The organism is Aeribacillus sp. FSL K6-1121, from assembly GCF_038003725.1.
Taxonomy (GTDB): Bacteria; Bacillota; Bacilli; order Bacillales; family Aeribacillaceae; genus Aeribacillus; species Aeribacillus composti.
In genome coordinates this window covers 1,843,968-1,901,638 of record NZ_JBBOPS010000001.1, presented here as the reverse complement: position 1 = coordinate 1,901,638, position 57,671 = coordinate 1,843,968, and the positions used below count along the sequence as shown (strand labels likewise).

Annotated in this window: 51 protein-coding genes and 2 pseudogenes (1 of these 53 only partly in view); 39 read left to right on the top strand and 14 right to left on the bottom strand. The window is 40.0% G+C overall.

What is annotated here, in order from left to right:
• The first annotated feature begins 18 nt into the window (after nucleotides 1-18).
• The gene (locus tag NSQ61_RS09265; RefSeq protein WP_186439253.1) at nucleotides 19-195 is read left to right on the top strand and encodes a hypothetical protein; all 177 of its coding nucleotides are present in this window, start codon (nucleotides 19-21) and stop codon (nucleotides 193-195) included.
• Nucleotides 196-303: 108 nt separating this feature from the next.
• Here the strand turns inward: NSQ61_RS09265 and NSQ61_RS09260 are convergent, their stop codons facing one another.
• The 9 genes and pseudogenes from NSQ61_RS09260 to NSQ61_RS09220 form a co-directional block, all read right to left on the bottom strand.
• Nucleotides 304-795 (bottom strand): DUF7878 domain-containing protein, encoded by a 492-nt coding sequence (locus tag NSQ61_RS09260; RefSeq protein WP_066246766.1) that lies wholly within the window; start codon nucleotides 793-795, stop codon nucleotides 304-306.
• 45 nt (nucleotides 796-840) lie between these two features.
• Nucleotides 841-987: pseudogene (locus tag NSQ61_RS09255) on the bottom strand (transposase); the annotation flags it as partial.
• Between the two features lie 186 nt (nucleotides 988-1,173).
• Nucleotides 1,174-1,461 carry an ATP-binding cassette domain-containing protein gene (locus NSQ61_RS09250; protein WP_340806822.1) on the bottom strand — a complete coding sequence of 96 codons (288 nt, stop codon included), beginning with the start codon at nucleotides 1,459-1,461 and terminating at the stop codon, nucleotides 1,174-1,176.
• Nucleotides 1,462-1,569: 108 nt separating this feature from the next.
• A complete protein-coding gene (istB, locus tag NSQ61_RS09245; protein ID WP_066251710.1) occupies nucleotides 1,570-2,328 on the bottom strand; it encodes an IS21-like element helper ATPase IstB in 759 nt (252 codons plus the stop codon).
• Nucleotides 2,325-3,854, bottom strand: a complete 1,530-nt coding sequence (gene istA, locus NSQ61_RS09240) for an IS21 family transposase (protein WP_066251714.1) — start codon at nucleotides 3,852-3,854, stop codon at nucleotides 2,325-2,327. Before istA ends, istB begins: the two co-directional genes overlap by 4 nt.
• Nucleotides 3,855-3,981: 127 nt before the next feature.
• Nucleotides 3,982-4,353, bottom strand: a complete 372-nt coding sequence (locus NSQ61_RS09235) for an ATP-binding cassette domain-containing protein (RefSeq protein WP_340806821.1) — start codon at nucleotides 4,351-4,353, stop codon at nucleotides 3,982-3,984.
• 1 nt (nucleotide 4,354) lies between these two features.
• The gene (locus NSQ61_RS09230) at nucleotides 4,355-6,337 is read right to left on the bottom strand and encodes a bacteriocin-associated integral membrane family protein (protein ID WP_340806820.1); all 1,983 of its coding nucleotides are present in this window, start codon (nucleotides 6,335-6,337) and stop codon (nucleotides 4,355-4,357) included.
• Between the two features lie 633 nt (nucleotides 6,338-6,970).
• Nucleotides 6,971-8,269 carry a globin-coupled sensor protein gene (locus tag NSQ61_RS09225; protein WP_340806819.1) on the bottom strand — a complete coding sequence of 433 codons (1,299 nt, stop codon included), beginning with the start codon at nucleotides 8,267-8,269 and terminating at the stop codon, nucleotides 6,971-6,973.
• Between the two features lie 328 nt (nucleotides 8,270-8,597).
• Nucleotides 8,598-8,834, bottom strand: a complete 237-nt coding sequence (locus tag NSQ61_RS09220; protein ID WP_340806818.1) for a hypothetical protein — start codon at nucleotides 8,832-8,834, stop codon at nucleotides 8,598-8,600.
• A gap of 1,096 nt (nucleotides 8,835-9,930) precedes the next feature.
• Between NSQ61_RS09220 and NSQ61_RS09215 the strand changes: the two genes are divergently transcribed.
• Nucleotides 9,931-10,629 (top strand): helix-turn-helix domain-containing protein, encoded by a 699-nt coding sequence (locus NSQ61_RS09215; protein ID WP_340806816.1) that lies wholly within the window; start codon nucleotides 9,931-9,933, stop codon nucleotides 10,627-10,629.
• 727 nt (nucleotides 10,630-11,356) lie between these two features.
• Here NSQ61_RS09215 and NSQ61_RS09210 read toward each other — a convergent pair.
• Nucleotides 11,357-12,577 carry an IS110 family transposase gene (locus NSQ61_RS09210; protein WP_340806813.1) on the bottom strand — a complete coding sequence of 407 codons (1,221 nt, stop codon included), beginning with the start codon at nucleotides 12,575-12,577 and terminating at the stop codon, nucleotides 11,357-11,359.
• A gap of 622 nt (nucleotides 12,578-13,199) precedes the next feature.
• Between NSQ61_RS09210 and NSQ61_RS09205 the strand changes: the two genes are divergently transcribed.
• The 7 genes from NSQ61_RS09205 to NSQ61_RS09175 all read left to right on the top strand — a co-directional run bounded on the left by NSQ61_RS09205 (nucleotide 13,200) and on the right by NSQ61_RS09175 (nucleotide 21,045).
• Nucleotides 13,200-13,952 carry an IclR family transcriptional regulator gene (locus NSQ61_RS09205; protein WP_063389445.1) on the top strand — a complete coding sequence of 251 codons (753 nt, stop codon included), beginning with the start codon at nucleotides 13,200-13,202 and terminating at the stop codon, nucleotides 13,950-13,952.
• 172 nt (nucleotides 13,953-14,124) lie between these two features.
• Complete coding sequence (locus NSQ61_RS09200; RefSeq protein WP_063389444.1) at nucleotides 14,125-15,021, top strand: class II glutamine amidotransferase; 897 nt, start codon at nucleotides 14,125-14,127, stop codon at nucleotides 15,019-15,021.
• Nucleotides 15,009-15,716, top strand: coding sequence for a GltB/FmdC/FwdC-like GXGXG domain-containing protein (locus NSQ61_RS09195; RefSeq protein WP_063389443.1), 708 nt, complete (start codon nucleotides 15,009-15,011; stop codon nucleotides 15,714-15,716). Before NSQ61_RS09200 ends, NSQ61_RS09195 begins: the two co-directional genes overlap by 13 nt.
• Nucleotides 15,698-17,056 carry an FMN-binding glutamate synthase family protein gene (locus NSQ61_RS09190; protein WP_063389442.1) on the top strand — a complete coding sequence of 453 codons (1,359 nt, stop codon included), beginning with the start codon at nucleotides 15,698-15,700 and terminating at the stop codon, nucleotides 17,054-17,056. Before NSQ61_RS09195 ends, NSQ61_RS09190 begins: the two co-directional genes overlap by 19 nt.
• A gap of 23 nt (nucleotides 17,057-17,079) precedes the next feature.
• Nucleotides 17,080-18,438 (top strand): type III glutamate--ammonia ligase, encoded by a 1,359-nt coding sequence (glnT, locus tag NSQ61_RS09185; RefSeq protein WP_199757349.1) that lies wholly within the window; start codon nucleotides 17,080-17,082, stop codon nucleotides 18,436-18,438.
• A 35-nt stretch (nucleotides 18,439-18,473) separates the two neighbouring features.
• Nucleotides 18,474-19,631 carry an N-methyl-L-tryptophan oxidase gene (gene solA / locus NSQ61_RS09180; RefSeq protein WP_063389441.1) on the top strand — a complete coding sequence of 386 codons (1,158 nt, stop codon included), beginning with the start codon at nucleotides 18,474-18,476 and terminating at the stop codon, nucleotides 19,629-19,631.
• A 31-nt stretch (nucleotides 19,632-19,662) separates the two neighbouring features.
• Nucleotides 19,663-21,045 carry an ammonium transporter gene (locus NSQ61_RS09175; RefSeq protein ID WP_340806808.1) on the top strand — a complete coding sequence of 461 codons (1,383 nt, stop codon included), beginning with the start codon at nucleotides 19,663-19,665 and terminating at the stop codon, nucleotides 21,043-21,045.
• A gap of 432 nt (nucleotides 21,046-21,477) precedes the next feature.
• Here NSQ61_RS09175 and NSQ61_RS09170 read toward each other — a convergent pair whose 3' ends face one another.
• Entirely contained in the window at nucleotides 21,478-22,698 is a 1,221-nt protein-coding gene (locus tag NSQ61_RS09170; protein ID WP_339211256.1) for an acyl-CoA dehydrogenase family protein, read from the bottom strand.
• Between the two features lie 432 nt (nucleotides 22,699-23,130).
• Between NSQ61_RS09170 and NSQ61_RS09165 the strand changes: the two genes are divergently transcribed.
• From NSQ61_RS09165 to NSQ61_RS09130, 8 genes are all read left to right on the top strand, one after another.
• Complete coding sequence (locus tag NSQ61_RS09165; protein WP_027725928.1) at nucleotides 23,131-24,360, top strand: IS110 family transposase; 1,230 nt, start codon at nucleotides 23,131-23,133, stop codon at nucleotides 24,358-24,360.
• 616 nt (nucleotides 24,361-24,976) lie between these two features.
• Complete coding sequence (locus NSQ61_RS09160; RefSeq protein ID WP_066251087.1) at nucleotides 24,977-25,393, top strand: hypothetical protein; 417 nt, start codon at nucleotides 24,977-24,979, stop codon at nucleotides 25,391-25,393.
• Between the two features lie 87 nt (nucleotides 25,394-25,480).
• On the top strand, nucleotides 25,481-26,455 hold the full coding sequence (locus NSQ61_RS09155; protein ID WP_235600511.1) for a heme-dependent oxidative N-demethylase family protein: 975 nt from the start codon (nucleotides 25,481-25,483) through the stop codon (nucleotides 26,453-26,455).
• Between the two features lie 71 nt (nucleotides 26,456-26,526).
• Nucleotides 26,527-27,483 carry a PDR/VanB family oxidoreductase gene (locus tag NSQ61_RS09150; protein WP_340733431.1) on the top strand — a complete coding sequence of 319 codons (957 nt, stop codon included), beginning with the start codon at nucleotides 26,527-26,529 and terminating at the stop codon, nucleotides 27,481-27,483.
• 29 nt (nucleotides 27,484-27,512) lie between these two features.
• Complete coding sequence (locus NSQ61_RS09145) at nucleotides 27,513-28,244, top strand: hypothetical protein (RefSeq protein WP_063389437.1); 732 nt, start codon at nucleotides 27,513-27,515, stop codon at nucleotides 28,242-28,244.
• A 168-nt stretch (nucleotides 28,245-28,412) separates the two neighbouring features.
• On the top strand, nucleotides 28,413-29,000 hold the full coding sequence (locus NSQ61_RS09140) for a dimethylamine monooxygenase subunit DmmA family protein (RefSeq protein WP_063389436.1): 588 nt from the start codon (nucleotides 28,413-28,415) through the stop codon (nucleotides 28,998-29,000).
• A gap of 71 nt (nucleotides 29,001-29,071) precedes the next feature.
• Entirely contained in the window at nucleotides 29,072-30,391 is a 1,320-nt protein-coding gene (locus NSQ61_RS09135; protein WP_340806805.1) for an ammonium transporter, read from the top strand.
• 33 nt (nucleotides 30,392-30,424) lie between these two features.
• Complete coding sequence (locus NSQ61_RS09130; protein ID WP_327847659.1) at nucleotides 30,425-30,676, top strand: hypothetical protein; 252 nt, start codon at nucleotides 30,425-30,427, stop codon at nucleotides 30,674-30,676.
• A 417-nt stretch (nucleotides 30,677-31,093) separates the two neighbouring features.
• On the opposite strand, the gene NSQ61_RS09125 is transcribed toward NSQ61_RS09130, so the two are convergent.
• Nucleotides 31,094-31,858 carry an IclR family transcriptional regulator gene (locus NSQ61_RS09125; protein WP_339194926.1) on the bottom strand — a complete coding sequence of 255 codons (765 nt, stop codon included), beginning with the start codon at nucleotides 31,856-31,858 and terminating at the stop codon, nucleotides 31,094-31,096.
• Nucleotides 31,859-32,459: 601 nt separating this feature from the next.
• Here NSQ61_RS09125 and NSQ61_RS09120 point away from each other — a divergent pair.
• The 5 genes from NSQ61_RS09120 (at nucleotide 32,460) to NSQ61_RS09105 (ending at nucleotide 37,340) form a co-directional block, all read left to right on the top strand.
• Complete coding sequence (locus NSQ61_RS09120; RefSeq protein ID WP_063389432.1) at nucleotides 32,460-33,752, top strand: homocysteine synthase; 1,293 nt, start codon at nucleotides 32,460-32,462, stop codon at nucleotides 33,750-33,752.
• Nucleotides 33,753-34,303: 551 nt separating this feature from the next.
• Nucleotides 34,304-34,477, top strand: coding sequence for a PaaD-like zinc ribbon domain-containing protein (locus NSQ61_RS20275; protein WP_422386932.1), 174 nt, complete (start codon nucleotides 34,304-34,306; stop codon nucleotides 34,475-34,477).
• 5 nt (nucleotides 34,478-34,482) lie between these two features.
• A complete protein-coding gene (locus NSQ61_RS09115) occupies nucleotides 34,483-35,340 on the top strand; it encodes a 3-hydroxyacyl-CoA dehydrogenase NAD-binding domain-containing protein (protein WP_130156789.1) in 858 nt (285 codons plus the stop codon).
• The gene (locus tag NSQ61_RS09110; RefSeq protein WP_066251107.1) at nucleotides 35,330-36,055 is read left to right on the top strand and encodes a 3-hydroxyacyl-CoA dehydrogenase family protein; all 726 of its coding nucleotides are present in this window, start codon (nucleotides 35,330-35,332) and stop codon (nucleotides 36,053-36,055) included. Before NSQ61_RS09115 ends, NSQ61_RS09110 begins: the two co-directional genes overlap by 11 nt.
• 85 nt (nucleotides 36,056-36,140) lie before the next feature.
• Nucleotides 36,141-37,340 (top strand): thiolase family protein, encoded by a 1,200-nt coding sequence (locus tag NSQ61_RS09105; RefSeq protein WP_063389429.1) that lies wholly within the window; start codon nucleotides 36,141-36,143, stop codon nucleotides 37,338-37,340.
• Nucleotides 37,341-37,495: 155 nt separating this feature from the next.
• On the opposite strand, the gene NSQ61_RS09100 is transcribed toward NSQ61_RS09105, so the two are convergent.
• On the bottom strand, nucleotides 37,496-38,725 hold the full coding sequence (locus tag NSQ61_RS09100; protein ID WP_027725928.1) for an IS110 family transposase: 1,230 nt from the start codon (nucleotides 38,723-38,725) through the stop codon (nucleotides 37,496-37,498).
• Between the two features lie 432 nt (nucleotides 38,726-39,157).
• On the opposite strand from NSQ61_RS09100, the gene NSQ61_RS09095 reads away from it, so the two are divergent.
• The 14 genes from NSQ61_RS09095 to NSQ61_RS09030 all read left to right on the top strand — a co-directional run bounded on the left by NSQ61_RS09095 (nucleotide 39,158) and on the right by NSQ61_RS09030 (nucleotide 53,346).
• Nucleotides 39,158-40,633 (top strand): aldehyde dehydrogenase family protein, encoded by a 1,476-nt coding sequence (locus NSQ61_RS09095; protein ID WP_445206620.1) that lies wholly within the window; start codon nucleotides 39,158-39,160, stop codon nucleotides 40,631-40,633.
• A 122-nt stretch (nucleotides 40,634-40,755) separates the two neighbouring features.
• Nucleotides 40,756-41,556 carry an enoyl-CoA hydratase/isomerase family protein gene (locus NSQ61_RS09090; RefSeq protein WP_339199470.1) on the top strand — a complete coding sequence of 267 codons (801 nt, stop codon included), beginning with the start codon at nucleotides 40,756-40,758 and terminating at the stop codon, nucleotides 41,554-41,556.
• Nucleotides 41,557-41,822: 266 nt separating this feature from the next.
• Nucleotides 41,823-42,698, top strand: a complete 876-nt coding sequence (locus tag NSQ61_RS09085; RefSeq protein WP_066251023.1) for a PaaX family transcriptional regulator — start codon at nucleotides 41,823-41,825, stop codon at nucleotides 42,696-42,698.
• Nucleotides 42,699-42,720: 22 nt separating this feature from the next.
• Nucleotides 42,721-43,695 (top strand): MBL fold metallo-hydrolase, encoded by a 975-nt coding sequence (locus NSQ61_RS09080; protein ID WP_340806801.1) that lies wholly within the window; start codon nucleotides 42,721-42,723, stop codon nucleotides 43,693-43,695.
• A 206-nt stretch (nucleotides 43,696-43,901) separates the two neighbouring features.
• Nucleotides 43,902-44,837, top strand: coding sequence for a Phenylacetic acid catabolic protein (locus tag NSQ61_RS09075; protein WP_066251026.1), 936 nt, complete (start codon nucleotides 43,902-43,904; stop codon nucleotides 44,835-44,837).
• Nucleotides 44,837-45,163, top strand: coding sequence for a metal-sulfur cluster assembly factor (locus tag NSQ61_RS09070; RefSeq protein WP_066251029.1), 327 nt, complete (start codon nucleotides 44,837-44,839; stop codon nucleotides 45,161-45,163). The genes NSQ61_RS09075 and NSQ61_RS09070 overlap by 1 nt, the downstream gene beginning before the upstream one ends.
• Nucleotides 45,160-45,390, top strand: a complete 231-nt coding sequence (locus tag NSQ61_RS09065) for a hypothetical protein (protein ID WP_063388948.1) — start codon at nucleotides 45,160-45,162, stop codon at nucleotides 45,388-45,390. Before NSQ61_RS09070 ends, NSQ61_RS09065 begins: the two co-directional genes overlap by 4 nt.
• The gene (locus NSQ61_RS09060; protein ID WP_395994395.1) at nucleotides 45,387-46,031 is read left to right on the top strand and encodes a Phenylacetic acid catabolic protein; all 645 of its coding nucleotides are present in this window, start codon (nucleotides 45,387-45,389) and stop codon (nucleotides 46,029-46,031) included. The genes NSQ61_RS09065 and NSQ61_RS09060 overlap by 4 nt, the downstream gene beginning before the upstream one ends.
• Before the next feature lie 9 nt (nucleotides 46,032-46,040).
• Nucleotides 46,041-46,826, top strand: coding sequence for an enoyl-CoA hydratase-related protein (locus tag NSQ61_RS09055; protein ID WP_340806798.1), 786 nt, complete (start codon nucleotides 46,041-46,043; stop codon nucleotides 46,824-46,826).
• Nucleotides 46,827-46,843: 17 nt separating this feature from the next.
• Nucleotides 46,844-47,644: an enoyl-CoA hydratase/isomerase family protein gene (locus NSQ61_RS09050; RefSeq protein WP_144598246.1), complete on the top strand. Its 801-nt coding sequence runs from the start codon at nucleotides 46,844-46,846 to the stop codon at nucleotides 47,642-47,644.
• A 109-nt stretch (nucleotides 47,645-47,753) separates the two neighbouring features.
• Nucleotides 47,754-49,337 carry a benzoate-CoA ligase family protein gene (locus tag NSQ61_RS09045; protein ID WP_094245477.1) on the top strand — a complete coding sequence of 528 codons (1,584 nt, stop codon included), beginning with the start codon at nucleotides 47,754-47,756 and terminating at the stop codon, nucleotides 49,335-49,337.
• 33 nt (nucleotides 49,338-49,370) lie between these two features.
• Complete coding sequence (locus NSQ61_RS09040) at nucleotides 49,371-49,820, top strand: acyl-CoA thioesterase (protein ID WP_144598245.1); 450 nt, start codon at nucleotides 49,371-49,373, stop codon at nucleotides 49,818-49,820.
• Nucleotides 49,821-49,855: 35 nt separating this feature from the next.
• The gene (locus tag NSQ61_RS09035; protein WP_240326789.1) at nucleotides 49,856-51,424 is read left to right on the top strand and encodes a long-chain-fatty-acid--CoA ligase; all 1,569 of its coding nucleotides are present in this window, start codon (nucleotides 49,856-49,858) and stop codon (nucleotides 51,422-51,424) included.
• Between the two features lie 143 nt (nucleotides 51,425-51,567).
• Nucleotides 51,568-53,346, top strand: a complete 1,779-nt coding sequence (locus NSQ61_RS09030; protein WP_340806795.1) for an adenine deaminase C-terminal domain-containing protein — start codon at nucleotides 51,568-51,570, stop codon at nucleotides 53,344-53,346.
• A gap of 450 nt (nucleotides 53,347-53,796) precedes the next feature.
• Here the strand turns inward: NSQ61_RS09030 and NSQ61_RS09025 are convergent.
• Nucleotides 53,797-54,012, bottom strand: a pseudogene (locus NSQ61_RS09025) (hypothetical protein); the annotation flags it as partial.
• Nucleotides 54,013-54,857: 845 nt separating this feature from the next.
• Here NSQ61_RS09025 and NSQ61_RS09020 point away from each other — a divergent pair.
• The 3 genes in view from NSQ61_RS09020 to NSQ61_RS09010 are tightly spaced (each overlapping or abutting the next) and all read left to right on the top strand, a layout consistent with a single transcriptional unit that may run on beyond the window.
• On the top strand, nucleotides 54,858-55,247 hold the full coding sequence (locus tag NSQ61_RS09020) for a GntR family transcriptional regulator (protein WP_063389422.1): 390 nt from the start codon (nucleotides 54,858-54,860) through the stop codon (nucleotides 55,245-55,247).
• A complete protein-coding gene (locus NSQ61_RS09015; protein ID WP_063389421.1) occupies nucleotides 55,240-56,139 on the top strand; it encodes an ABC transporter ATP-binding protein in 900 nt (299 codons plus the stop codon). The genes NSQ61_RS09020 and NSQ61_RS09015 overlap by 8 nt, the downstream gene beginning before the upstream one ends.
• On the top strand, nucleotides 56,114-57,671 hold the 5' portion of the coding sequence (locus tag NSQ61_RS09010; RefSeq protein ID WP_144598243.1) for a DUF6449 domain-containing protein. It continues 401 nt past the right edge of the window; only the first 1,558 of its 1,959 coding nucleotides appear in the window; it begins with the start codon at nucleotides 56,114-56,116; its stop codon lies beyond the right edge, outside the window. The genes NSQ61_RS09015 and NSQ61_RS09010 overlap by 26 nt, the downstream gene beginning before the upstream one ends.

Here is a 57,671-nt window from a genome sequence, read left to right as displayed (position 1 = left end):
GCTCATGTGTCTCACCTTATGGGAGCATTATATATTGTTTCTATATTTCTTGTCGATCATAGAATGTTTTCTTCAACAGATAAAGTTTGGGCGAGGGAAGTGGATGACTTCTTTGGTTACAAAGAAAAAGACGGGCGGTATATTAAACGGTTTGCATTGAAACATTTTTCGGTAGAAGGAGAGGAAAACATATGACAGAAGAAAGTTAAAAAACCAAACCGAAAAATTCATTAATTATTAATATTAATATTTTCTTGAAAAGAGAAAGAGAGACTTGTTTAATTCAAGTCTCTCTTTTATTTGCTAATAATCATCCGAATAAGGACCTTTCATCAAAGGGATATGTTTTATGAATTTTTTCAATTCGATTCCAAAGTAATTTTCTATATCTCGTTTTAGATTTTGCTCTAATTGAATAAATTCCCTTACGATATAGTCTAAATCAAAAACATTGTACAAATCTTGCTCTGCCCAAATAGATTTCACTCTTGCTTTATTTGAAAATGGAATTAAAGACAGAATAGCACCATCTTCATAATCGTCATATTCAATCGTATAATAATGGAATTCTGGAATATGTTCATCTGTGACTCTGTTTTTCCATTCGTATAATGCTTTATAGAATTCTAAAATAGCAAGTTCTGTTTCAAAGTATAACTCATTATTGATTTTTATTGTAAGTGTAGCTTCTACCGCTAATATGGTAGGAACATCACGTTTATCTTTATTTGAAATAATTCCATTATCAACTACAAAATTGTATTCAAAAGTTATTTTACTGGAAATGCTGTCCATATCTTACCATCATATCCTATCACTATTCTTATTTTTGTTTCACCTTTTTACAATGTCTTCCTTTACCACATCCGTGATATGACTAATCGTTGTTGGGGAGTAGGCATTTCCTAGAATTCGTTCAATAAACTTGCTAATTTCACGCGTACTCATGCCACTTTGATACATGTTAATGATCGCTTCCTCGAGCCAGCACTGATAAATTGGTATATGTCTGGAAAAGGGGAGCTTCATATACTGTAAGAACCATATCTGATTCGTTTTTCGCATAATCACCTAATGGGTTTTGTTCGAATCCTTTCGCATATGTTTTCACCAATTGGCCATTGGCATAAGTGTGGATGCCGAAATATAAAGAAAATATGACAACAATTTTTTTTATAATTCAATGATAACATCTCCCATCTTTTTTAATTCCTCATCATGTGTAACCAATATAATGGTCTTTCCTAATCTATTAAGTTCTTTTACATGTTCCATCACTAGATTGGCGTTATATTTATCCAAGCTTCCTGTCGGTTCATCTGCCAATATAATACTGCATTTTTTCATAAACAGACGCGCAATGGCTACTCTTTGCTGTTCTCCACCGGACAAAGTATATATTTTTCTTTTTTCGTAACCATTCATGTTTTTGTCAATAATAAATTGAGCCAGAGCGATCACTTCAAAAGTGAGCCACTTTTAGAATCAGAGTTCCCATAAATGGGAGAAGGTGGGTGTTTGGATGAGTTGCCCCTAGGGGCAACTCATCCAAACGCTTCGCGCACCTGGCTACCACTCCCCATTTTCCCTCTGTTTCATACTTTGACGGAATCGATAAGATTCTCCGTTTAGAAGAAGAATGTGCGAACGGTGAGTGAGCCGATCAAGCAACGCTGCTGTCATCTTTTCATCCCCAAAAATGTTCGTCCATTCTACAAATTCAAGATTTGTTGTAATGATGACACTTGCACGTTCATAGCGATTGGAAAAGAACTGAAATAATAGCTCTGCTCCTGTTTTGGAAAAGGGGATATATCCCAGTTCATCTACGATGATCACATCATATTTGAGCCACTTCTTCTCAAACGCACCAAGTTTGTGCTCTTCTTTAGCAATAAGCAACTCTTCCACTAACTCGGAAGCAGTAATGAATTTGGTTTTGTAGCCATTTTGGATCATGGCGATTCCAAGCCCAATGGCCAAATGGGTTTTCCCTGTGCCACTATTCCCTAGAAAAATAATATTCTCTTTTCTCTCTACAAACTCACCTTTTGCGAGTGTGAGAAATCGATTTCGATTTAAGCTCGGCATGAAAGTAAAATCATAGGTGTCTAAAGTTTTGTGGATGGGAAAGGCAGCTTGTTTGAGCCTTCGCTGTCTTTGATTTTCCTCTCTTGCCTGCACTTCTGCTTCTAATAGTGCCAATAAGTATTCTTCATACCGTAGATTTCTTTCTTCTGCCTCTCTTGCGAGAGAGCGATATTGTTTCGCAATTGTAGGCATTCTCAATTGCTTCGTGATATGGTCTAAAAGGATTTCTGTTGTCATTTCATCTGACCTCCCGTTAATTGTCCGTATTGAGCTACGTTTGCCTTTTGAATTTTATAGTCTAGTAGATTTACAGGCGTTTTCTCCTTAGATAGATCTTGGACCTGCAAGTAGTTATTCGTCAGTCTTTGAATGATTTCATGGACGACTTCATACCGATAGACCTGCGCTTGTTCAGCTTCTCGTAATGCTTGTGTCAATTTTTCCATCCCGATCTCTCGATGAAGGAGAAGGAGTCGGATAAATTTACGGTCGCCCGCGGCTCCTTCTTGTTCCCTCATTTTTCGGTGAAAACGCCTAAATACATCCGGAAGGTCAGATGATTGAAATGCATGGGCATCCCGAATCGCTCGCGGTTTTTTTAATAATGCCTCCAGATAATGATCTAGATTGGTGATCATCTGGTTCCGTTCGTAAGAACGAGGATGTTCAGCGATCACTTGATTTTGAGCCACAACGATCACATGATCGACAAATATTTTTGCCCATACAGCTTGACCTACATAACTACAAGGGACAGAATACTGATTGGTCTCCACTGTAATTAAAGAGGTCTTATTCACCTGACAAGAGACTAATCGGCAAGCTTCAAACTTCTTTTCAGGGAGTGGGTGTAGATACTCCTTTTCTTTCGCCCACATTTGCGCAACCGTTTCTTTAGTGAACGGAACGGTTTTTTCTTCCGCCTCTCTCAAACACCAGTCCAATAGATAAGCGTTTAATTCCTCCAGCGATTGTACGTCCGGAAGCGGAACGAAGACGTTTCTTCTTACGTATCCGACCGTCCCTTCCACTCGTCCTTTTTCATTCCCGGAACGAATATTACAAAACTCTGCCTTAAACAAATAGTGGGATTGTAAGGCTAGAAAAGCATCCTGTTCGAGACGATCTCTCCCTTGGAGTATTTTTACTACGGCTGTTTTTAAATTATCAAATACCCCTTCGGTAGGTACTCCTCCAAAGAATTCAAACGCATGGACAAAGCCATCTAAGAAAGCCTCCTGTTTCTCATGCAGGTATGCTCGTACAAATCGCATTCGACTTGCCGAAAGTTGCATACAAAAGAGGTAAATTCGTTGTGTTCGACCCTGTAGAATAATATCCGCCTCTCCCCAGTCGAATTGGAATTGGTGGCCGAGTTGAAAGTCAAGGGGAATAAAGACTTCCTGTAGCTTCTTCTTACGTTTGGCTACAACCTTACGGATGTTGGACTCAGATCCTTTGAAATCGTACTCATCGACCAATCTTCGATAAATTCTGGCAGCGGTATGACGTTGTTTTCCCCAACGTTTTAGATCGTCTTCGAGCCATTGATCAATAATGGGCAAGACTCGCTTCGTTTCATCGGAATACTCCTTTCCATGATAGTTTTTCTGCCGATGAATGGTGGTTGGAGCCTCATTCTGTTTTAGATATTTGCTTACGGTATTTCTTGAAATCCCTAATTTTTGAGCAATTTGTCGTTGGGATAGCCCTTCTACCTCATGCAAGAATTTGATATGATGAAATTGAGCCATCTTGATCATCCTTTTTCTCTCCCTCTGATGAAAAGTTTAGGCACTTTCAATCATAAGGGAGGTAATGAAAATTGGAAATCAGGTGGCTCATTTTTTATGTGATCGAACCCTTCAAAAGTGGCTCAATTTTAAATTATCAAATACAATTCAATCCAACTTTCTCTAATACTGCTGAGACAGTGGTATTGTTTCTATATTTCTTGTCGATCATCAGAATGTTTTCTTCAACAGTCTTATTTTCTACTAATGCAAAGTTTTGAAAAAGAAATCCGAGCTTCTCTCTATATGCCTTAAGAATATCATCGTTTTTCGAAAGATCTAAGCCGTCGATAAATACTTTCCCTGCATCTACCTTTTCAATCCCTCCTATTATATTTAAAAGCGTCGTTTTTCCGCTGCCGCTCTTTCCGCTGAATACGACAAATTCACCTTGCTTGATAGAACAAGAGAAATCCTCGAATAGAACACGATTCCCGAATTTTTTTGTTATATTTTTGATTTCCAGCATTTTATATACCCCCTTTTAATACGCGGGATATGCTTATCTGTTCAAATTTATTTATAAACAGTGAAAGAATGACAATAGTATTTATCAGCACAATTGTACTTGCGAAAAAAATATAAAGGAAAGAGAAATGATAGAACATAATTTTTCCCGCTAAGGCAATTCCCACACCTAAAATGAAGGCACCAATTAACAATCTGAATACACCTTTATACCTTTGAAAAAAAGTTTTTCCGAATACTTTATGAAGTGCTATTTCAATGGCTCTAGAATTAAAATCCATTTTTAAAATGGTAGATAAAGAAATATTAAATAAGATTAACAACATAATGCTTAAAATGATATTGATTAATAAAACTAATATTTTTTCAGCACGTTTTTCTAAATATAAATCTTTTATGTTATTTTTATAGAAAATTTCATCTTCATAGCCAATTTTTTTAATAAAAGCTTCAAAATTATTGTCATTGTTAAATTTAACTAATGAATTAAAGACATAGAAACCCATTTCATTACTAGGTAATTTACTATGGGTATCAAAAATAATGATAGGATTTTTCTTATAATTATCAGCTAAATTTGCCATATTAATATCATGTATTAATAATGTGTAAGGATTTTTAATAGTTATTGTTTCAAAAATCCCGTCATCATTTTGTAACAAGTTGGTAATTTCATTAGGTGTTGATGGATCAAATATACCTTTTTCTTTTAATTCCGCATCTGTATATCTAGAAATGAGATAATATCTGTCCTCTTTCAGTTTATTTAAATCAATTCCTAAATCTTTAATTTCCTTTTTCGCATATTTATTCAAATACACTATAGACTCATTTACATTCACCATACTTGACGAAATACCGCCATTGTTTGAAAAATCAAATGATAAATGAATTCGGTATTTATCGAGATAATCATTATAAAATTTAACTGCATATTCTCTTTCTGTTTCAAAGTTCGTAGTTTCGGTATAGTTTTTTAATAAAAAGAGGACATTATCGTAATCATAATATTCTTCCCAATGATCCCTCTGGTTAATTGTTAATATAGCATCGTAAATCGTCTTCAGATTGAAGGTTAAAGTTAAGATTAAGGTTACAGTTATGATAAACAATATAAAAAAGGCTAATATTTTATATCCTAATGTGTAATAGCTTCTTACAAATGTTTTCTTAATATCCAAATTGCGAAGCATAAGATAGAGAATATTTGTAGAAAGTACGATAACAAACAACATGAGAACTGATATTAATAGAAACTTAGATGATTCAGTTATAAAAATCGCTAGTAACATACCAATAAAAGCACTGCTAATAATAGTTACTGAATTTGTAATCATCAAGGGAACAATTATACTTTTCTTATCAGACCCATTAAAATATTTAATTAAAACTTCCTTTTTTAGGCTATTAACCTCAAACATGGTATATAAGAATATAATGAAAAACACAAAGGTCCAAGCCGAAATAATCATAAATATTGCATCATTTTGATAGCGGTTTTCTTCGGGTTTGCTCATTCCGTATTTATCAATTGTTTCAGAACGCAATTTTTCCACGCTTTTTTTAGTGCCAAAAACATAAAAGTATTCTTCTTTTTTTATCTCAGTAATATCGCTAAAGGGTTTAAATATAATTTCTCTCTTGCCGCTAATTAACGATTTAAATATAGAATGATCATTCTTTACTAATATTCTTTTTTTAAAATAATTTTTATGTTCCTCTGTAGAATAGATCGTATAGGTAGCAGAATTACTAGAATTAACGGTTGATGGTACGACATATATTTTTAAATTTAGTTCTTTGCTCAGTCGGTCTAAATCTTGTATGTACTCTCGATTTAACTTCTCACTTTCCACATCTGTTGTATACTTAAAATCACTTTCAAATACTTTTCCATCTAAATAATAAATATATGCGTCCCCTATAATTGTGAAGGCTATAAAAAATAACAGGGAGAAAAACGCAAGCTTCTTTTTATTGACCATACATCATAAATCCTCCATTAAATAAAATGGTATATTTGTCAGCTTGGTCTAATTGGAGCTGTTCTAATATTCTTTCATATTGCTTAGTAGCTGCTATCATTTTGATTATAAGGGAATTAGTGTAAAAAATTCCATATTTAAACGTTGATTTTTATATATTTTTGTGGAAATATTGAAAAAAATCTTAAAACCTTGTTATCAAGAGTTTGAGAGCTTTTAAACTGTGTTTTTCGCAACAGATCTACAAAAATTCGCACATCAACTATTAAATCCAACGTTGGCGAACGAAGCGCACCTTCATTAAGTATTGGTGATTCGATATGGATTGATCCGCACGCTTTAAAGTACTTCATCTGTTAAAATGTGTGAATGACCGCATCCGAATAGTTGAATGCTTCCGACCTTTTAAATCGCTTCATTAACTGCATAAGCAGACTTATTTTGCAAATAAAAAAGAACCGAGACACGTACCAACAGAACATCTCCCGGTTCTTGTATAGTATGCATTTTTTTTCAGCTTCTCATGCTTCGATGCAACAGGTGAGAACTCTTTTACAAAGGGGGAGACACAGTATAATTACAGCATCTCTTAAGTAGTCGATTGGGCAATTTTCCAACTCTCTCTTCGAAATATTAGTTCATTTCTTTTGTAATCATCGTTAATTGATCTGCAGAGTGGGACACTTCTTCAAACGCTTTTCCTAATTCATTTACCACATTTACAAACGATATCAATTCCGTCTCGATTTTATTGTTTTGCTCCATTGTTTTAGCCATTGTGTCCAAAATTTGCTCAAAGTGTTTCTCTGTTTCTTGCATGTTTTGATGGCCGTTATTCACTTCTGTTTTTATTTTTTCAAGCGACTTTGTAAGATCCTCTACTTGTTTTTGGGTATTTTGAATGAGAGAAGATACTTTTGAAACTGAATTCTTAGTTTGTTCGGCCAATTTACGGACTTCTTCAGCTACAACAGCAAAACCGCGGCCAGATTCACCTGCTCTTGCAGCTTCTATGGCAGCATTAAGCGATAATAAGTTGGTTTTGTCAGCAATTCCAGTAACAATGCCGACGATTTCTTGCATTTTATTTGATATTTCCAATAATAAATGGACATCATTTGATATATTATCAACGGCACTATAAATGTTCGACATGTTTAATGTCTGTTGATGCATATGTTCTTTTCCTTTTTCGGCACGTTCTTGTGCGGTTAGAGATAGATTAGTTCCGTTTTTTGCAAGGGAAACGATTTCGTTTGATTGCGCGATTAATTGCTGGAAAGAAGCATTTGTCTGCTCCGAGATTGCAGCCAGATTTTGAGATGCTTTTGCAACATTTTTACGAACTGACCTTTTTTGTTCCTCTATTGCAATTGCTTCCTTTAATCTTATTGATTCAGTATCATACGCCTCTAATACCAATTGTTGTTCTAAGTTTATAATTTTAGAGACCGCTCTTATGGCAAGAAAGCAATCTTCCTTATTCATCATATTTTGTTGGATAATATCCATAAGTGCTAAAAATAGATCCTGAAATGCACACATATACCATTTCGTTTGAAGACCTATCCTTACATGCATATGTGCAATTTTAATTCTTTTGTCAGTGAAAGCTGCATCTATTCTTCCGTTAAACATTTCAACAATATGTTGTCTAAGCGTCTTTTTTAATTTTTCTATCGAACTGTTATCATTAATAATTTTTAAAAGCGATGGTTCTTTTTCCAAGTTCTTATAAAATCTATCAGCAATTAAATCAATTTTTTCAATTACGAATGGCTGTATAGCATTAATAATCTGTAAATCTTTTTCTGTTAGGTCGATCATTAAGATTTGCTTTTCAATTTCACTGCCTTTCGTGATACTTATATTGCCTTTCCCGTGATCAAAATTAAAATACGAATTTTCTTGCTTTGTTCTTTTGAAAATCACCTATATTTCACCCCGTTACAACATGTAGGCATGTGCCAATACGAATAAATCCCGAAAAATACAACAATACATAACATTTTTGAAAATATTTTACATCATCCGTTCCAAAAATGTTGGGATGATTTTGGATAACCAACCCTATTATCTAACTAGCTGTTTAAGGCAATTAAATATCATTTAGCTTCTTTATGTACCTATTCACGCTGCGAGTACGGATGGCAGTGAAACGATATTGAGCGGCTAGAGCAGAAATAATAGTTTCCACAATTTTAACCATCGTACCAAATGAGTTTTTTCTTCTGCCTAATTTGTTATAAATTATTCAGTTTCAACCGACATGCTGCACTTGTTCGGCATGGGGTTGACCCTCCTCTTCGATTTCCAACTCTCTTAAAATTTTATCGCGATATTTTCGGTTTTGACGTGTTCCTGAAATAATTTCAGAAAGGCGGTTTAACGGGATTTTATGCTGCTCGCAAAACTCCTTATGGGTCATTTCAAGTTCTGCCAAGCGCCGCTTGATTTTCCACCCTAACGGAGTGATGCGTTGTTTGCGAACCGCCATTTAAATCACTCCTTTCTATGATCATTCTGTTTCCCTATGCCGAATTTTGGTAGAATGAAAGGGAGTCATAACTATATTGAGGATTAGAATTCGTTATGAGATGTTGATTCAAAAATCTATTGCTGATTAACTATGTCCTAGTGCTATCTCCGAAAGATTTTCATGTATAACGAGGACGGAGAAACGCAGCAGGAGCTTTTATCATCCTTAAAGCTTCACATCGACCAGATTGTTCAGGAGATTAAGCCTGCTCATCATGTTGTAAAACCAAACTGTGGACAAATAAAAGAACCAAGTTCCTAAATTCATGCCAGTACTAGCTCTATTTAGAGACTATCTATATTTCGGAGAATTTAATGCAGATGGTATTAAAAAACAGTGAAGCATTTCCATTTGTATATCTTCAACTGATTGATGTAGTTGGGAACAAGTTGTTTTCTCGATGCTTCAAATTGGCAATTTTTAAAGGACAGATGATTCAACAGTTTATGTATGAATTTGAAAGTATTTATACAACAGCTCAAAGAACTATTTTAGATAGCAAAACTCTGCTTGATGCTTCGAATGGGTATAGCCTTTGATTGAGCTCGTCTATTTCTTTCATTGTTAAGATCAATAATCAGAAGGCTTTCCGGACATAAAGAACATTTGATATGCTGCATTTTTCAGTCAGCACGCTGTACCTGTTTCATCCAAAGTATCTGCACCGGAACAACAGCTTGCATATTCCAATCATTGGATCGCGATGCTATTGTTGTACAATGATTCAACTGCTAGTTCAGTTTCAAGGCTGCAAAAGCGGTTGTGATGATTAATATAAAGGATAAACCGCTGCGCGCTGATTATTTAAACGGATATATAGTCCATCGGTAACCTTCATGAAATGACTTATGACGGTTCTTTTGGACCAATGGACTAGGAAACTTACGCAGATTGTCGAACTTTCACATCTATTTACACTTTATTTTTGTTTGACAAGGTAATCGGTTACCACTTTTGATTACATTATATATTCCTATAAGACGAAAATCGACAAAATTTTCCTTTAGGACTAAAAATATTTCTTTTAGGAAGATTATAGAGAGGTTGACAAAAAATGAACGATTTCAAAAAGGAATTGGGTAGTCGGATAAGACGAATTCGTAAAGAAAAAGGTTTGACACTTGAGGAAATGGCAAAAGCTACTGGCATTACGAATAGCGCACTAAGCAAAATTGAAAGAGGAGCAGTTTCAGTTTCTGCTGAGAATCTATCATTAATAAGCAGAGTTTTAGGAGTGAGTAATGATTTCTTGCTATACGGCGAGGCTTATTTGACTAGTGTTCCGATTTCTGAAACTAATAATAAATTTACGTCAAATTCTTGTTTACAAGAAATGACTGACCGTGCTTCAGCTGAAGACGATAAAATTAAAAAATCTCCATTGTTTAAAAGATTTCAGGATTTAACCATAAAATGCTTGAAAGGCGAAAACAGTTCGGTCAGCTTAGATCCTGAAGCACTAATGAATCTATTTAAAGCCTCAGCTGCTCTTTTTGCTGATCCATCTATAAAAGTTAGTGAAAACGAAATGATCGATCAACAAAATGACAAAAACGAACTTTCTCCAGAAGAGCAGGAACTAATCGAAATCCTCCGTCAATTGGATGACGGCGACAAATTTGAAATTATGGCTATTGCCAGAATGAAAAGAGACATCACTAAAAGGTATGGCAAACGAAAAAAGGGGATGTCATCTACATCGATTTCCGAGGGGGCTGCCGCATCTGAAAAACGTTATGATAAGTTTGCTTAATTTTATATTCCAAAATGGTAAGTATGTTACCATTTTTAAAAATTGAGCAGGTCTCGTATTTTCCCTTAACAGGTAGACAGTCAAATGTAATGATTTTATGCTCCTAACCGTCTACATTGGAGGGGATTTTTTAAAGCAAAGAAAGGATAAACGTTTCAATTTTTATCAAAGCATTTATTTTATAATGAAGGTTTGGATTTATTTAGGCGTTTTGTAACTGAAAGACAATATTATACTAAAACCGACAATTTAAATATGTAAGTGAATTTCGAAACGGATTGACCTTATTCTAAGCGGAATTTGTTGTCAATACGAACCTTTCACGAAAGTGTAATCGAGTACACTAAAACCATTCAACTAAAGAAGAACTATTAAGGGCATCCTGGCTAGTGTACTATTCGTTTTGGCTGGTATTTTCATTACGACACGAGAGAGACATGAGACATGGGGCTGTCCAGAAAATCAAATCCCATTAAAAACAAAAATCATAAACACCGATATATCTAACACATTAATGGGGGGCGTCAATAAGCCGTAAAAACGACTTATTAGACACCCCATTTCTTACCTCTAGTCAAGTATTTTTTATTAAATAATTTGGTTAATATAGATTTTATTTTGGAAGGAAGGGGGACCCCTTCCTTCCAAAATAAATTTTCGCATGACAAATAGACCTCACGATTTCCATTTTTTTCGTCAGGTCTTTGTGATATAATCTTACTTACGATTACTGATGCATTGTTGCCTTTTCGTAATCGTATTTCAGATTATGTGTGATAAGGTGATAAGCCGATTTCAAGAACTTATTCACGCATGCTATGGACGCAACTTTATGAGGTTTCCTCTGGGGTTGCGTTTTTAATTTATCATAATAATCTACAATATGATTTTGTGTGTTTTTCCGTAGTTGGATCATGGTCTGGATCATGTAAAATAGAATCTTTCTAAGTTTGTTATTTCCTCTTTTATTAATCTTGTCTTTATAAAAGGTATTCCCAGATTGATATCTCATAATATCAATACCGACGTAAGCATTCAGTTGTTTATGGTTTTTGAATCGTCGAATATCTCCTAATTCTCCAATTAAACGAACTGCAGTCGTTTCTCCGATTCCTGGAAATGAAATTAAAATCTGATACTCTTGTTTATCTTTCGATAATTTAACCATCTTTTGGACAAGTTGATCTCTTTTCTCCTTCAAGTCTGCAATCCGTTTGGCATAATCCCGCACTTGTTCACAGCGAATATCATCTTTTGAAATTGCTGGATACGCTTCTTTTGCTGCTTCGATTAAAGCGATCCCTTTTTCTTCAGCACGTGCCAATGATAAGTTTTTTCTTGTGTTGGCTTTTAAACGATTACGAATCACTGTTTTTGAACAAACTAACACATGATCCGGATGAGGGTATAATTGAACGACATTCAAAAATAAAGCAGAACGTTTACTGAATAGCTTTTCTAACTCGGGAAAACTCAATTGTAGAATCGCATGTAAACGACTATATAAATGCGTCATTTCACTACTTAATTCATCATAATATCTCGTCATTGCACGCATTTGTTTATAATATTCCCCTTCTTGATAAGTTTGTTCACGTTCAACTCTAAAGTGAGTTTTCGCAAGTTCATGAGCGTCGCTTTTATCTGTTTTTTGTCTCCTCATTGAAGCCATTTGAATATTCGCTTCGAGTGGGTTAACTCGATAATACATATAACCTTGATCACCTAAGAATCGTTCTAGTGGTTTTGAATATACGCCTGTTGCTTCAAAGACAATATCAGGTGCCTGTGCATCTTTTTGTGTTAAAGATATAAGGGTTTCGTTTAATTTCTCGAAAGAGTAGCGGTTATGGGTTATTTCACCCTCATATTCGCATTGACGATAACGGTCATAAATGGCCATTGTACTTTTCCCCATACTGACATCAAATGCCACTACGTGTTTCATATTTTCTGCCTCTCCTTTTTAGCCAAACATAGAAGTTCTTCACATTGCCTTATTGATTCCATTTTCTTATACACGGTCTCTTCGGACCCAACATACTAAACTGATTCAAATAAGGATGTGAAGTTGGTCTGTTTTTAATACGGACTCTATTTGGTCCCAGGGGATGTTCGACCTTCCTTCACTTCTACTATAAAAAAATAGTAGCACAAACCTTGGCCTAGGTCTGTACTACTAATGTTAGTATGTTTTATGAGACCTTCAGGATACAAGGTCAACCAGCTGCAATTTGCGTTTTTTCAACAAGTGCATCCAAATGACGGATTATTTTGTCGTATATTGCTTGGATAATAAATTCGCAAATTGTTACATGATCCGATATACATCCCCAGTTCGCCTCTAGAGAACCACAGAAAATGGAGAAGAGAAAAATTAACTCAACTTGCTCGTTTATTAAATTCCTCCCTCAACCTCTTCCGGTAAAAAATCTCATTATATGGGAAAAAATATAAAAAGTATGTTGGCCGATCTGACAAAACAACGTTGTATCATTTTTTATTTCGTTAATATAAAAGCAAACATTCCATTCTCATTATGTAAATTTTTTTACATAGGAGGGGTTTAGATGTCAGAGGTGATTCGGAAAACGATTTTATTATTGCAAACTATTCAGCCGAACGAAAATAAAGAAGAGTGGAGTACTACGGAAATCAGTAAAAAGCTCGGTATTCCCGTTCAAACGGTGCACCGATTGCTGACTTGTTTAGAAGAGTATGGATTTGTGTATAAAAACAAACAAACGAGAAAATTCCGTCTAGGCCTTACATTGCTTCAATTAGGTCTTTCCATACGAGACAATCTATCGGTTCGTAATGCTGCAGTACCAATTATGGAAAAGCTGGCCCAAAAAACAAAGGAAAGTGTGTACTTGACCGTACCGGAAGGATGTGAAGGCGTGTTTATTGATTGTGTTGATTCGCCGCATTGGCTTAGAATTGTCGAACCGATTGGAATGCGTCTTCCTTTATGCGTAGGTGCTTCGAAAAAAGTGATTTTAGCATACTTGGAAGAGAAAACAAGAAGCCAAGTGATTAAAGATCTTGTAAAAAATGGAAGGATAAAAGACGTGGATCATCTTCACCGACATTTAATGTTAATTCGAAAGCATGGATATTGTATTTCTTTCGGGGAAACAACAGAAGGAACCGCCAGTGTGGCAGCTCCTATTTTCTCTTGGGAAAATAAAGTGATCGCCTCTTTAAGTGTTGCCGGGCCGGAAACGCGTTTTACGAAAGATGAGTTAGCCGGTTTAATATCTACCACAATCAGAGCCGCAAATGAAATTTCCGAAGAACTAGGCTGGGTACCAAACAGATGACCAAAGGATGAAAAAGTCCATCCTATGGAAGAAAAGGTAACATGGTTTTTGTAATTTTCCCAATATTCGATAAAATGAGCTTTTTTTTGGGAAAAAATTATGGAATATTGTATATAACCACAACCTCTCACAAAAAGTTCCAAAAATTTTTCAACGACTGGAGGGAAAAAAGATGTGCGGGATCAGTGGTGTCATCTTTAAAAATCCAAATCACAAAAGGAAAACAGGCGAAGTCATATTGGCAATGCTGGACAGTTTGTTTCGAAGAGGTCCTGATTCAACAGGAGTTGCCATTCTCCATCCAAAGGAAGAGAACGTCTTATATGTTGATGTGAATTATGAAACAAGGGGCAACGGGGAGAAAATCATTTCCTTCTTAAAAGATAAAGCAGATGTGCTGTATTCATCTGATCATGGCAATTACGTCAGAACAAAAATTTTCCATTCAGGAGATATCCAACATATTGTTCAAGGAATCAGTCAGCTGGACGAAGACATTTCAGTCGCAAACATCGGAGAATCGATTGAAGTGTTGAAATCTTTAGGGGGAGCTCATCTTTTAGATGCGCAATTTAAGCTTTCCGTATATGACGGGCAAGTTGCTGTAGGCCATACAAGAATGGCGACAGAAAGCAAAGTCGATATTTCCCATTCGCAGCCGCTCTGTTGCAATTCTTTCAAAGATTTAACGATTATTCACAATGGCCATGTGACAAACTACATTAAATTGAGAGCATACTACGAAAAGAAAGGCTATCAATTTATAACCGGAAACGATTCGGAAGTGATTGCCGTTTATTTAGTAGATGAAATGAAGAAAGGAGCCAGCTTAAAAGAAGCAATGACAGCATCTGTTCATGATTTAGACGGCTCTTTTAGCTATATTGCTGTTACGCCGACAGCAGTCGGTTTAGCAAAAGAACCTTTTAGTATGAAGCCGATTGTGCTTGCGGAAACTGATGATTTCATCGCTTTTGCTTCTGAAAGCTTAGCAATTACAAATGGCTTTGGGGAAAGCTTGCCAGTAAGAGAACCAGGGGCAGAGGAGGTATTGGTATGGAATCTGTGAAAGAAAGTATAGTAATTGATTGCAAGAGTGAAACGGTGACTTCAATCAACCAAATGATTCGGGATTTTGCGAAAAATAATATAAAGGAGGTCATCATCGAAAACCCTCTCGCACGCCATAACCTTGGAGTATGCATAACAGATCCGATTCATCTCATTTATAACGGAGATGTCGGCTACTATGCAGTGAGTTTATGTGATAAGGTGACAGCGACCATAAACGGGAATTGCGGCTGGGCAGTTGGTGAAAATTTAATGAGCGGAGAAATTGTCGTAAATGGAAATGCAGCGTCTTCCTGTGCAGCTTCGCTGAGAGGCGGTATCGTAGTTGTCAAAGGAGAGGCAGGCGCCAGGGCGGGAATCAGCATGAAGGGAGGGACTTTAATTATTGGCGGTAATACCGGATATATGACCGGTTTTATGATGCAAAAAGGAAAAATGATTATTTGTGGAGATGCTGGGAAAGCGCTGGGAGATTCCATGTATGATGGAGTGATCTATGTTGGCGGGAAAATTGCGGAGCTGGGGAATGGAACAAAGGTAGAGGAAGTGTCGGAAGAGGAAAAAGATGAGATAAAGAGTTTGCTTGATTTCTATCAAATAGAACCGCCGCCCTCTTTTCAAAAAATTGTTCCTAACGGCTTGCTTCATCATTTTAATAAAAAGGAGTTTCGCGTATGGAAAGAAATCTTATAAGAAAAAGCAAGGTGTGGAGTCCGGAAAAAATTGAAGAAATTCAAGAAAAAGCTCAGATTGGACGATATCGCATCCGCGGCCAAGCTACAAAAAGAATGGACTTACCTTCCTTTGACGATCTCGTCTTTACTCCGGCAGGACTGTCAAGGGTACCGCTGGAAGGGTATCGGGAGCGATGCGATACAAAAGTTGTTATAGGAGAAGGAAAGGTGAAACGTCCCCTCGTACTCGAAACACCGATCATGATTGCAGGGATGAGTTTTGGGGCGATTAATGCTCATTCTAAAAAAGCGCTTGGCATTGCAGCGACTAGATGCGGCATCAGTACATGTACGGGCGATGGGGGCATGCATCCGATAGAACGTGAATATTCGGAGAAATTGGTCTACCAATTGCTTCCGAGCCGCTACGGTTTAAATCCTTATGATTTGAAAAAAGCCGATGCGGTAGAAATTGTCGTGAGCCAAGGTGCCAAACCAGGTACGGGCGGAACGCTTCTTGGACATAAAGTTTCTGAAGAAGTGGCAAAAATGCGGGATCTTCCTGCAGGAGTCGATCAACGAAGCCCGTGCCGGCACCCCGATTGGATGGGGCCAGATGATTTAGGGGTAAAAGTAGAGCAAATTCGGGAAGCGACTGATTATGAAGTGCCGATCTTTATTAAAATTGGGGCCGGACGCGTTTATGATGATGTAAAGCTGGCGGCAAAGGTTGGGGTGGAAGCAGTCGTCATTGATGGAATGGAAGGAGGAACCGCTGCCTCACCGGAAATCCAATTGGATCATACAGGGATTCCGACCATTTCCGCTGTAGTTGAAGCAGCTCAAGCACTTTACGATATCGGTATGAAGCACGAAGTAAAGCTAATTATCGGCGGCGGAATCAGCAATGGCGCTGATGCAGCGAAAGCCATCGCACTAGGTGCGGATGTCGTTTATATGGGTTCAGCAATGTTAATTGCCCTTAATTGCCAGCGGCCAATTTATATAGAAGACTACCATGCCTTAGGGACAGAACCTGGTGCATGCCATCATTGCCATACGGGTAAATGCCCGGTCGGTATTGCGACACAAGATCCTGAGTTAATGGCGAGATTAGATCCTACAGCTGCCGCTGAAAGAGTGGAGAATTATATCAATTCGATCACGATGGAAATGCAAATTTTTGCAAGATCGTGCGGAAAAAGCAGAGTCAGTGATTTAGATCCTACCGATTTGCGCTCGTTAACATTAGTCACCTCCTATATTACAGGAGTTCCTCTAGTAGGATTAGGGGGCAAAAAACCGTATTTTGCAAGCCTTGACCATGGGAGTTCATTTAAAGATCTTTTAAAAGTGTAAAAAATAAGGGATGGTGATGATCATTGATCGGTATAGTGGAAAGCAATAACAAGGTGTTGGAGGAGACGTTAAAATATATCGAAGGTAAAAAGATCAAATTGGCGTTAGCCTCCTTTTCGGATTTGAACGGTTCTTTACGTGCGAAATTAATTCCTTCCTCCCGTTTACAGTCAGTCTGCCAATCAGGGGCTGGATTCGCCGGTTTTGCTGTAGGCGATCTCGGCCACGGACCGCATGATCCCGATATATTGTGCATCCCTGATTTGCGTTCTATGACTATATTACCGTGGAATAAAGAGATTGCTTGGTTTGCCGGAACTTTAACGGAAGATGGAACTCCTTGGCCGTTTTGTACGAGAACGATTTTGTTAAATGTGCTGACGCAAGCAAAAAGCATGGGATATACGATGAAAACGGGAGTGGAACCGGAATTTTTCCTTGTGAAACAGGGAGAAGACGGGAAAATTGCCCCGTTTGATGAACAGGATAAAGAATTGAAACCATGTTACCAACAGCAGGCGCTTATGAGAAATATCGAATTTTTAGGCACTTTGATTGAGTATATGAATGAATTGAAATGGAATGTCACACAAGCAGATCATGAAGATGCCAATGGACAATTTGAAATCAATTTTGATTTTTCAGATGCGGTGACGTCTGCTGATCGGCATACATTTTTTAAATATATGATTAGAACCATGGCAGAGGAACGAGGACTAATCGCCACGTTTATGCCGAAGCCATTTTCCAATCTGACCGGGAATGGCTGCCATATGCACTTAAGCTTATGGGATGAGCGGGAAGAACGAAATGTATTTGAAGATGCTCATGATCCAAAAGGCTTTGGATTGTCTGCAGTCGCGTATCATTTTATTGCAGGTATTCTCAATCATGCAAAAGCCTTGGCTGCTATTGTCTGTCCAACTGTCAACTCTTACAAGCGGCTAGGAGCGTTAAATTCCTCATCTGGATCTACATGGGCTCCTAATTTTATTTCTTATGGAGGGAATAACCGCACACAGCTTATTCGCATTCCTGATGCTGGAAGGATTGAGTTTCGGGCCATGGACGGTTCCTGTAATCCGTACCTTGCGACTGCTGCGATTTTAGCAGCGGGATTGGACGGCATCGAAAAGCGGATGGATCCAGGAGATCCATTTAACGGAAATTTATACATGTTCCATTCGATAGAAAATGAATTTGACAAATTGCCTTCTACATTGAATGAAGCGATTGAAGCATTAGAAAGCGATGAAGTGTTAGTCAAGGCACTAGGGGAAACATTTATGGAGACCTTTATTAAACGAAAAAAGGCTGAATGGAAAGAATATCATGACTATGTCAGCGAATGGGAAGTTGAAAAATATTTAAAAGGCTACTAAAAACAAATCGTATTGATTTATATGGAGGAATTCGTATGAATTATGACGGGATGTACGATGTGATTGTTATTGGAGCAGGTTCTGCAGGAAGTGCTGCAGCCTATTATTTAGCCCAAAATGGTCAAAGCGTGTTGATGATTGATCAATTTTCTGTTCCAAATTCCTTTGCAAGCCACGCCGGGGAAACAAGAATGCTGCGATTTGGTTATGGCCAAGGGGAAAAATATGTTGATTTAGTTAAAGAAGCATACCGGTTATGGATGGAACTGCAAGAGCAAACAGGAAAAACGTTATTTTATCAAACAGGCACTTTAGTTGTCGGCGAACGCGATTCATCTTTTGTCAATGAAACGATTCAAAGCTCTATTCATCACAACCTCCCAATTGAAATGTTCACAGCAAGCATGGTGATGAACAAATGGCAAGGCATTCAAATTCCCGAAGATTTTACTGCCTGTTTTGATCCCCAAGCAGGATTTTTGTTATGTGAAGTATGTATTCAAACTTATAAAGAAGAAGCTTTAAAACTGGGAGCCAAACTGTTGGAAAACAATCCTGTCTTAAAGCTGTCCATTCAATCGGATATGTCGGAGGTCATTACGGAGAAGGGACGTTTTCAAGCAGCCAATTTAGTGATCACAGCTGGTGCATGGATTCCGAAATTATTGCCGGAACTCGATTTTCCGATCCAAGTGATCCGAAAACCTGTTGCATGGTTTGCACCGTTGGAGGATGGACTATATGATTTTGGTCAATTTCCTGCTTTTGTCTTTGACACAAAAGAAGGTCATTATTATGGTTTTCCGAATTTTCGGAAAACAGGTGTAAAAATAGGACGTCATGACATGGGGATTGAAAGTGATCCAGATTCCGTGAACAGACTATTTGGTTCTTACTGTGAAGATGAACGTGATGTACGAAGCTTTCTTGAAAAATATATGCCGCAGGCTGCCGGCGAGCTGACCGATGGTAAAATTTGTTTATATTCACTTACTCCTGATAGCGACTTTATTATCGATTTTCATCCAAACTTCAGCAATGTGTTGTTAGCCGGTGGATTTTCCGGACATGGGTTTAAGTTTGCCAGCATCGTTGGGAGCATTTTAGCAGATTTAGTCACGCTTGGGAAAACAAAACATGATATTTCCTTTTTTCGATTAAATCGTTTTGAACAAATCGCTACCGAAAGCTAGAGTAATGAAAAAAGTAAGGAGGAGGATTCCTATGGATGGTTTCGTAAAGAAAAGAGCTTCAATATTTTTCGTTTTTCTTCTTTATCTTTTATTCCTTTTTCCGATTTCAGCCTTTGCGCAAGAGAACGAGCCGGTGGTTGATACGGGGGATACAACTTGGTTGCTCGTAGCAGCGGCTATCGTTATTTTTATGCATGTACCTGGTTTGGCTCTCTTTTATGGAGGGCTTGTAAGTGAACGGAATGTTGTATCAACGATGATGCACAGCTTTGTCAGTCTTTTAACTGTGACCATTGTTTGGGTGCTATGGGGATACAGCCTCAGCTTTGGACAGGATGTAGGGGGAATCATTGGAAAAATGGACTACCTGGCATTTAACGGAGTAGGAGGAGAGGCTGCTTTTGGTTCATTAACCATCCCTCATTATATATTTGCCATTTTTCAAGGTGCATTTGCTGCTATAACGGTTGCGATTATTTCCGGAGGAATTGCAGGGCGTATTTCTTTTCCTGCATGGGTAATGTTTTCGGTTTTATGGATCACCTTTGTTTATGCACCAATGGCTCATTGGGTATGGGGAGGCGGATGGCTTTTTGCCATGGGCGAACTTGATTTTGCTGGAGGTACGGTTGTTCATATACTTTCCGGTGTTAGCGCATTAACAGCTGCACTCGTAATTGGGCCGAGATATGAACATATGAAGAAAAATGATGCTCCTCATAATATTGTTTTATTTCTTATTGGAGCGGCCACTCTTTGGTTTGGCTGGTTCGGTTTTAACGCAGGAAGTGCACTTAGTGCAAATGGTATTACCGCTCTTGCCTTTGCCAATACACAAGTTGCCGCAGCAGCCGGGGGCTTGGGATGGCTGATCATAGAATGGATGGTTCGCAAGCGCCCGACGCTAGTAGGAACTGCCACTGGGGCAATAGGCGGTCTTGTTGGCATAACTCCAGCAGCAGGATTTGTCACAATCCCTTCAGCTTTGATTATTGGACTTGCATCCGCCCCTATCTGCTATTTTGCTATCCATTTTGTGAAAGCACGTCTAAAATATGATGATACGTTAGATGCTTTTGGAGTACATGGCATCTGCGGAATATGGGGATCCATTGCAACAGGACTTTTTGCTACTAAGTCAGTGAATCCGGCAGGGAATAACGGTTTGTTTTATGGAAATCCTGAACAGCTGTTCCATCAGGTTATAGGAGTGATTGTGGCTGTTTTGCTTGCGGCAGTAGGAACATATATTGTTTTGAAAATTGTTTCGCTGTTTACACCGTTGCGTGTGAAAAAAGAAGACGAGCTGCTTGGCCTTGATTTAAGCTTTCATCAAGAACCGGCTTATTCAGATGTTGATCAGTCGATAGAAGAGAAGGGTAAATCAAACGATATTGCTTCTCAAATGTCCTAGCATGGCAATGTATTTTTCATTGGTTGTCAAAACGGCAAAGCTATGACCAATTCAATTGTATACGCATAAAAGAATCCTCACCTGATAAACAGTGTGAGGATTCATGTTTGTTTTGATGAATTTGTAAAAACACAACAAGTAAATTTCGACAAAGAAAAACAGCCGATTATTGTTAATTTTTTATAGTGTAAAGAAAAAGGTTAAAAATCTGTCGTCATGTGATCGTTTTGTTCTCTTATTTCTTTAAAACTATTTTAAGCAAAAAATATACAAAAGGGTGTGGAGCTTGTTTCTGAAATATCTTTCGACTAAATCGGGTATGGGGCTCCCTCCTCTCGTCAGGCGATTTATTCGGCTAACGATTCTCTTTTTTTGCATTTCAGAAACAAGTTATTGGCACAAACAGTTATATTTCAGATCAAGTGATACAAATTATTCAAACCAAGGAACACCAATTAACGTGCGGCCAATCCATTCGCGCAATATTTCGTTTGTGGGTCCCATGACTGCACCTGCTCGACCGTCACGTAAAAATTTTTCCACTTGCCCGGTTAGATATCCTCTTCCTCCAGAAACTTGTAATGCTTGATTTGTAACTTGTATGACTATATCTGCTGCATGAGTTTTGAGTTCCCAAAGCGGGTATAAGCATTCTGACAATTCTTTTCCACTATTTAAACATTGATCCATCCCTTCAGCTGTACGATAAAGCATGCTTCTTGCACTATCGATTAAAATTTGCGCTTTTGCCAATTCGTGGCGAATGACTTGGTAGCCGGCAACTGATTTTCCTGTATCTTTATGGACTTTTTTCTTTGCCTGGTCAATTGCTGCATTCAAGGCTCCTTGAGCAATACCAACCCAGCAAGCACTTGTGCCTAATAAAAAGAGCGGATCAATGACGTTTTCATTATAAACATTCATTCCGCCTTCAGTCCCAAGACGATTTTCAATAGGGACAAAGACATCTTTAAACTTCATCGGTCCGCTTGAATTTCCGCGAAGCCCCATAGCTGAAAAAGGAAAATATTCGATTCCCTTCTGATTATGATCTACAATTAAAAACATTAATGGATCGTCTTCTATGCTATTTGGATAATTGGTGCAAACAATATACCAATCCGCCTCGCCCGCACTGGTGACAAATGATTTTTCCGCATTTAACAAATATCCGTTTCCTTTGCGGGGAGCCGAACTAACAACATTCCAGAAGTGGCTTCCAGTCGCTGGTTCACTAAAGGCTAATGCGCCAATCTTTCCCTTTAGCACCCCAGGAATATAACGCTGCAGCTGCTCTCTAGTTCCAGCTGTATAAAGCGTTTGGACGGCAGCAGTGTGCATAACCCAACACATAGTAGTGGAAGCGCAATATTGAGAAAAACTTTCGGCTAACAAAGCAAATCCAGTTAGTCCAGCGCCAAGGCCTCCGTCGTCAACAGGGATTGTAACTGCTCCAAATCCAGCATCCGCAATTGCTTGTAAGCTTTCCCGAGGATAACGGCACTCCTTGTCTGAAATAGAAGCACGGGGCAGCAGCTCCTTTTTGCCTAATTCATGTGCTTTTTCAATTAGTTTTTCGAATCCTTCTGGGTAAGACCACCATTTTGGAATTTGCATAATTTCTTCCTGCAGTTCTGTCTGATTGACTACCATTGACATCACTCCTCGTATACTAAGTTTCAGAAAGTTTTTTTATCGAATTTCCAGTCCGATACGCTCCTTGACAATCGCATATCTTGGGTGGTTGCCTTTGTGGGAGGGGCGCGCCCCTCCCACAAAGGGTTGAGCGTACCGGGGTTGGACTTTTCGCAATGTTCCTGGATAATGGTCTTAGGATCATCGGGGATACTCTTCTCACTCCTGTAGCTTTGACTACTTGTAAAGTCTGTCTCCTCGGCCCCTGTTTGGACGTCTAACCCGCAGGCTGTTCCCGTTGGTTTTCCCCATGCTGGAAGGAGCAGCTTCCAGGGCAGCCCATGGTCCAACGTGAGTTCTCATATGCGAGGGTGACTGGTCAACAGGCGCGATCCGGGGGCATCCCGAAGAGTCCTACCCCTCGATCCTACAACAATAGGAGGTGATCTCATGAAACTCTACGTCGGGATCGACGTGAGCTCACGCGACTTAGCCACCTGCATTATGGATCATGAAGGAAATACGTGCGCACGCTTCAAAGTGGATAATCATCTTCTGGGCGCCACCTTCCTTCGGGATCAAATCCTCCTGTGGGCTAACAAGCGAAAGCCAACCGAAATTCTGATCGGGATGGAAGCCACCTCGGTCTACAGTTGGCATCCAGCTATGTTTTTCCACCAGCAGGAGGCCTTGCAGGCTTGGAACGTCAAGGTGTTTACGATCAATCCAAAGCTCATTCGCAAGTTTAAAGAAGCCTATGTCGACTTGGAGAAAACGGATGACATCGATGCTTGGATCATTGCGGATCGGCTTCGCTTCGGCCGTCTGAAGATGACGGCTGTCCTCAAGGAGCAGTTTCTCGCGCTTCAGCGACTGACACGCATGCGATATCATCTCGTCCACCAGTTAACCCGTGAGAAACAGTATTTTCTCCAGCACTTGTTTTACAAATGCAGTTCCTTTACCCAAGAGGTGGACAGTTCGATCTTCGGACATGCCATTCTCGAACTGCTGCTTGAGTCGTGGAGCCTCGATGACATCTGCCAAATGGATGTCAAGCAGTTGGCCGACTTCCTGCGCCAAAAAGGGCGCAATCGCTTTGCCGATCCGGAATGCATCGCCAAGTCGATTCAAAAGGCGGCCCGTTCGTCGTATCGGTTGTCCAAGTGTGTCGAGGATTCCATCGACTTGCTGTTAGGGCTGTCGATTCAATCAATCCGCAGCCTGCAATCGCAGCTCAAAGAGCTCGATAAAGCCATTACCCGCCATCTTGAAGGCATTCCGAACACACTGCAAACCATCCCAGGCATCGGACCGGTTTATACCGCAGGCATCCTGGCCGAAATCGGGCAAATCGAGCGGTTTCACAACCAGGCCGCCTTGGCAAAATATGCCGGCTTGACATGGTCCAAGCACCAATCGGGCCGTTTTCAAGCCGAGGACACCTCCCTCATTCGTTCCGGCAATCGCTATCTCCGTTACTACCTAGTGGAGGCTGCCAACTCGGTGCAACGGCATGATGCGACGTTTCGTGCGTACTACCGGAAGAAGTATGAGGAAGTGCCCAAACACCAACATAAACGAGCCCTCGTCCTCACCGCTAGAAAACTCGTGCGTGTGATCGATGCGCTGCTACGCAACGGTCAAATCTACACGCCAAGAAAGGGGGAAGATCGATAAGAGGATCGATCTGGTATACCAATATCAACCTTTAGACCCAGTTTATTACATGTACCAATACTGGGTTTCTTCAGTATTGCCTTTTTTCGGATCATCGGACAAGGGAATTTCCAATTTCTATGATTTTTCACCTTGACATATTACCGCAGGACTTTTTAAAGGTTACTGTTAAGAATGTTAACAAAAATTACAATATTATGAATATTGTGCTTTTATTTTTACATAGACGATTCTTTCAAAGAAACAGAGATTTCCTAAATAGTGGGAATAAATCAAAAACCTTGTCATTACATTTTACAATGATTCGGTACTCTCCCTGTCTCCTTTCCGTGTAAAACATCGTTGCTGATCTCATTATTGGCGCTAATAATGTTAAGTTCTCAAAGAAATAAAATTTCATTGCCTGCTCATGTTGAATGATCCGAAAGGAAAAGCTCTAATTGTCAGAACATTTTACAGATTTTTGCGAATATTCCCGCCATTTGAGAAAAAACGGTTGTGAGAACGTTACGGTTGTTATTATGATAGGATCATCAGAGTTATAAAATAATACATTTTTTGTTACAAAACATAACATAACTCTGATTATAAAAATTGAAAAAGGAGAGTGGAAAGAATGAGTGAATCAGCGGTAACAGCTATGGATCATCAATTTTTAAGTCAAAAGCCAGGAATTCAGCTAATAAAAGCTGGAACGTATGAAAAAATTGAGTTGAACAATGTTTTGAGTATACCGGCTTTGAAAAGTCAAATTATTGACGTTCCGATTAGCCCATTAGAGAAGCCTTTAACAATTGGATATTTCTCTATGCAAAAGTCGGAAGAGTTTGAATTTTTGTATACTTACTTAGAAGTAAAGGTAATTATAAAGGGGCAAATCATCGTCAGAGATGAACAAGGAAACAAATATGTAGGGGAAGCGGGAGATGTTTTTATCTTTACCCCTGAAACGAAAGTGATCTTTGATGCTGAAAGCGATGGAGATGCGATTTATACGGCACATCGATTGCCGGAGCCAACATTTTTAAATTAAACAAATGAAAGAATTTCCCCTTGTCGTAACGCGGCTTCATGGGGAGGTTCTTTCATCCAGTTTTGATCGTGAGGAGGAGAGAGGGCAGTGAGTGTAAAAACGACTAACCAACATATGATCAAAGAAATTCCGCTTATTAAAAGGTTCCCATTTCCATTTCAAAAGGACTCTTACAGGTATTCTAATAATGCGAGGCCTCTAGAATCCGGGAAACTTGCAGATATTACTCCCGAATATTTTGAAGAAATAGATAAAAAGCGTCAAATACTATTAAACCACCATGAACGTGCTTTTCAATCTTTAGAACATTCAATCGATGGACAGTGGGAAGTGCTGGAATTTTTAATAGATGAACTTGCCATTATTTACCCTGAGTATTTCTCGGTTATAAAAAATGGTCATGAATGGACGTTTGAAAATAAGCTTTTGGATGAGAAACATACATTTACTTTTGGCGATCTATCGACATTGCCCTACGAGCCTTTAGATTTTATCGGCAGACACGTTCAAGAGGATCTCATTTTTATGGGGCAAAGAGACGGTGATTTATATATGGATGCAGGACAATTGTGTTTTCCTGCCAATTGGTCGATTGCCTTTGATATTGGCATGACTTACACCGAGTTCCATTCTCCTGTACCGGTTTTTTTCGACAGCGGTTTAGCGAAAAAAGTCCTCAATTTTCTTTTGAGAATCGAGGCAGGGAAACCGTGGACACGGTTAAACTGGACTTTAACAGTGGAGCCAATCCTTGACACGTTCCCTGAGAATTTTGATGAATGGGGTCCAAAAAAGGAAAAGGTAACTTCAGAAAATGCCGGTCAGCTTGTGCACTTAAGAGTGGAGGATCAAAGGCTATTTCGTATGCCGCGAAGCAATGGGATTTTATTTAGTATTCATACTCATTTAATATCACTTGATGAGCTGAAAAAAAATGAAGATTGGTTGAAACGTTTTTTTCGAGTTTTAAAGGATTTACCTGACTATATGGCTGAATATAAAGGATTTAGTTTATACAAAGGAGAAATCATTCGCTATTTAGAAAAAAGCTTGACAGATTGAAATTGGGAAAATTGGAAGAAAATAGCGTGTGAAGAAGCTGTTTTTAAAAAACATGAAAGGAGGAGGATTACATGATGGCGCGAACACTTGAAGTGATTGTAGAACAAATTACGCATGAAACAGCTGCGATTAAAAGTTTTAAGCTAGTGTCAGCAGACCGTTCGCCATTGCCTCGTTTTAGTGGGGGTTCTCATATTACGACTTATTTGCAAACTGAAACAGGCTTAATCGAACGCCACTATTCTCTTACAAGTGATCCGGACAATACAGGCTACTATCGAATCGCCGTTCGCCGCAATGAGGATTCAAATGGAGGATCAATTTATTGGCACGATCATGTGAAAGAAGGGGATAAGATCTCCATTAGTTATCCGAAAAATTATTTTCCGCTAAGCTTTCAAGCAAAACGCCATTTATTTTTTGCAGCTGGGATTGGCATTACACCTTTTCTTTCGATGGCGAAGGAATTAAAAAAGAAGAAGGCTCCATTTGAAATACATTATGCCGCTCCTTCAAAGGAATTATGTGCCTTTTATCGCCATCTCTCCACTTTTTTTTCAGAGGAAACTCATTTTTATTTTTCAAAGGAAAACAAGAAAATGTCAACAAAGTTAATGGAAAATCAACCGATAGGAACCCATGTTTATTTCTGCGGTCCAGAGGCCATGATCAAAGAATTTGCCGATGCTGCCAAAGTCATTGGTTATTCTGAAAAAAGCATCCACTTTGAACTCTTTACACCGCCAAAATCAGGACCGATGCAGCCATTCCGGGTAAAACTCAATAAAAGCAACAAAGTGATTGAGGTGCCTGAAGGGAAAAGCTTGCTGGACACTTTATTACAGCTTCATATTGATGTGCCATATTCATGTAAAATCGGGGGATGCGGCAGCTGTCAGCTGCATGTTTTAAAAGGAGAAATTGACCATCGAGACTTTTTTCTTACCGAAATGGAGAAAAAAGAAAGCAATGTCATTTTAACATGTGTTTCAAGGGCAAAATCCGGCAGTCTTGTTTTAGATCTTTAAGAGCATACAAGAAAGGAGCAAATGGAATTGTGCACACAACAAAGGTTATCGGAATCGATGATTTTGAATTCAAGATAAACGACGTGAAATGTTCTTTTGAGGAGTTGCTGCCGGGATTTCATCAATATGATCGACTAGGAATAGTCGTACGGGAACCGGCAGGAAGTGCTGGTGCTAGCGCCTTGCTTATGGCAGCTGTCACCAGATTTTATGATTTTTATCGTCAGGATTTAACAGATGAGGAGGGCGGACTTCGAATTTATCCTGATTATTTCATTTTCCATGTCGGAAAACAGCACTTAGATCATTATTGGATGGATATATGGCCGCCCCATAAAGAGGTTATCGTGGAGGATGACCCTGAACAAATTTTAGAAGCGATTAACGATCGGGGCATCACCCGGCTGATTGTGGAAGATATCAAACCCGTTCATGCGACTTTTTTACAAGAAACCATCAGCAGTGCGCAGCAACGAATCGTCAGTGCGATAGCATATTCACCGTCAGGACGGGTTCATTTCGGCGATGTGAGTATTGCAAGCTGTCCAGCAGCAGAACGCTTCGTTTTTGACTCGTTTAATAGATCTAAGAAACTTTTTCAACAAACGGCTGCCCAATTAAAACAAAAACGGGAGAATCTATTTGTCAATGGGCGTGTTATTGAAACTTATCGCCGGATTCCTTTAACAGATGCTCTTTATATGCTTACACGCTCGAACGGTCCGGGCTTCACAACTAGCCGTTATCTTTCTATGTTGTAATTTGATAGAAATCAAGTTACGGCAATGCTTTGTTTGCTTAATATTGATTCGAACTAGCTGCAGCTTATCGTTGGAGAATATCCTGATATTCGAAAAATTCGAATTGAGAAAATTACAAATTGCTTATTCGATTCGACCATGTTGAAAAACAAACAAGGAGGTTGAAAAATGACTAAAACAGCAGATGGGAAAACAAGCGCTTCTGAAGCAGATGAATTTTTTGCGCAAAATCAGCAAGCTGGCAATCTATTTCAATTCATCACTGGGAAACAATTTTTGTTTATCATTGATGAACCGATGATTTTGCCAACGTTGATGTTTATTAAAAAAATTCCAGAACAGACGAAGAAACAAATCTATATATTGAAGAAAAATGATAGCAGCCTTCATTCGTATAAGGGGACAGAATTTTTTCCGAATGAAGCGACTGTCCTTTCATCAACATCCAGTGAGGAAATTTACAAAATATTTGAAAGTCAATTTATCGGTACAAAGCTATTTCTTTCAGTTCAATGGTCAATGTTAAAAGAGCTGAAAAAACTGGCATTGCGGGCTGGTTTTAATGAAGATGAGATCCAGGCACAAGGATGGGGGGAGAAAGAGGAAAGGGTATTTTGTGTAAAGTGTTATCATCTGAACAAGCTGACAGCACAAAAACAAGTAACGTGTGAAAAGTGTCATGCATCGTTAGAGGTTTCAAGACACTATTCTAGGCTCCATGATGCATATTTAGGTTATTTAAAAATAATTTCATGAAACAGAAGAAGGAGGGCCTGAAAAATGGTAGGTTAAAGGCTTTGAAATCTTTAGAATAAGGGGATGATCATGTGGAGGGATTTGAACAGTTTGCCGCAATCCAAATAGAAGTATTCTATTGGTGGTGCATTGCAATCATGCTGCAGATCCATGCGGGGTTTTTGGCTCTTGAAGTCGGCATCTCCCGTGTAAAAAACGTATTGGCGACGGCTTTGAAAAATATTATGACGTTAGCAGTCGTGTTACCTGCTTTCTATTTTGTTGGCTGGTGGATATACAATGCGTTTCCAGACGGTTTGATTCCGAGAATGAGTGAAGCGGCATTAGCTGCATTGCCTTGGAGTGAAAATATGGGTCCGAATATAACGGATCATGCGAGTGGAGTTTTCTGGGGTGCTTTTGCGCTGTTTGCTGCTACGACAGCTTCCATCTTATCCGGCGTGCTGATCGAACGGGTTCGATTAAGTGGATTTCTTATTCTTGCCGCTATTCTTGGATCAGTTATTTGGAATTTAGCTGCTTCTTGGGGCTGGCACGGAGAAGGATGGTTTTTAACGCAATTTGGTTATCATGATGTTGCCGCTGCAGGCGTTATTCATGCAATAGCTGGGTTTTTTGCATTAGGAGTCGTGATCAATTTAGGACCTAGAATCGGCAAATATACAGGGGATGGGAAAATTGTTAATATTCTGCCGCATAATCTTCCGTCCACTTTATTAGGGCTGATGCTCATTTATGTTGGGTTTTTCGGCTTCCTCGGAGGCTGTATAATCGCTGTTACAAATGGGGAATGGATGACGATTTACGGTACTCCTACCAATTTATCGGCTTTTGTATTCAATGCTTTAATGGGATTAGCGGGAGGTTTAATAGGGGCATATTTAGGTTCAAAAGGGGAACCGTTTTGGGTCGCTTCAGGCGGGCTGGCCGGGGTTATTTCAGTAGGTTCGGGTTTAGATTTATATCATCCAGCGCTTGCATTTGTTATAGCTGTCATTGGAGGATTGATGTGTCCATTCATTGGAAATTTTCTCGAAAGGAAGGGGATTGATGATCCTGTAGGTGCTATTACCGTCCACGGATTTATCGGGATCTGGTCAGTCCTTGCAGTCGGGATATTTGCCTCCGGCTATCCCAATATAAACGGCCCGGAAATCTCTTTTATTGGACAACTCGTATGTGCAGCGGTTGTGATCCTTCTAGGATTTCTCCCAGGCTACTGGACATCACTGCTTTTGAAAAAGCTTAATATGTTGAGAATACCAAAGCAAGCAGAGATGCTTGGTATTGATTTAACTGAAATACCTGCAACAGCTTTTCCGGAAGGAATTCCATCTACTCAAGAAAATGGAAGATTAAAAATGATCATGTCAAAGAGCAAAACTAGTTAATAAAAGGATAAAAATGTAAAGGAGGAATAGTAAATGAATACAAGTCCAATAACAAATTGGGAGCATGTCGGTGCTTATTTTACCTTTGGCCCGCATTCTATAGGAGTTGTGTTATCGATTATAGCTGCGATCGGCATCTGTGTTGCGTTGATTTACGCAATGTTTCGACATGAGAATCAAGCTTTTTCGGAAGTAAATCTATTAGCTTCGAAAGCAGTTGATGAAAAATTGGATTTTCCGAAAGAGGGTACGTACGCAGATCCATTAATGGAAAATGTAAACTAGTATAAGAGCAGGTTGCTGTCCTGATTTATCAAAATAGGAGTTTTCATACTCAAACTCTTTTTTATTTTAAATTTAACAATAAGAGAGTATTAAGTTTTGTGTCAGCCACAGCCTTGAAAGCTGTGGGATTCTGAAATGAGGAGATTAATCAATTATTATTGGGAGAATAGTACCGACAAGATGATAGCAGAATTTTCTGTTATCAATAAAAGAGGGTTTCGTATGTACACAAAAGAACCGGGCGTTGATTTTTTAACGCTCGGTTTTTCATATAAGGATAAAAATAACATCTGACCTTATAAATGACAAGAAGGCGAACACCGTCTTTTTTACTGAAACATATGAAAAGTAAAAATCAATTCCTATTTTTAAAATTCCATCTCACTTCTACTTTAAAAGGGTGCAGAAAGCTCTTTTTTATTCTTCTTTCCATCCGAAAACGGCGGAAATTTCTTTTCCTTTTATAAGCAAATATTCGCTTAGCTCATGTTCGATGGTGTCTGGAATCGATTTTTCAAAGCCGACAACAATAATAGACCCTAAAATTTCCCGCTCAAAATTAAAAATCGGAATGGCGGCAGAAGCGATGCTTGGCGCTAAAGCTTCCTGCGCAAACGATATTTTTTGATCAGCAATAAGCTGAAACTCTGTTATTAGCTCGTCTTTCGCCTGTTTGCTTAGCTTTGACAACTCCGATTCCTTCCAAACGTTTACACTTGGATCGTTTTTAAATGCCGCAAAAAGTTTTCCGGCTGCCGAGGAGATCGGAAGGATTGTTCCGACCTGTCCGCCTAAGTTAAGCCCTAAATGACTATGGATCATTTTGACGATCATTGGGCCGTTTGTTGTCCATACGGCAAGGAGAGTCGTTTCTTTCGATTTGGCATTAATTTCATGCAAAAATGGCGTGATTTTGCCAATGAGATCCTCTTGATTGACAGCTGCCATTCCATATTGAATGAGTGTGCTCCCTAAAGAGTATAAGCCGCTTCCTTTATCCCGATGAAGGACACCGAGATTCGTAAGGGTATTTAAATATTTATATAAATTGCTTTTTGCTATATTAGTATAATGATGAATGTCGTTAAATTTCATCGGACTGCCGTTTTTGGCAATCAGGTCAATAATTGAGAATCCTACAAGCAAAGACTGAATTTGTGCATGTTTTTTATTTTCTGTCATTGCTAAAACCATCCTTCAACTGATAGGCATACTTCATCTTATTTTACCACTTCAACAAAATTTTTTCTATATTTTCAAAAAACTACTAAGACTTTGTCAATGAAAATATAAACTAGCAATAGATGAAGTGTGAAAGGATAAAAAATTTGTCCGGGATGCGAGAAAAATCCTCTCAAAAAAGTCTGAAGAGAAAAATGAAGTTCCTCGCCATTTGCTTAATGATGGCAAACTGTTTTTTTATTGCATCAATTTAAGAAATTTCATTTTCGGACTGCTCTCAGTATATTCTTTATTCCTTTTACTCATCCTGCATTCCCTTTAAAAAAGAATAAGTAGATTGGAAAATTATTATCATATGAAAATACGAGGAAAGGTTACTTATAAAGCATTCCATTACATGAAATGATATCCAAAAAATTTATCTTCCAATTGAGATTTTATGCTATACTGAAGAAGTCTAAAAAATTTTTGAAAGTTTTGATAAGTAATTGACATCCGGCTGAACAAGCAGTACATTTTATTTATATATAATTAAACCTATTACTTTAGTGGGTTTAATTTTGCGAATATATAAGTTTAGAATTGAAGGGAGAAATAAACTATGTCAAACGAAAGAAAACTTCAGCCCGAAACGCTAGCTGTACATGCAGGACAGGTGCCTGATCCGACGACTTTGTCGAGAGCTGTTCCGATCTACCAAACGACTTCGTATGTATTTGAAGACAGTCAGCATGGGGCAGATTTATTCAGTTTAAAGAAAGAAGGAAATATTTACACAAGGATCATGAATCCAACGACTGATGTATTTGAAAAGCGTGTAGCTGCGCTTGAAGGCGGAATTGGGGCGCTGGCGCTTTCATCTGGACAAGCTGCTGTTTTTTATTCGATTTTGAATATTGCTGGAAGCGGCGATGAAATTGTTTCTTCATTTAGCTTATATGGCGGAACCTATAATTTGTTCACACATACTTTGCCGAAGTTTGGCATCACGGTAAAATTTGCCGATACGACGGATCCGCAAAATCTTGAAGCAGCGATTACTGAAAAGACAAAAGCAATATTTGCCGAGACGATCGGAAACCCAAGAGGGGATGTGCTTGATATTGAAGCGGTGGCAGCAATCGCTCATAAACATTCAATTCCGCTTATCGTTGACAATACAATTCCAAGCCCTTACTTGCTCCGTCCGATTGAATTCGGCGCAGATATAGTTGTTCATTCGGCTACGAAATTTATTGGAGGACACGGAAATTCAATCGGAGGCGTCATTGTCGACAGCGGCAAGTTTGATTGGAAAGGAAGCGGCAAATTCCCTGAGTTCACCGAGCCGGACCCAAGCTATCATGGTCTCGTTTATGCTGATGACATTGGTGAAGCTGCATATATTACGAAGGCGCGCATTCAACTGTTGAGAGACCTTGGAGCTTCACTTTCTCCATTCAATTCATTTTTATTCTTGCAAGGGCTTGAAACGCTTCATTTGCGAATGCAGCGCCACAGTGAAAATGCGCTTGCAGTTGCGAATTATTTACTTGAGCATGAAGCGGTCGAATCTGTCAGCTATCCAGGCTTGAAAAATCACCCTTCATTCGAACTTGCACAAAAATATTTGCCGAAAGGTCAGGGAGCCATTTTGACATTCGAAATTAAAGGCGGCGTTGATGCAGGAAGAAAACTGATCGATTCGGTTCAATTATTTTCAAACCTTGCCAACATCGGCGATTCGAAATCGTTGATTATTCATCCTGCCAGCACGACTCATCAGCAATTAACGAGCGAAGAGCAGCTGGCAACAGGTGTTACACCTGGTCTTGTCCGGTTATCAGTCGGTACGGAATCGGTTGATGACATTATTTACGATCTGGAACAAGCGATTCGAGCAAGCCAAGCTTAAGATCGTATCGCCAGTTAAAAATTTTGCAGGGATTGCGGCATAAGCCCACTTCACACTGAAAAGCAGCAGGCAACCTTCAGCTGCTTTCATATCGAAAGAAGTAGAGGAAAACGACTGTTTTTCTCTACTTTTATTTTATGGACTTATGGACATCCTCTGCATATTACCGTTTCCCGAAACCAGCGCTCATAGCAGTATGAAACTAGAGAGAAAACTGCCGTGGTTTAGCTGTCGTCAAAACCACCCTCGCTGTAAAATTCTCTCGTTTCATTTATAGGTAAAAATGATACATATGTTGATTTTAGGGGGCTGTCTAATAAGTCGATTTTCCGGCCTTATAGACGCCCCCTTTAATGTTTTAGAAACGTTGATATATCGATGTTTATGATTTTTTGTTTTTAATGGGGATTTGATTTTCTGGACACCACCGTTTTAATTTTAATTTCCAGAAAATAAATAACATTTTAATTTTTTTCGTTGACAGAACCTGTTGTTTTTATTAATATTTTGTTAAATAAACGATAGTAAAAAAAACGTAATATAACAGAGAGGTGACACCGGTGTCCGACAAATATGTGGTGCATTGTTCCTTTTGCGATTCTACAAATGTTAAGAAAATAGCTGTTTTCGGCACTGCTCAGCTCGTTTCTCAATATTACTGCAACCAATGTAAAAGCGTTTTTGAATTTATAAGATGGCAAAATGATTTGAACAAAGGGGTGTAGTCTGTTTGACGATCCAAACGGTTGGAGTTGTAGGAAGCGGAACGATGGGCTCTGGCATTGCCCAAACGTGTGTGCAGCATGGATTTCGTGTATTGCTTTATGATTTAAATGATGCGATCGTTCAGAAAGCATTTACTCAAATTAAAAAACGCCTTAACAGATTAGTAGAAAAGGGAAAAATGGAGGAACAAACGTTTCAAGATTCAATATCACGAATTGAGACTTGCACCGATTTATCACTGATGAAAGCGTGTGATCTTGTGATTGAAGCAGTTCCGGAAAAAATCAATATTAAAAAAGACATTTTCCAAGCGCTGGATGAACATTGTCCAGAACAAACCATTTTAACCACCAACACATCATCGTTTTCTGTCACTGAAATTGCAAGCGTTACCAAAACAGGGGAAAGAGTGGCAGGTCTTCATTTTTTTAATCCGGTTCCGCTAATGCCTTTAGTAGAAGTCGTAAGAGGGGTGAAAACATCTGAGGACACGTTGAAAAAGCTTGCACAATTTGTCTCTTCTCTTCATAAAGATCCGGTTGTTTGCGAAGACACACCGGGATTTATTGTAAACAGAATTGCCCGTCCTTTTTACAATGAAGCATTGAAAATTGCAGGTGAACGTTTGGCGAAGCCCGAACAGATTGACAGGATCATGAAAAAGGCTGGACGTTTTAAAATGGGTCCTTTTGAACTGCAAGATTTAATTGGTATTGATGTGAATTTTTCCACAACGGAAACCGTCTACAATAGTTTTTTCGGAGAGGAAAGATTTCGTCCGCATTATTTGCAGCAGCGCATGGTTCAGTCAGGTAAGCTTGGCAGAAAGGCCGGTGAAGGATATTATCGCTATGAAAACTAAATCATTCACTGTAAAAGTAGCTGGAGAAGGCTCTTTAGCCGATTCGATCATAGCGCAATTGCGCGAAACAGGCCATCAGCTCGAAGATCAATCGGCTGTTCATTCAAATTTTGATATTGTGATCGAAACGACAAATCTCGACATCGACCAAAAGAAAAAACTGTTGGTCGAAATCGAAAAAACATTGCCAAAGGAAACGGTCATTTTGTCTACATGTCTTGGTGTAACAGCAACAGAAACCGCTTCTTGGCTCCAACATCCTGAACGATTAGTCGGATTTGCCGCATTTTTCCCTTGGGAAGATTGTGAACTTGTCGAACTTGCACCGGCTTTGCAAACCGAAAAAGAAAATGTTGAGAAAGCTAAGCAGTTTTTTGAAGAAGTTGGAAAAGAGGTCGAAGTAGTGGAAGACGGCGTAGGATTAGTATTTCCTAGAATTTTATCATTAATTATTAATGAAGCTGCTTTTGCTTTAACAGAAGGTGTTGCAAGTGCAGAGGACATAGACAAAGCAATGATGAAAGGAACGAATTACCCGATGGGCCCCCTTCGCTGGGCGGATCATATCGGTATTGATGATGTTTATGCTGTTTTAGCCGGACTGTTTAAAGAAACAGGGGAGGACCGCTACCGGCCTGCTCCATTTATCAAAAAGATGGTGTATGCCAAATGGTTCGGAAAGAAAACGGGAAGAGGCTTTTATCAATATGATTAAAAATTCCGGTTGATGATGGTAACTTCGGGAAAAGTTCAAAATGAATGAAAATGCCTGAAAAAACGGTCAAAATGGGGGTAAGAAAATGAAAGAAGCTGTGATTGTTGATGCTGTCCGAACCCCGATCGGCAGGTTCAACGGGGCATTAAGAGAGGTCCGCCCGGACGATTTGGCAGCTCACGTCGTAAGAGAGCTGCTCAAGCGAAATCCGATTGATCCTTCCGATGTGGAGGATGTAATTTTTGGCTGCGCTAATCAAGCCGGAGAAGATAATCGCAATGTGGCAAGAATGGCCGTGCTTCTTGCGGGTTTGCCTGAAACGGTTCCAGGCGTGACCGTCAACCGTTTATGCGGATCGGGTCTGGAAGCAATTAATCAAGCAGCGCTGGCGATTCAAGGCGGATTGGGAGACGTCTATATTGCAGGCGGAACCGAAAGCATGACAAGAGCTCCATATGTCATGATGAAGCCGCAGCTTTCTGGAATGAGGGACACGCCAACATTTTATGATACAACTCTCGGCTGGCGGCTTGTCAATGATAAATTAGCGGAAATGTATCCGCCGATCAGTCTTGGCGAGACGGCTGAAAATGTAGCTGCGCGCTATCAAATTTCGAGGCAGGAGCAAGATGAATTTGCGTTGGAAAGCCATAAAAAAGCCGGAAAAGCGATACAAGAAGGGCGTTTTCAAGATGAAATTGTTCCGGTGACAATAACAGGGAAAAAAGGGGAAGAAACGATAGTAGATGCAGATGAGCATCCGAGGCCTGATACGACTTTGGAAAAGCTGAATAAATTAAAGCCTGCTTTTGTTCAAGACGGAACAGTGACCGCTGGAAATTCCTCTGGAATCAATGACGGCGCTTCCGCACTTTTAATCATGGAGAGATCGATAGCAGAAAGACTTGGCTTTAAGCCGCTGGCACGGATTGTCGGCTCCGCTGTCGCTGGGGTGAATCCATCTTATATGGGGATTGGCCCGATTCCAGCAACGAAAAAAGTGCTGCAAAGAACTGGTTTATCTATCAGCCAACTGGATTTAATCGAGATTAATGAAGCATTCGCATCCCAATCCATTGCCTGCATTAAGGAGCTGGGATTTGATATGGAAAAGGTGAATGTCAACGGTGGAGCAATTGCTTTAGGTCATCCTCTCGGCTGCAGCGGGGCGAGAATTGTTACCACTCTCGTTCATGAAATGAAAAGAAGAGACGTTAGATATGGACTCGCGACGATGTGCATAGGCGTCGGGCAAGGAATCGCCACGATTGTCGAAAAAATATAGAAAGTCCTGCGGTAATATGTCAAGGTGAAAAATCATAGAAATTGGAAATTCCCTTGTCCGATGATCCGAAAAAAGGCAATACTGAAGAAACCCAGTATTGGTACATGTAATAAACTGGGTCTAAAGGTTGATATTGGTATACCAGATCGATCCTCTTATCGATCTTCCCCCTTTCTTGGCGTGTAGATTTGACCGTTGCGTAGCAGCGCATCGATCACACGCACGAGTTTTCTAGCGGTGAGGACGAGGGCTCGTTTATGTTGGTGTTTGGGCACTTCCTCATACTTCTTCCGGTAGTACGCACGAAACGTCGCATCATGCCGTTGCACCGAGTTGGCAGCCTCCACTAGGTAGTAACGGAGATAGCGATTGCCGGAACGAATGAGGGAGGTGTCCTCGGCTTGAAAACGGCCCGATTGGTGCTTGGACCATGTCAAGCCGGCATATTTTGCCAAGGCGGCCTGGTTGTGAAACCGCTCGATTTGCCCGATTTCGGCCAGGATGCCTGCGGTATAAACCGGTCCGATGCCTGGGATGGTTTGCAGTGTGTTCGGAATGCCTTCAAGATGGCGGGTAATGGCTTTATCGAGCTCTTTGAGCTGCGATTGCAGGCTGCGGATTGATTGAATCGACAGCCCTAACAGCAAGTCGATGGAATCCTCGACACACTTGGACAACCGATACGACGAACGGGCCGCCTTTTGAATCGACTTGGCGATGCATTCCGGATCGGCAAAGCGATTGCGCCCTTTTTGGCGCAGGAAGTCGGCCAACTGCTTGACATCCATTTGGCAGATGTCATCGAGGCTCCACGACTCAAGCAGCAGTTCGAGAATGGCATGTCCGAAGATCGAACTGTCCACCTCTTGGGTAAAGGAACTGCATTTGTAAAACAAGTGCTGGAGAAAATACTGTTTCTCACGGGTTAACTGGTGGACGAGATGATATCGCATGCGTGTCAGTCGCTGAAGCGCGAGAAACTGCTCCTTGAGGACAGCCGTCATCTTCAGACGGCCGAAGCGAAGCCGATCCGCAATGATCCAAGCATCGATGTCATCCGTTTTCTCCAAGTCGACATAGGCTTCTTTAAACTTGCGAATGAGCTTTGGATTGATCGTAAACACCTTGACGTTCCAAGCCTGCAAGGCCTCCTGCTGGTGGAAAAACATAGCTGGATGCCAACTGTAGACCGAGGTGGCTTCCATCCCGATCAGAATTTCGGTTGGCTTTCGCTTGTTAGCCCACAGGAGGATTTGATCCCGAAGGAAGGTGGCGCCCAGAAGATGATTATCCACTTTGAAGCGTGCGCACGTATTTCCTTCATGATCCATAATGCAGGTGGCTAAGTCGCGTGAGCTCACGTCGATCCCGACGTAGAGTTTCATGAGATCACCTCCTATTGTTGTAGGATCGAGGGGTAGGACTCTTCGGGATGCCCCCGGATCGCGCCTGTTGACCAGTCACCCTCGCATATGAGAACTCACGTTGGACCATGGGCTGCCCTGGAAGCTGCTCCTTCCAGCATGGGGAAAACCAACGGGAACAGCCTGCGGGTTAGACGTCCAAACAGGGGCCGAGGAGACAGACTTTACAAGTAGTCAAAGCTACAGGAGTGAGAAGAGTATCCCCGATGATCCTAAGACCATTATCCAGGAACATTGCGAAAAGTCCAACCCCGGTACGCTCAACCCTTTGTGGGAGGGGCGCGCCCCTCCCACAAAGGCAACCACCCAAGATATGCGATTGTCAAGGAGCGTATCGGACTGGAAATTCGATAAAAAAACTTTCTGAAACTTAGTATACGAGGAATGAAAAATATGAAAAAACACTATCAGCTTTTTATTAATGGACAATATGTAGACAGCTCAAACGGAGAAGTATTCGAAACGCATAATCCTGCAACCGGCGAAGTCATAGCAACGGTAGCCAAAGCAACAAAGAAGGATGTTGACAAAGCGGTGGAGGCAGCCCGTGCTGCATTTGAGTCGGGCAAATGGCCGAGAATGACGGCAGCGAAAAGAGCTCGCCTGTTAAACCGTATAGCGGAAATGATGAGAGAGCGATTTGAAGAATTGGTTCGCGTTGAAGTATTAAACAGCGGAAAGACCGTTGCTGCTGCCAAGGGTCAAATTATGCAGGCGATTGAAGATTTTGAATTTTATGCCGCTGCATGCTTAACTCTCCAAGGTGATGTCAATCAAGTTCCAAACGGCTTTTTTAACTATACTCTTAAAGAGCCAGTCGGGGTATGCGGTCAAATTATTCCTTGGAATTATCCGCTCATGATGGCCGCTTGGAAAGTGGCGCCTGCATTGGCTGCCGGCTGCACTGTTGTCTTGAAGCCTGCTAGCTACACTCCAATTACAGCCTATATGCTTGCGGAAATATGCCATGAAGCAGGTGTTCCGGCAGGAGTCCTGAACGTTATTACAGGCAGCGGGTCTGAAATCGGACCATATATGACGGAGCATCCTGGAATCGACAAAGTTGCGTTTACAGGCGAAACGGAAACCGGAAAGGACATTATGAAGCGCGCTTCTGAAACGTTAAAACGGGTAACTTTGGAATTAGGAGGAAAATCGCCGAACATCGTCTTTGACGATTGTGATCTGGAAGGAGCCGTAAACGGTTCGCTTTATGGAATTTTTTACAACACAGGACAATCTTGTGAAGCAAGATCCCGCTTGTTTGTTCATGAAAACATTTATGATGAATTTATGGAAAAATTTCTCGAAAAAGCTTCCCGTATACGAGTAGGAAATCCGTTTGATGAAGGCGTGCATATGGGGGCCGTCATTTCCAAAAGTCATCAGCAAACAATTGATCATTACGTGAAATTAGCGGTGGAAGAGGGCGGAAAAATTTTATACGGCGGCAAAATACCGGAAGGCGGAGAGTATGAAAAAGGGTATTGGTATTTGCCGACGGTTATCGGGGATGTCACAAATGATATGAGAGTTGCACAAGAGGAAATTTTTGGGCCTGTCGTAGTTGTTATGAAATTCAGCGACGAGCAAGATGTGATCCGACAAGCAAATGATTCCATTTTTGGATTAGGTTCGGCTATATGGACGAACGATCATGGAAAGGCACACCGTGTTGCGGCACAAATAAAGACAGGAATTGTTATGGTGAATTCGCCAATTTCTGCATTTCCTGGAACACCTTTTGGAGGCTATAAGCAATCGGGATTTGGCCGGGAGCTGGCATTGGAAACATTGAATTTGTACACGGAAACGAAAAGCGTCGTTTCTTATATCGGCAGCAAACCATTAAATCTCTTTGGACTCTAATTATATGTATAAAAAAAGATCGTTTAAAAAAAATATAATTTCTATTGAATTATTAGAATATTTAGTATATTATGTTTATGAAACGATAAAATATTAAACGTATAAATAAAGGAGGAATTGCAATGTCAGATACAGTAGCAATAGAAAAGAAAAATTTAACGGTGGTCAAAAACAGCGGAGTGGCGGAAATCCATCTTCACATCAATAAAACGAATGCCTATGGGCTGGAGTTTTACCAAGAATTCAACGCAGCGATCGATGAGCTTCGCTTCGATCCAAACATAAAAGTGGTCGTGCTGATGAGCGATGTGCCGAAATTTTTCTCGGCAGGAGCGGATATCAATTTCTTAAAAGCAGCGGATCCGCGCTATAAAACACAGTTTTGCCTGTTCTGTAATGAAACGCTGGATAAAATCGCCCGTTCGCCGCAAGTATATATCGCCTGTTTGGAAGGGCATACAGTCGGCGGAGGATTGGAAATGGCGCTAGGCTGCGATCTGCGTTTTATGGGAGATGAAGCAGGAAAAATCGGCTTGCCGGAAGTATCGCTTGGGGTGCTGGCTGGAACGGGAGGAACGCAGCGGCTCGCGCGGTTGATCGGGTATTCGAGAGCGCTGGATATGAACATAACTGGGGAAACACTGACACCGCAGGAAGCGCTGGACATTGGTCTCGTCAACAAAGTGTTCCCGCAGGCGGAAACGAGAGAGCGGACGCTCGAGTATGCGAGAAAGATAGCTGAAAGCGCAAGCTATGCGGTTTCCAACATCAAGCTGTCGATCATGAACGGAAAGGAAATGCCATTGAACGTAGCCATCCGCTACGAAGGAGAGCTGCAAAACTTGTTGTTCCGCTCCGAGGATGCAAAAGAAGGATTAAGTGCATTTTTAGAAAAGAGAAAACCAAATTGGAAAGGGATATAAAAAAGAAGGACGAAGCATATCGGCCATAAACGGCCGGTATTTTTTCATCCAGAAAATAATGCGGAAATTTAAAGACAAGTCATATGCCTTCCTCAAGGAGGAGGCAGTTTTTTTTCTGATCGGCAGAGTCGATTTAAACAGCTTCAGACTTATAAAAAAATAGATTAAAAGGCTCCCTATCTTGAAGAAAAAACTTGTAAAAATGGAATTCCATCCAGCATAATAAAAATAAAAGCAAAATTCAGGAAAAAGACGGGTGTAAGAAAATGAAGCCAAGATCATTAATGTTTACACTATTCGGTGAGTACATTCAGCATTACAGCACAGAAGTTTGGATTGGCAGCTTAATTCAAATGATGTCCCATTTCGGCATTTCTGAATCTTCGATACGGGGAGCCACGTTAAGAATGGTTCAGCAAGGCTTTTTTAAAGTTCGCAAAATTGGCAATAAAAGCTATTATTCTCTTACAAATAAAGGGAAGAGAACGATGATGGACGGGTTTGCCCGCGTTTATTCAATGAGAAATTACAAATGGGATGGGAATTGGAGAATTTTGACCTATTCGGTCCCGGAAGAAAAAAGGGAGCTTCGCAATCAAATTCGAAAAGAGCTGAGCCTCATGGGATTCGGCTTGATTTCTCACGGTACGTGGGCAAGTCCAAACCCTATTGAAGATCGGGTGATGGAGTTTATAAAAGATTACCATCTCGAGCCGTATGTGATTTTATTTACTTCCAGTTCAGTAGTATCCCATGATAATCATGAGTTGATTCATAGAGGATGGAATTTTGACGAAATTGCCAAAGAGTATGAATCATTCATTGATCAATATCGGCAAAAGTATGATGATTTTAAGGAACGCATTTGGAATAATGAATTATCAGATCAAGAATGTTTTATTGAGAGAACGAAGCTTGTTCATGAATATCGCAGCTTTTTCTTTATCGACCCGGGGTTTCCGAACGACCTGCTGCCTGCTGACTGGAGCGGCTTAAAAGCTAGAGAGCTGTTTTTCAATGTACATCAGCTTTTGTCTGTACCTGCTATTCGATATTTTGAAACTTTATTTGAAAAAGCTCCCGATTGTGAATTGGAAGCGAATCGGGACAGAGCGATCAACCCTTTTATGGACATTGTTTAAAATAAAAGCAAGTAGGTGCATAATGGTGGTCAATATTGAACAAATCGGGAAAAATATATATCGCATTCCGGTTCCAATCCCTTTTCCGATGAAATACATCTATTGTTATATGGTGCGCGATGCAGACGGATGGAGCCTTGTTGATGCAGGATTTCATAATACCGAAGCGATTGAAGCTTGGAAGCAAGTATTGAAACAAATGAATGTTCGTTATGAACAGATTCATTCGATTTATTTCACTCATTTTCATCCTGATCACTTCGGGTTGGCAGGGTGGATGCAGGAAAGAACAGGGGCAAAAGCTTATATAAGCAAAGAAGATTTTGCCATGGCGCAGCGTGTTTGGGGAAAAAACAGCAGCCAGGCGGAGCAAATTGGTGAAATGTGCAGAAAAAACGGTACACCGGAAGATCTTGCGGATGAAATTGAAGAAAGTATGAGAAGTTTGGCAAAGCATGTAACGTTTCCGGAATTGACGATTCTAGAGGATGACGAGGTCATTCTAGGCGAAAGAAAATGGGAAGTTATACCGACACCTGGTCACAGCGATGGACACATTTGCTTTTATCAAAGAGAAGAAAGACTGCTGCTTGCAGCCGATCATATTTTGGATAAAATTACTCCGAACATTAGCATATGGCCCGGTTCAAGCAAAAATCCGCTTGGAAACTACATATCTTCGCTTGAAAAAATACAGCAATTGAAGGTAGACCTGGCGCTTCCTGCCCATGGGGCATTGATCGAACGAGTTGACGACAGAATATCAGAAATCATCCAGCATCATCAAAAGCGCTTGGATCAAATATTTCGACTTGCGAAGGATGGCCGTACCGCCTATGACATTGCCCAAGATTTATTCCAGCACAAAAGCTTGAATTCGCATCAATGGCGGTTTGCGATCGCAGAAACTTTGTCGCACTTGGAGTATTTAGTTTTCACAGGGCAAATTAAAAAAGAGAATCGTAACGATATTGTCTTTTATAAACAAAATAAATAATGGATAAGTGCATAGCAAAAAGCTATGCGCTTTTTTTGCGGTCGTAAAAACGGCAAGAACGAAAGAAAGGAGAAAAACCTTTTATTTTTTAAATTAACAAAAAAATTTGATTTTTCTATTTTTTCTTGACAAAAGAGGCGGTTGTAAAATAATATTATGTTAAACAGACGAAATAAATAAAAACGTAATATAAAAGAGGTGAAAAAATGGATCAGGCAGCCCTTTTAAAAGAAAAAATTCAAAACGGTTTTATTGTTGAAGGCGTCGGTGACATGAATGAGGAATATTTAAAGGCATTAAAACAGACGTTGATTATTGTCGGAGATACAGAATTGTTAAGTGTGCCGCCGCTCCTTACTGTTTATGATCAAGCGCCCACTTTAAATAACAAAATTACAGCACTCGCCATTATGCAGGATGAAATCGGTCATGCACATATTGCTTTCAGGCTACTGAAAGATTTGGGCGAAGATACAGACGAATTATTGTACAATCGAGCCCCAAATAAATGGAAAAACCCTTATGCCTTTGACTTTGAACTGTCAAATTGGATTGAGCTTGGAGTGTTTAATGCGTTCTTTGACCGCGCCGGCTACACACTGCTTGGGGATGCGTTTGAGCATACATCTTACGGGCCATGGAAACGCGCATTAGTGAAAGTTGATAAAGAAGAATTGTTCCATCTTAGAAATGGTGAAATCATTATGAGAACAGCCATGAATGATCCGAAATTGCAAGAGGAAGTTCAAAAAGCGGTTGATTGGATGTTTTTAATGGCGCTTGAATTTTTTGGTGTAGAAGACCGTTTAAAATCCAGATCCGCACAGCTTGAATACCGCTTAAAAGGAAGAACAAACGATGAGCTCCGTCAAAAATGGCTGTCGACAGCAGTTCCATTCTGTGAATCAATTGGAGTAAAAGTTCCAGCTCATTATGATGAAGAACAAGGAAAATATGTGCTCGATGTCCCATTCCCTTGTAAATTTGATCCAGTCAATAAAAAATGGCTGTTCGACCAGCCGGACACATGGGAAAACGTCATTAAACGATTTAAACAAAGAGGGCCGCAAAATGAAAGGTTTGTAGGAAGAATTCAAAAAGGGGCAAAAGAATTAGAACAGCTGAGAAAAGAGGTGGTATGATGCAAAAACAAGCTGTGGATACGAAAAAATATTGGGAGGCGCTGAAAGAGGTGATGGATCCTGAATTCCCAATAAGCGTTGTCGATATGGGGCTCATTTACGACATTCAAATGAATGACGGGGAAGTGCATGTGACGATGACATACACAGCCGTTTCCTGCGCCTGCATGGAATGGATTGAAAGCGATATAAAAAATCGGCTTCTTGCAGAAGAGGAAGTAAAGGAAGTACACATAAATGTCGTATGGGATCCTCCATGGACGGTCGACCGTCTTAGCCCAGAGGGAAGGGAAAAATTAAAGTATTGGGGTGTAAGTGCAAAATGATCGCAGAAAAAATAACCTATGATATTTTTGCCCGCATTAATCGGGGAGACAACTTAATGCATATAGGCACGGTAGAAGCAGAAAACAGCGAGCTGGCAAAAGTGTATGCAACGTTTACGTACGACGAAGAGGATTGGACCGAAATGGTTGTCGTGGAACGAAACAAGCTGAATTGGGTGAAAAAACCTGATTGGCTATTTTCAGAGAAAGGAGCTGAAGCATTGTGAGCGTAATGGAACAAGGAACGCATTCTTTGATTGAATTGCTGGAGACAATAGCGGATAACAAATATGTGCTTGGCGACCGTTTAGTGGAAGTTGGTGTAAGCGGTCCGAATTTGGAAGCGACCTTGTCTGCTATAGCTATGGCTCAAGGAGAACTGGGGCATGCAAGACTTTTGTACAATTGGTGTTTTGATTTAAAAGGGGTAAAAGGCAAGAAGCCTGACATTCAAGCACAAACAGGAAAAGCTTTTCAAACAGCTGTAAACGTTCAAAACTGGATTTCTCTCATTGCTTCGCTATATGCAATCAATGCCGCAATCGATATCGTCTTTCAAACGGTGTTAAAAACAAGTCATTCCAAGGTTGCTTCACGGATTCAAAAGCTTGTCCGCGAACAACACGATCATATCATCTATGCAGAAAATTGGGCAAAACAACTTCTTCTTGATCAAGGAGCTGTCCCCTACAGATTTCAAGAAGCATTAAGGGAGGCGGCAGAGGAAGCAAAGGCTTGGCTTGCAAAAGTTGAAAAAAGTGAAGAATTGAAAAAGGAAGGTTATTTCCCGGAAACTCCTTCGTTCACGGAAAAATTTGAAAAACGGCTGCAGCAATTAAATGCGGAACAGCTTGTTCAAGCAAAGTGAGTGATGCTCATGTCAGAATCAGGCGTTCTTTTAGAAATTCAAAACAAAGTGGCTATCATTCAATTAAATAACTCAAAACGTGCCAACGCATTAAGCAAATTTTTAGTAAAAGATCTTTCTTATGCGATAAACACGATAAAAGATCATTCGAATGTAAGCGCAGTTATTTTTACGGGAGGTGAAAGCAAAGCGTTTTGTGCAGGGGCGGATTTAAAAGAAAGGCAGTCCATGAGCGAACGAGAAGTGGAAGAATATGTCACATTGCTCAGGAAAACATTTGCAAATATCTCATCTTTGCCAATGCCGACGATTGCGGCTGTAAAAGGATTGGCTCTTGGAGGGGGATGTGAACTTGCTCTTGCCTGTGACATTCGTGTCATGGAAAAAGGGGCGCTCATCGGGTTGACGGAAGTTTCTTGGGGAATAATCCCGGGAGCCGGCGGCACTCAACGGCTGGCGCAATTAGTAGGAATCGGCAGGGCCAAGCAGCTTATTTTTACAGCTGAAAAAATAAATGGCGAAAAAGCTTATGAAATAGGACTTGTCGAATATATTTGTGAAGCTGGCGAGGCAGAATTGAAAGCGCTTAACATAGCAGAAAAGATTTCAGAAAATTCAATTCATTCTGTCCGTTTAGCGAAGCAGGCTGTCGACAGTTTTGCTCGAGAACTAATGGAAAAGGGTCTGATAGCGGAATGGGATTGTTATCAAAAAACGATTTATCATCCGGATCGTTTAGAAGGATTGGCGGCTTTTCAAGAAAAACGCAAACCTGATTTTTCAAATAATAAATGAACAATGGAAGGAGAATAATGATGACAGTTGAAACAACTGCTAACAAAAATTTAACGGTGGTCAAAAACAGCGGAGTGGCGGAAATCCATCTTCACATCAATAAAACGAATGCCTATGGGCTGGAGTTTTACCAAGAATTCAACGCAGCGATCGATGAGCTTCGCTTCGATCCAAACATAAAAGTGGTCGTGCTGATGAGCGATGTGCCGAAATTTTTCTCGGCAGGAGCGGATATCAACTTCTTAAAAGCAGCGGATCCGCGCTATAAAACACAGTTTTGCCTGTTCTGTAATGAAACGCTGGATAAAATCGCCCGTTCGCCGCAAGTATATATCGCCTGTTTGGAAGGGCATACAGTCGGCGGAGGATTGGAAATGGCGCTAGGCTGCGATCTGCGATTCATGGGAGATGAAGCAGGAAAAATCGGCTTGCCGGAAGTATCGCTTGGGGTGCTGGCTGGAACGGGAGGAACGCAGCGGCTCGCGCGGTTGATCGGGTATTCGAGAGCGCTGGATATGAACATAACTGGGGAAACGCTGACACCGCAGGAAGCGCTGGACATTGGTCTCGTCAACAAAGTGTTCCCGCAGGCGGAAACGAGAGAGCGGACGCTCGAGTATGCGAGAAAGATAGCTGAAAGCGCAAGCTATGCGGTTTCAAACATCAAGCTGTCGATCATGAACGGAAAGGAAATGCCATTGAACGTGGCCATCCGCTACGAAGGAGAGCTGCAAAACTTGTTGTTCCGCTCAGAGGATGCAAAAGAAGGATTAAGCGCATTTTTAGAAAAGAGAAAACCAAATTGGAAAGGGATATAAACGTTAGCTTTTCATATATATTGTGAAGCCTCCTGAATATATATCTTCTTCAGGCGGCTTCAATGCCGCTTCATCTATTCAAAAAATTGATATATAGGATGGTGAAAAAATGGATCTCCGCGGATTAGGTTTGCTTTACAATGCGGCAGTGCGGTTCATTGATGAAAGTGTAGAGAAAGGTTTGGGCGATAAAATAGCCATTTGTTATCGCGATGAGCGCATACACTATAATGAATTGCAGGAGAAAGTCAATCAGACAGGCAACATGCTCCGTGAGCTCGGTTATAAATTGGAAGACCGCCTTTTAATGGTTTGCCACGATACACCCGAATTTATTTATTCATTTTTTGGCGCCATAAAAATTGGTGCTGTCCCCATTCCGGTCAACACCATGATGAAGCCATCCGATTATGAATATTTTTTAAACAACAGCCGGGCAAAGGGCTTAATCATCCATGAAGATATTTGGGAAAAGATTGAAGTTTACAAAGAACGGTTTTGCTTTTTGAAGGATATCATTATCATTCCGGACAGTGAAAGCGAACAATCAGGCACACATTTAAATTTCCTCCAACTGATGAATAGGGCAAGCAAAAAGCTTGATGCAGCCATGACGAACAAGGATGATCAAGCCTTTTGGCTGTTCAGCTCCGGAAGCACCGGTAATCCAAAGGGCGTCATCCATTTGCAGCATGATATGGAATATGCTTTCAGCACATATGCGAAAAAAATATTGCATATAAGTGAAGAAGACCGATGCTTGTCCGCATCTAAACTGTTTTTCGCCTATGGCCTTGGCGGAGGAATGTACTTTCCTTTAGGAGCAGGAGCTTCAACTGTATTAGTGAAAGAACGCGCAACTCCGGAAGCAATGTTTCAGGCGATTGAAACGTACAAACCGACCATTTTCTTTGGGGTTCCGACTTTATATGGAGCGATGATTGATTATGTGTCGCGAACGGGAAAACAATTCGATTTGAGCTCGCTCAGAGTTTGTGTATCAGCTGGAGAAGCGCTTCCGAAAGCATTTTACCGCAAATGGAAAGAAATGTACAATGTCGATATTTTAGACGGAATTGGTTCAACAGAGGCTCTCCACATATTTTTATCCAATCGGATTGGAGATGTAAAGGCAGGAAGCTCTGGAAAAGTCGTTCCTGGTTATGAAGCAAAAATTGTCGACGAAATGGGCAGGGAATTGCCTCCAAATGAAATGGGAGATTTGTTGATTCGCGGAGACAGCATCGCACATGGATATTGGAACCTTCATGAGCAAAACAAGAAAAAATTTGTCGGAGAATGGCTTCATACAGGTGACAAATATTATAAAGACGAAGAAGGATATTTTTGGTATTGCGGGCGCTCCGACGATATGCTGAAGGTTGGCGGGATTTGGGTATCGCCTGTAGAAGTCGAAAATTGCCTTCTTCAACATGAAAATGTACTGGAAGCTGCAGTTGTTAGCGTGCAAAATGAAAATAATCTTGTAATTCCAAAAGCATATGTTGTTTTAAAAGATAGAACACCCTCCAAAGAAATGGAAGATGAATTAAAAAACTTCGTGAAGCAGCAGCTGGCCCACTACAAATACCCGCGAATTATAGAATTTATTGACGAACTTCCGAAAACAGCAACAGGAAAAATTCAGCGTTTTAAACTTCGGGAATTATTAAAATCGAATTCAGCTCAATAGTTTAAGACATAGCATTGAAAGGAGTACGTACATTTGAAAAGAAACGAATTTCAGCTCAGGGTGAACTTTGGAGATACGGATGCAGCCGGCATTGTATACTATCCGAATTATTTTAAATGGTTTGATATTGCAGGGCATCAATTTTTTAGAAGTATCGGCCTTGCTCCGGCTAAACTCATCAAAGAATACAGCATCATTCTTCCGCTGCTTGATGTCCGCTGTACGTTTGAGCAGCCGTTATATTATGACGACATTATCACTATTAAAACAGAAGTAGTGGAAGTGAACCGGAAAACAATAAAACTGAAGCATGAAGTATATCGTGAAGATACAAGAACCGGGCACGGATATGAGCTCAGGGGGTGGGTGAAAGAAGAAAACGGAAAAAAATTTGCAGTGCCCATACCTGAAGAGGTGAAAAAATTGCTTCAAGAAGACGGGTTTGGTGAACAGGCTCAGATCAATCCATGGCTCAGCGCATAAATGAACATTGAAAAAATGTAATGGAGGTGAGTAGCGTGGATCTTAACGTATCCATTCATGATGTGTTTGAAAAAGCATATAAGCGCTATCCTGATAAAGAATTCATTTACGATGGCTATAAACGTTTAACTTACAAAGATATCAAACAAATGTCCGATTCCATCGCCTCCGCTTTCCACCAGCTCGGTATAGGGAAAGGAGACCGCATCATTGCATGCCTGCCGAACTGGCATGAGTTTCTTGCCATATATTTTGCAATTGCAAAAATAGGCGCCATATTAGTTCCATGCAATACGCGATATCGTGTTGAAGAATTGTCTTATATAGTGGCCAATTCTGGTGCAAAAGCAATTTTTGTGGTAGAAGAGCATGGCCATTTCCATACGGTAAAATCTTTAATGGAAAGTAATGAAAGCGCTTTAGAAATGGTGTTTACGGTGCGGTTTCAAGAAGATGGTCACCATTCCTTTGAAGATTTGCTGAAAATAGGACAGTCGAAGCTGCCGCCGGAAGTGTCCATCGATCCGAAAGAAGATGTGTTTTCCATTTTATATACTTCAGGAACAACAGGACTTCCGAAAGGTGCCATGCTCACGCATTTAAATTTTGTCCATAATGCCGCATGTACAGTGGAGGCGCTTCAATGCGACGAAAATGACGTATTTTTAGTGGTCGTTCCTGTCTTTCACGTGTTTGGCATGGTTCCAAGCATACTGGCAGCTGTGACTGCCTGTGCCAAAATGGTGTTTATGGAGCAATTTAAAGCGGAAGCTGTATTAAAAATGATTGAACAAGAAAAGATTACGATACACCATGGAGTTCCGACAATGTTTATATTGGAATTAAATCACCCTCAATTCAAATCCTATGACTTATCTTCGTTAAGAACAGGTATTATTGCGGCAGCACCATGCCCTGTCGAAGTCGTGAAAAAAATTAGAAATGAAATGGGATGCAATATAACTATTTCCTATGGTCAAACGGAAACATCTCCAGTTGTGACAATTACAAGCTTTACAGACAGTGACATCATTCGTTCAGAAACGGTCGGCAGAACGATTCCAGGAGTTGAAATTAAAGTTGTTGATGTGAATCGTCAAACTGTACCGACTGGAGAAATTGGCGAACTTGCTGTGCGCGGGTTAAATGTCATGAAAGGCTACTTTAACATGCCTGAAAAAACGAAAGAAGCCATTGATCAAGATGGCTGGCTTTATACAGGTGACTTAGTGACGCTTGATGAACAAGGTTATGTCCGCATCGTTGGACGGAAGAAGGAAATGATCATCCGCGGCGGCTACAACATTTATCCTCGAGAAATTGAAGAAATTCTTTATAAGCATCCGAATGTAGTAGAAGTAGCCATTATCGGGCTGCCTGACACTGTTTTAGGAGAGATTTCATGTGCGGCGGTAAAATTAAAAGACGGAGCTTTGGAAACGGAAGAATCGATGAAAAATTATTTAAAAGGAAAAATTGCTGACTACAAAATACCGGATAAAGTTGTTTTTGTCGATGAGCTGCCGATGACGCCGAGCGGAAAAATTAAAAAAGTAGAACTTCAGCAAAAATTAAAAGAAGATTTGCAAACAGAATTGCGATAATTTCATGCAAGGAAGATCAAACGGTAGACATATGTTTGATCTTCCTTCATCATAAAGTTAATCAACCTTCTGGAAAATTTGACATCCGATTGATGACCTACGGCTTCTTCATAACATTTTTTAAAAGAGTAGGAGTGAAACTGTTGAGACAAAAAGCGTCAAGATCGGAATTAATTGAAGTGGCTCAAGGACGGAGGCCCGCAGATTTAATTATCAAAAATGGTACGGTGATCAACGTCTATTCAGGAGAATTGTTGAAGCAAAATGTCGCTGTTTATCAAGACTCCATTGCATATGTCGGCGAACGGGATGTCCTTTCCGATGAACATACAAAAATTATTGATGCAGAAGGGATGTATGTTTCACCAGGTTTTATTGAACCGCATGCACATCCGTGGGTCATCTACAATCCTGTTAGTATGACTAGGAAAGTTCTTCCCCTTGGAACAACGACAACGGTAAATGACAATTTGTTTTTTTATTTGCATATGGGAGCTGCTGGATTTAAAAAAATGGTCAAAGACTTGAAAGACCTTCCGGGCAATTTTCTTTGGCTTGTCCGGCTTGTCTCGCAAGCGGATTTCAAAGGAGAAAGGGAATGGTTTAATCAAAAGGATGTGCAAGAGCTTTTAGAATTAGAAGAAGTTGTCGGAACAGCGGAGGTCACAAGATGGCCGCTTTTATATCAGGCTGATTCCTTTTTGCTTGATACAATTGAAGTGGCAAAACAGAAAGGGAAAGTCGTGGACGGTCATACAGCAGGCTGTTCATATGAAAAATTGATTTCCATTGCTGCGAGCGGAGTCAGCGCTTGTCATGAAGCAATAACGGCAAAAGAGGCGCTGGACAGGCTGCGGTTGGGAATGTGGACGACTTTACGCAACAGCTCGCTTCGCCCTGATTTCCCTGAAGTTATAAAAATGATTACAGAAGGGAAAGTCAGTACACATCGAATTACGATGACAACCGACGGTCCGCACCCTGGGTTTATCGAAAAAGAAGGCTTTGTCGATGGATTGATCAGAAGAGCTGTAGAATTAGGAGTGCCGGTCATAAACGCGTTGCAAATGGCTACGATCAATGCAGCCGTTTATTTGCGCTTAGATGATTATATCGGCGGGATTGCTCCAGGAAAATTGGCAGACATTTTACTTCTTCCAGATTTGAAATATTTTCGGCCGGATGTCGTCATTTCAAGAGGTGAAGTCGTAGCCGAGCAAGGAAATTTGCTTGTGTCAACACCGAAACTAAATTGGAATCAATATGTTGTCCGGGAGCCATTTGCGTTTTCGAAGCAACTTTTGGACGATTTAAACTTGTACCGTTACCCATATTCAAGTACTGAACAAACTGTTCCGGTCGCTTATTTTAAAAGCAATGTCATTACGCAGCGAAAAGATGTTAAGCTTCCAGAAGCAGGGGGATTCGCAGATATTTCCGGTGAAGAAGGCTTATTGTATGCGTCGTTAATTGACCGGAACGGAAAGTGGGTGTCGAAAGCGATATTAGAACGATTTGCCGTTCATCTAGATGGGATGGCGTCAACTTACAATACTACAACAGAATTGCTTGTGATCGGAAGAAATCCAAAAGCGATGGCCCAGGCGGCTAAAAGAGTGCATGAACTAGGAGGAGGAATCGTCATTGTTGATGGCGAGGACATTGTGGTTGAAATACCTCTTCCATTTACCGGCATGATGACGGACGATTCATCATTTGATCAAGCTGTTCGATATCATGATGAGCTGTTAGCAGCCGTGCAGCAAAGAGGATTCCCATTCCATGACATTTTATATACGCTATTGTTTTTAACTTGTGATTTCTTGCCCGGTCTTCGTCTTATTCCATTTGGTTTGTATGATGTTAAGAAAAATGAAATGCTGCTTAAAGCGGAACCAATAAAAGATCAAATCGCGAAGTAAAACTAGAAAAAGAGAGCTGAGCCGTTTCCTTCAGGGGGCAGTCCAAAAAGTCAGGGTTAACTGACTTTTTGGAGCCCCTTTTTTAGGAACTTATCGGACAGGCCATTTTTCCAATCTATCCTTCAGAAGTCTTATGAAGGACTTTTCTTATGCTCACTTTCTGAATTCGGATCTTCAAAAGTTTTTCAGCATATACAATTGCTTCTTGTTGGACCTCATTGCCTCTATGAAGGCCATTTACAAATTTTATTCGATTATTTTTGTCCTTCACAGCAGTATTTCTCCAAAATCCTTCATTTTAGGAACTCAACGGAGAGCCCCTTCTTACAATTAGTCAAGAGTTTTTCGTAACTATTTGTTTCAGTGGATTTATTTAGGAGGCAGTGGTACCCCTTCCTCCTAAATAAATTTACGCATGCCTAATAGATCTAACGATTTTTGTTTTTTTCACTAGATCAAATATGTTATATTTTTCCTGAACAATTGCGAAGTTGCTGATGCGATTTCGTAATTGTACGTTAAAATGTGTGTATTAAGATGGAAGAGACACTTCAATAACTTATTCACACAAGCGATGGACGCAACTTTATGACATTTGTTATAAGGTTGCGTTTTTAATTTGTCGTAATATTCTACAAAATGATTGTTTCCAATGCGTCGTTGGCGTTAACGATTCCCTTTTCTTATCCACGATCTCATGGATTCAACATATTAAACCTGATTCTTATAAGGTCCGTGAAGTAGGCCAGTTATTTCAATGCGAACCTATCGTTCTTTAGGCTGTCACGACCTTTTCTCCACTTCTACTAAAAAAATAGCAGCGCAGACATTGGTCGTGGTCTGTGCTACTAATCTTAATATGTTTTTTTCGGGTTTCACATTGTTGAAGCCTCATTTGAGAGCAACAAGGATAAATACATGCTGAATCTCCTACTATTTGTTTTTTTATATAGTAAACTCCTTTTCTGGTGCACTTTAATCAATCGGGAAGCAGGCTGGATGGACGAAAATGAACAAGACACATTCTGGGAATGCCGGTGCAGTTTGGAAAAGATGTACTTATCGTTTGTTCCAACATTTGAAAATCGGCAGGAAGAATCGTTTAAAAAATAGCAGATGCGGAAAACTCAGTTCATCATTATCTTACGGTGCGTTTCAAAAGCAAAAATTTCCTGGGGAAAGCTTGAAAACTATAATCCAATTTTTCGGTTGATGGCGGTGCTTCTCATCGTCTGTCCATTGGTTGGCGAACAAATAAAAGTTTTGAACATCTGCCAGTTACAAACAGACAGAAAATAGTTTAGAAGAGATGTACTCACTGTTTTAAATAACACAATCATATAAATCAAACTTTGAAAAAGGACAACAGTCTTTCACAGCGTAAAAAGCTGTGCTTTTTTGACGCAAAAAAATTTTTCCAGAAAGTATTGTCATTTTTTTCATAATAAAGTATGATTTATCTGTATTAAGAATTATAATACAGTTAATACAGATGTGGGGGCTGCGGGAAAATGCTTGATATAGATTTTCGAAGCCGAAAACCGATCTATGAACAGCTTGTCGATCAAATAAAAGAGATGATTGTAAGCGGAGTGCTGAAAGGGGGAGAACAACTTCCCTCCGTCAGAGTGCTTGCGCAGCAATTGACGGTGAATCCAAATACAATTCAAAAAGCTTACCGTGAGCTGGAGAGGATCGGATATATTTACTCGATTCAGGGAAAAGGAAATTTTGTTTCGGAGAAGATTGAGGCATCTAATCAGGAAGAGCTGAAAATGGTTAAAGAAAATTTGCAAAAATTAGCACAACAAGCATTATTTTTAGGGATGCAATCTGATGAGCTCCTGCAGATCATGGAGGAAATTATCAAAGATCATCAAGGGGGAAAAAGAGATGATTGAAGTCAAAAAGGTATATAAAACATTTCAAAATGCGACTGTGTTATCTAACATCGATTTACAAATTGAAAAAGGATCCATCTTCGGGCTTCTAGGTTCAAACGGCGCTGGAAAAACGACGCTGTTGAAGCTGATCGCAGGTTTGTATAAACAAGATAGGGGAGACATTTTAATTGATAAAAAACCTGTATTTGAAAATGAAGACATTAAGCAAAGATTCATATTCCTTACAGATATTCCTTATTTTTTCCCTCATTATACGATCAAACAGATGGCGAATTTTTATGAAAACATATATCCATCCTTCAGCAGAGAACGATTTCAAACATTGCAGGATGTATTTGATCTAGATCTTAAGCAAAAAATTTATCGCCTGTCAAAAGGAGTTCAGCGTCAAGTGGCATTTTGGCTCGCTTTTTCCGCAATGCCTGAACTGCTCATTTTAGACGAGCCGTTTGACGGTTTAGATCCGGTCATGAGGAAAAAAATGAAAAATATAATCATCCAAGATGTGGCAGCGAGAGAAATGACTGTGATCGTCTCTTCCCACAACTTGCAGGAAGTAGAGGATATAAGCGACCATATCGGCATTTTGCATAAAGGTGAACTGCTAATAAAACGGAATTTGGATGACCTAAAGTCGAATATACACAAAGTGCAAATTGCCTTTCAAGGAAGCGTTCCTTCGGAAATGCTGCAGCAGCTTCAAATTGTCTATCAGGAACAAAGAGGCAGCGTGCATTTATTCATTGTAAAAGGAAATGCTGATGAATTTTCCAGCTATATAAAAAGCTTTAAGCCTCTTTTATTCGATTTGCTCCCGCTTACATTGGAGGAAATTTTTATTTATGAAATGGGGGAAAAAGGATATGCAATCGAAAACATCCTTATTTAAAAAAGAGCTGTTAATTCAAAATTTCCGTTCTGTCGGGTGGGTAGGACTAGCGTTTTTGATCGGTCTAATTCTATCAGTACCGATGGAAATTGCGGTGTTGTTTTCCGGGAGAGAGAATTATAATGAAGAGAACATATATGAAAGTTTGTTTTCCATTGCACAAGAACTTCAATTATTCATGTTAATCGTGATACCTGTGCTTATGTCCATTTTTTTGTTTCGGTTCCTGCATGTAAAGCAATCCAGCGATTTTCTTCATAGTCTTCCGATTAATCGGAAAATGCTTTTTTGGCATCATTGGCTGACGGGTGTTGTGTTTTTAATCGTACCTGTCATGATTACTTCTCTAATATTGGCCGTTTTTATACAGGTGTTTGATTTGTCGAGCTATTTTCGTGATTTGAACCTTGTTAGATGGTTTTGTACTTATTTAGCATATACGCTATTATTGTTTTCTATCGGCACCTTCTCTGCCATGCTGACAGGAATTAGCACGATTCAAGCCATATTGACATTGATTATTTTATTGTTTCCTTTCGGGGTTTATCAACTTATAGTGTACAATTTGCAATACATTTTGTTTGGATTTCCGAGCGGCTATTATTTGAATAATAATCTTTGGATCGAATTTTTTTCACCGCTTACGAGGCTGATTTCCCTCGAATTCCAGCCTTTCTCTTGGTGGGAAATCGCCGTTTATTTATTGCTAGCAGCCTTGTTTTGCTGTATTTCCTTGCTTCTGTATACACGGCGGCCAGTCGAATATGTGTCACAAGCTGTTATTTACTGGAAGCTTAAACCGGTTTTTAAATATGGCGCCACTTTTTGTACGATGCTTCTCGGCGGAATGTATTTTGGCATTATTGACTATAGAGGAAGCTTATTATGGATTTGTACTGGATATGTAGTAGGTGCACTTATCGGTTACTTTATAGCTGAAATGATCTTGCAGCAGACGTGGCGAATCAAGCCTAAATTAAAAGGATTGTTTATTTATTTTATTGCAGTGATACTCGTATTCATTTTGACCGGTTCTGGTGCGGGAGGATATGAGAAAAAGGTTCCGAGAGTTGCAGAAATACAGTCGGTATTTTTCAGCAACTTTTGGTACTTCGATGACAAGATGACTAATAGATTCATTTACAAGGAACCAAAAATAATCGAAGCAATTCAAAAGCTGCATACAGAAATCGTTGCCGAAAATAGATCCAAAGATGTTTCCGAACCTGAACCGTTGTTTATCGTCTATTATTTAAAAAATGGAAGCAAATCGATCCGCCAATATGAAGTTGATCGGAAATCGTTCGAACGATATTTGAAGGAGATTTATGAATCGAAGGAATATAAAAAAGCAACCTATGAAGTTCTAGACGTAAACGATCAAGATGTTGAACAAATAGTATTTCATTCTAACTATCCAAACTACTATGTTGAAAAAGTGGATATTGCCAATAATTCTGATCAACTAGCAAAAGCATTAAAAGCATTAAAAAATGACATCACGAATCTTACATATGAAGATATGACCGATG

Coding starts and splice junctions, on each gene's coding strand:
- NSQ61_RS09265 (WP_186439253.1), top strand. CDS start 19: ATGGGAGCATTATATATTGTTTCTATATTTCTTGTCGATCATAGAATG.
- NSQ61_RS09260 (WP_066246766.1), bottom strand. CDS start 795: ATGGACAGCATTTCCAGTAAAATAACTTTTGAATACAATTTTGTAGTT.
- istB (WP_066251710.1), bottom strand. CDS start 2,328: ATGACAACAGAAATCCTTTTAGACCATATCACGAAGCAATTGAGAATG.
- istA (WP_066251714.1), bottom strand. CDS start 3,854: ATGATCAAGATGGCTCAATTTCATCATATCAAATTCTTGCATGAGGTA.
- NSQ61_RS09235 (WP_340806821.1), bottom strand. CDS start 4,353: ATGCTGGAAATCAAAAATATAACAAAAAAATTCGGGAATCGTGTTCTA.
- NSQ61_RS09230 (WP_340806820.1), bottom strand. CDS start 6,337: ATGGTCAATAAAAAGAAGCTTGCGTTTTTCTCCCTGTTATTTTTTATA.
- NSQ61_RS09220 (WP_340806818.1), bottom strand. CDS start 8,834: ATGGCGGTTCGCAAACAACGCATCACTCCGTTAGGGTGGAAAATCAAG.
- NSQ61_RS09215 (WP_340806816.1), top strand. CDS start 9,931: ATGAACGATTTCAAAAAGGAATTGGGTAGTCGGATAAGACGAATTCGT.
- NSQ61_RS09210 (WP_340806813.1), bottom strand. CDS start 12,577: ATGAAACACGTAGTGGCATTTGATGTCAGTATGGGGAAAAGTACAATG.
- NSQ61_RS09205 (WP_063389445.1), top strand. CDS start 13,200: ATGTCAGAGGTGATTCGGAAAACGATTTTATTATTGCAAACTATTCAG.
- NSQ61_RS09200 (WP_063389444.1), top strand. CDS start 14,125: ATGTGCGGGATCAGTGGTGTCATCTTTAAAAATCCAAATCACAAAAGG.
- NSQ61_RS09195 (WP_063389443.1), top strand. CDS start 15,009: ATGGAATCTGTGAAAGAAAGTATAGTAATTGATTGCAAGAGTGAAACG.
- NSQ61_RS09190 (WP_063389442.1), top strand. CDS start 15,698: ATGGAAAGAAATCTTATAAGAAAAAGCAAGGTGTGGAGTCCGGAAAAA.
- solA (WP_063389441.1), top strand. CDS start 18,474: ATGAATTATGACGGGATGTACGATGTGATTGTTATTGGAGCAGGTTCT.
- NSQ61_RS09175 (WP_340806808.1), top strand. CDS start 19,663: ATGGATGGTTTCGTAAAGAAAAGAGCTTCAATATTTTTCGTTTTTCTT.
- NSQ61_RS09170 (WP_339211256.1), bottom strand. CDS start 22,698: ATGGTAGTCAATCAGACAGAACTGCAGGAAGAAATTATGCAAATTCCA.
- NSQ61_RS09165 (WP_027725928.1), top strand. CDS start 23,131: ATGAAACTCTACGTCGGGATCGACGTGAGCTCACGCGACTTAGCCACC.
- NSQ61_RS09160 (WP_066251087.1), top strand. CDS start 24,977: ATGAGTGAATCAGCGGTAACAGCTATGGATCATCAATTTTTAAGTCAA.
- NSQ61_RS09150 (WP_340733431.1), top strand. CDS start 26,527: ATGATGGCGCGAACACTTGAAGTGATTGTAGAACAAATTACGCATGAA.
- NSQ61_RS09140 (WP_063389436.1), top strand. CDS start 28,413: ATGACTAAAACAGCAGATGGGAAAACAAGCGCTTCTGAAGCAGATGAA.
- NSQ61_RS09130 (WP_327847659.1), top strand. CDS start 30,425: ATGAATACAAGTCCAATAACAAATTGGGAGCATGTCGGTGCTTATTTT.
- NSQ61_RS09125 (WP_339194926.1), bottom strand. CDS start 31,858: ATGACAGAAAATAAAAAACATGCACAAATTCAGTCTTTGCTTGTAGGA.
- NSQ61_RS09120 (WP_063389432.1), top strand. CDS start 32,460: ATGTCAAACGAAAGAAAACTTCAGCCCGAAACGCTAGCTGTACATGCA.
- NSQ61_RS09110 (WP_066251107.1), top strand. CDS start 35,330: ATGAAAACTAAATCATTCACTGTAAAAGTAGCTGGAGAAGGCTCTTTA.
- NSQ61_RS09105 (WP_063389429.1), top strand. CDS start 36,141: ATGAAAGAAGCTGTGATTGTTGATGCTGTCCGAACCCCGATCGGCAGG.
- NSQ61_RS09100 (WP_027725928.1), bottom strand. CDS start 38,725: ATGAAACTCTACGTCGGGATCGACGTGAGCTCACGCGACTTAGCCACC.
- NSQ61_RS09095 (WP_445206620.1), top strand. CDS start 39,158: ATGAAAAAACACTATCAGCTTTTTATTAATGGACAATATGTAGACAGC.
- NSQ61_RS09090 (WP_339199470.1), top strand. CDS start 40,756: ATGTCAGATACAGTAGCAATAGAAAAGAAAAATTTAACGGTGGTCAAA.
- NSQ61_RS09085 (WP_066251023.1), top strand. CDS start 41,823: ATGAAGCCAAGATCATTAATGTTTACACTATTCGGTGAGTACATTCAG.
- NSQ61_RS09080 (WP_340806801.1), top strand. CDS start 42,721: ATGGTGGTCAATATTGAACAAATCGGGAAAAATATATATCGCATTCCG.
- NSQ61_RS09075 (WP_066251026.1), top strand. CDS start 43,902: ATGGATCAGGCAGCCCTTTTAAAAGAAAAAATTCAAAACGGTTTTATT.
- NSQ61_RS09070 (WP_066251029.1), top strand. CDS start 44,837: ATGCAAAAACAAGCTGTGGATACGAAAAAATATTGGGAGGCGCTGAAA.
- NSQ61_RS09065 (WP_063388948.1), top strand. CDS start 45,160: ATGATCGCAGAAAAAATAACCTATGATATTTTTGCCCGCATTAATCGG.
- NSQ61_RS09055 (WP_340806798.1), top strand. CDS start 46,041: ATGTCAGAATCAGGCGTTCTTTTAGAAATTCAAAACAAAGTGGCTATC.
- NSQ61_RS09050 (WP_144598246.1), top strand. CDS start 46,844: ATGATGACAGTTGAAACAACTGCTAACAAAAATTTAACGGTGGTCAAA.
- NSQ61_RS09045 (WP_094245477.1), top strand. CDS start 47,754: ATGGATCTCCGCGGATTAGGTTTGCTTTACAATGCGGCAGTGCGGTTC.
- NSQ61_RS09020 (WP_063389422.1), top strand. CDS start 54,858: ATGCTTGATATAGATTTTCGAAGCCGAAAACCGATCTATGAACAGCTT.
- NSQ61_RS09015 (WP_063389421.1), top strand. CDS start 55,240: ATGATTGAAGTCAAAAAGGTATATAAAACATTTCAAAATGCGACTGTG.